The sequence below is a fragment of the Rhodanobacter spathiphylli B39 genome, from assembly GCF_000264295.1.
In the GTDB taxonomy this organism is placed as follows: Bacteria; Pseudomonadota; Gammaproteobacteria; order Xanthomonadales; family Rhodanobacteraceae; genus Rhodanobacter; species Rhodanobacter spathiphylli.
In genome coordinates, this window is sequence record NZ_AJXT01000009.1 from 1 (window position 1) to 45,152 (window position 45,152).

Here is a 45,152-nt window from a genome sequence, read left to right on the forward strand (position 1 = left end):
GAGAACATCGCCGATGCCGGCACCGGCACGCTGTCCGCGTCCAACCAGAACTGGAGTCTCACCGGCCACAATCAGGGTACGGTGACCAGTCTGGCCGGAACCTTCTCCGGCATCGGCAACCTGATCGACACCGGTACCGGCCATTTCTTCATGCACTCGGGTGCCGACGGGGATATCTCGGGGAATCTCGACGCTGGAAGCAACGGCAGCCTGGACTACTCGGGATACACCACACCGGTCAATGTGAACCTGTCCGGTGCGGGTACGACAGGGGTTGGCGGTACCACGTCGGGCATCGCAGCGGTGACGGCGAGCAGCAATCTTGGCGTCAGCGGCAATGCGGCCGGCACGCTGACGATTACCACGACCGGAGCCGGAACCAGCACGACGCTGGGTGCGACCACGGTGGGTGGCGACCTGCTCATCACCAGCAGCGGAGCGGTATCGCAGACGGGCGCTGCGCTGGCCGTGGCGGGTACCACCACGATCAATGCCGGCACCAGCGCGATTACCCTCGCTGGCGGCAGCAATGACTTCGGTGGCACGGTGAATCTCGCCGGTGGCGCCACGCAGATCAGCGACATCAACGCCTTGACGCTGGGAACGGTGAGCACGGGTGCGTTGACGGTGAATTCGGGCAACCTGACCGTGGGCGGCATGCTCAACGGCACGGCAGTGAGTCTGAACTCGTCCGGCACGATCAATGAAGGACCGGCAGGCAGCATCACCGCCACCACGCTGACCGGTCATTCGGCAGGTGCAACCAGCCTCGCCGGGGTCAACCATGTCGGCACCCTGGGCAGCTTCACTGCCGCCGGCTTTGCGCTGACCAACGCGCAGTCGCTTGCCGTGACCGGGACAGTCGATGGCGGCGCCAGCATGGCGTTGACCACGACCGCCGGGAACCTGGCCATCAACGGTGCGTTGAGCGGCACCACCACCACCCTGAAATCGGCCGGAACAATCAGCGAAGGAGCCGGCGGCAACATCACCGCCGCGATGCTCACGGGCCAGTCGGCGGGGGCTGCCACGCTCAACGGCAGCAATCACGTCACCAGCCTGGGCAACTTCAGTGCCGCGGGTTTCGCCCTCACCAACGCCCAGTCACTGACCATCGCCGGCACCCTGAACGGCGGCGCCAGTACGGCGCTGACCACCACCGCCGGCAACCTGGCGATCAACGCGGCGGTCAATGGCGCGACGACGACACTCACCTCCGCGGGCGCGATCAGCCAAGGCGCAGGCGGTGTCATCACGGCCACCACGCTGGCCGGCCAATCCGTTGGAGCAACGACGCTCAACGGCAGCAACCACATCGGCACGCTGGGCAGCTTCACCGCGGCTGGCTTCGCACTGACCAACGCCCAAGCGTTGACCGTCACCGGTCCCGTCAGCGGCGGCACCAGCACGACCTTGGCAACCACGGCCGGCAACCTGGCCATCAACGGCGCGGTGAGCGGCACCACGACCACGCTCAACTCGGCCGCGGACATCACCGAAGGCAGCGGTGGCGGCATCACCGCGACCACCTTGAATGGCAGTTCGGTCGGCAACACCGTGCTGAACCAGGCCAACCACGTCGGCACGCTCGGGAGCTTCAGTGCCGCCAATTTCGCTCTCACCAATGCGCAAGCGCTGAGTGTGGCTGGCCCGCTGACCACCGCGGGTGGTACCGGCGACATCAGCCTGACCACGACCAGCGGAGCGCTGAGCGTGAATACGGCCTTGACGGGTGATGACGTTTCGCTGACCTCGGCCGGCGATCTGGCATTGGGCAACAACGTCACGGGCACGACGGTGAACCTGGGCTCCAGCGGCAATATCAGCCAGGGCGGCGGCATCCTCACCGCCGGCACGCTGACCGGCAGTTCGACCGGCAGCACCATGCTGAATCAGGCCAACAAGGTCGCCACGCTTGGCGATTTCAGCGCGACGGCCTTCAGCCTGACCAATGCGCGTTCGCTGACCGTGAGTGGTCCGCTCCAGGGCGGCGCTAGTACCACGTTGACCACGACCGCTGGCGATCTGGCGATCAACGGTGCGGTCAGCGGCACCACCACCACGCTCAACTCCGCCGGCGCGATTACCGAGGGGGCGGCAGGCAGCATCACTGCCAATCTGCTGACGGGTCAGTCGACCGGCAATACCACACTGGACGGCAGCAACCACATCAACACGCTGGGCAGCTTCACGGCAGACTTCAGTCTGACCAATGCGCAGACGCTGACGGTGGTCGGGCCACTCGATGGCGGTCCGGCCGTGACACTCACGACCACCGCGGGTGACCTGATCATCAACGGTGCCGTCAGCGGCACCACGACGACGCTGAAGTCGGCCGGTGCCATCAGCGAAGGTGCCGGCGGCAGCATCACGGCCGGTACCCTGAGCGGCCAGTCGGTCGGCGCGACGACCCTCACCGGCGCCAACCACATCGGTACCCTGGGCAGCTTCAGCGCAGCGAACTTCGCGCTGAGCAATGCGCAGGCGCTGACGGTCAATGGCGCGGTCAACGGCGGTTCCGCCCTGGCCCTGACCACGACCGCCGGTGGACTGTCCATCAACGGGTCGATCAGCGGCACGAAGACCACGCTGAAGTCCGCCGGCGCGATCAACGAAGGCTCCGGTGGCCTGATCACGGCCGGCACCCTGAGCGGAAGCGCGGCAGGCGCCACCACGCTGGGCAGTGCCTCCGGTCGCATCAACAACATGGTCGACACGCTTGGCAACTTCTCGTCGCCGGGTGGTTTCAGCATGACCAACAACAAGACCCTGACTCTGGCGTCGGTCGATGGCAGCACGTTCACGGTCAACGCCGGCAACGCGGTCACCTATCTGTCGGTGACCAATGGCGACTTGTTCCAGCTGGGCACCACGCCGCTCTACAACAGCACGGGCATCTGGGGCTCAACCGGACGGATGGGCAAGGCCTCGGCGCCCATCTACGTGATCGGCAGCGGTTTGCAGCAGATTGCGAATGTCGGTTTCCCGCCCGCCTATTTCTATGCGATCGACAGCAGCAACAACCTGCTGCCGCTGGGTGGTGGTTTCGCGATCAACGTTCCGACCGCGACCGGTGCAGGCAGTGCGCAGAACGGCAACCACGGTGACTCCTACATCGACCCGAGTGTGATCACGGCGAACTATCGTTCCTACGGCATCGTGCCGTCCGGCGTGCGCTTGCCGGCCGATCAGCAGAGCGGGTGCGATCCGGATCAGCCGGACCAGCAGGATTGCCAGGAAGGCGACACGGTGGGGATGGTGGGCTTCATGATGAATGGTCGCCGATGAGCATGCTGAAGCTCGGCGCGGCCGTCCTGGTCGGATTGCTGGCGCCGGGGTGGGTTACGCCACTCGCGGCGCAGCTTGCGCCGCGACTGACCGGAACGGCGATCCTGGAAGAGTTGGGCGCGGCGCAGCACGAATTGTCCGCTCGCGCAGCGGGCATGCCGGGTTCCAGCCTGGGTTCGACCAGCGAGCGCCTCGCCGCCATGAGCGAGGCCCTGCGCAAATCGCTCGGCAAGGAAACCGACAAGCCGATCGACATCATCGACGCCAAACCGAAAAGCAACGCCTATCGTGCCCATGCAGCCAGCCAGCGGGTGCAAGCGTTTCTGGCTGCCAGCAAGGGCTGCCTGGACGTCGACGCAAACGCGATGGCCGATGCGCTGACAACCACGGTGGCCCAGCTTGCCGAAGCCTCGGAGGGGGCGAAGCTGCCGCCGGTTGTCGATGCTGTCGAGACCGCCGATCACCGACCGTTGTTCGTGTTGCGCAACACCCCCGGCAAGACCAGTTTCGCGCTGGTGGGCGCCAACCTGTTCGACGCGCAGTGCGAGGATCCCACGGTCACCGCCACCGATGCCCAGGGCAAGCCGCAGGCCGTGCAGCCCAAGGTGACCGGGGTCTCGCCCGCCCGGATCGAGCTGGAACTGCCCGCGGGCGCCAAGCTGGATCCTGGCAGCTACGTCCTCCACGTGGCGTCGAGGCGCAAGGCCTTCCTGCTTGGCTGCGGGGCCCAGCCCGACGCGGTGGCCGTGGTGCAGGTAGCCACCCCGGCGAAACTTTCGATCAGCTATGTATTGACCACCACGTGCCGTGCCGGGAATGGCAGCGAGAAGGTCGGGTCGCCCATCGCCGGTACCATGCCGGACTTTTCCGGCGGCACCACCGTTTCCAGGCAGGTGGACATAGGGACGTGCACCGATCCGCTGAGTTACACGATCAGCGCGGGAGTCACCTTCGCGGATGGCCGCACCACGACGGTGGGGCCAATCAGTCAGATCGCTTCGGCCGGCATCACCGCGGGACTGCCCGCCGGCCTGACCCTCAGCTGGGACCCGTCGGTGCGTCAGCTCTTCGTGCGATCCGGTGCGAACAGCTGCAAGGGCGTCTACTGAAGCCTGCCCCTGCAACTGCCGGGTCGGATCTGCGGCCGGCTCGTCCTCGGCCTATTCGTCTTCGGGCGTGCCGGAAACCACGCGCAGCTCCGAAATGCCGCCCGGGGCGAGATCCTTCAGCAGGTCCATGAAGTCCATGCCGACCAGTCGCTGGGCACGCCGCAGCAGCAGCGGCACCGGGCTCGACGGTTCGTTGCGCGAGTAGTAGTCACACAACTCGTCCAGCCGCCGCATGACGTCCTGCGGCCCGGAAATGGCACCGTTGGATGCGCGGGTGCCGCCGGTACCGCCTTCGCCGCCACCTTCGCCCGCGTCACCCTCACCGCCTGTGCCTTCCTGCGGGAGCCGCCGCGCCAGCTGGGGGTCCAGGAACTTCTTCAGCTCGTAGATATCGCTGAGCAGATTCTTGAGGTCCGGGCCGGCGGTACCGATGCGGTCGTTGAAGATGCCGTCGATGGCCTTGGCGCTCTCCAGTGACTGGCCGATGGCGGCAGTGACCGCCACCAGTTCTTCTTCGGAACAGTCCATGCAACAGGCTTCGATCTCGGTCAACGACGGGCCGGGTTCGCCTTCCGTCGTGACCTTCAGCGTCCCGTTGGCGATGCGCAGGTCGCGCAGGTCGAAACGGCCCATCCGCGGCGACTGCACGAAGGGTGTGGTGCGGAAATAGCGCAGCACACCCTGCAGGTCACCGAGTGGCACGACCGAATTGACCCGCATGGTCGGATCGTTGTCGTCTTCGGCATCCAGTTGCGGATAGACGGTGTCCCAGAAGTGTTCAAGCAGCCCGCGGATCAGGCTGAGCCCGGCGCTCCATCCACGCATGCCGGAGGTGCGCATCCAGGCGGTGGTGAGGTGGATGGCCGGACGCAAGTCCTTGGATCGGTGCAGCAGGGCCTCGGCCAGTTCGGCGACCTTTTCCCAGTCCGGCTCTTCCGCGGCCTTGACGTTGTCCCCGATGGCGCGTTCCGCCTTGGGTGCGGCGGCGCGTTCCAGCGCGAGGAATTCGGGGTCGTATTCCAGATCGTCACCCGACGGGGATTCATCTCCGATCGGTGCCAACAAAGACTCAAGATCATATTGCGTCATGGGTTTGCACCGCCTTCCAGGTGGGATCGCGCCATTATCACGAATTATCCACACAAAACCAGTCACCGGCGGCTTCAACACCATGCATCGTCGATCTGCGGGACGGCCCCGGGTGGTTGCCGAGGGCGCGCGGATCGGGCCACACGGCAGGACGGCATCGACGAAGTCGGCGTTCCGACGATTCCGACTATCCGGTGGTGCTGCGAGGGCGCCGTTTCCAGCGCACCCAGCGCCGTTCCATCCACAGCAGGGCGCGCCGCGTCGGGCGCCGCAGGAAGGGCAGGTCCTGCGCCAGCAGCAGGAGACCCAGCGGCAGCATCCACAAGCCCAGCAGGGGCAGGATGCTGAAGATGCCGCCAACAATGAGCAGGATGCCCGCCGGAACGCGGATCCATCGAGACGAAGGTTCGCGCAGCCAGCGCATGCTTCGACTCAACGGCGCGGGCAACTCGCGTTCGAACCGGTCCAGCTGGCGGTTCAGTCGTTCTTCGTCTCGGTTGATCATGCCATGAGGGGTTCCGTCGACAAGCCGGATATCTTGCCGGAAAGCGTACTCCGGGCCGCGGGGTGATCGGCCTGGCGCATGTCGACGGCTATTCTTCCTCTTCCCCCGAAGCCGGTGCGACGTAATGGCTGTCTTCCGCATCGCGCGCATGACGGATGGCATTGCGCACGCGCAGATCCAGCCTGTCGAAATCCAGCACGACCTTGCCGGAATGAACATCCTTCACGGCCGATATCGGTATCACGAAGTCTCCGGCGTTCTCGATATAGACCAGCAGTTCGGGCAGGCCGCGCCTGATCTCCCGCACGGCACCGATGCCGTCGGCGCCATCGGTGATGAAGACCATCGAGCCTTGAGTGATCTGCTCGTGCATGGGGTTCCTCCAGGGGAGATGACGAAACGGTGCCCCTCGCACATTTCATGCAGGCGGGCCCGGATGCATCATGGACCCGCAGGGCGTCTCGTGACGGTGAAGGAGGTTCCCCGCATCGGCATGTCAGATGTGCCCGAACATCCGGGAGCCGGTGATGGCTCTTCACGCAGGAGACTGCAACGGTTCCCGGCAACGCCATGCGACGCGCGCGACAGGCGCGTCGCATGGGCGGCTCACCGCGCGAATCGCCTGACCCACGCGACGTAGTTGTCGACGAAGCCCTGCAGGAATTTCCGCGTTCCATCATTGCCGATGCTGCCATCCTCGCTGACAAGATCTTCCTTGAAGTGGATGAACACCTCCGGCTGGGCCAGTACGGGCATGTCCAGGTAGGCGAGCACGTTGCGCAGATGCTGCTGCGCCAGGGCGGTGCCGGTGGAACCGATCGAGGCGCCGATGACGGCCGCGGGCTTGCCGGCAAACGAGTTGGTGCCCCAGGGCCGCGAACCGATATCGATCGCATTCTTCAGCACGCCCGGAATCGAGCGGTTGTATTCGGGCGTGGCGAAGAGCAGGGCATCGACGGACTCGATGTCCTTCTTCAGTCGGGTGGCGGCAGCGGGGTAGGCCGCATCGAAATCCTGCGAGTACAGCGGCAGGTCGTTGATCTGGATGTGCCGGAAGGCGAGATCGTCGGGAGCCAGCTTCTCCACGGCCCGGGCCAGTCGGCGATTGAACGAATCCATGCGCAGGCTTCCCACCATCACGCCAATCTTGATCTGGTTCATTTCCGACTCCGTTGAGTGCTGTGAAACAATGGATGCGCCGTCGTCAAATACGGATGAACCCGGGCAGGCAAATGCCGATCCGGCCTGTATTCTTCGTGGCCCTACCGGCCAACCGTCATCATCTTCCGCGAAAGAACCCCATGCAAGCCATCCAAACCCTGATCGACGAAGCCTTCGAACGCCGCAACACGCTGAACCCGACCGAGATCGAGACCCGTCTGCGCCCCGCGATCGGCCAGGTCCTCGACCTGCTGGAGTCCGGCGAGCGCCGGGTGGCCGAGCCGGACGGCCACGGCGGCTGGACGGTGAACCAGTGGATCAAGAAGGCGGTGCTGCTGTATTTCCGCATCAACGACAACCGCGTGGTCGACGGTGGCCCGGCCCAGGCCTTCGACAAGGTGCCGCTGCGCTTCGCCCACGGCGACGACACCGAGCTGCAGCAGCTCGGTGCCCGCGTGGTGCCCGGCGCGCTGGTGCGCCGTGGCGCGCACATCGCCAAGGACGCGGTACTGATGCCCAGCTACGTCAACATCGGCGCCCATGTCGGCGCCGGCAGCATGATCGACACCTGGGCCACCGTGGGTTCCTGCGCGCAGATCGGTGCCGGCGTGCACCTGTCCGGTGGCGTCGGCATCGGCGGCGTGCTGGAGCCGCTGCAGGCCAACCCCACCATCATCGAGGACGGCTGCTTCATCGGTGCGCGCTCGGAAGTGGTCGAGGGCGTGGTGGTGGAGAAGGGCAGCGTGATCGGCATGGGCGTGTTCCTGGGCCAGTCCACCCGCATCTACAACCGCGCCACCGGCGAAGTGAGCTATGGCCGCGTGCCGGCCGGCAGCGTGGTGGTGGCCGGCAGCCTGCCCGCGAAGGACGGCAGCCACAGCCTGTACGCCGCGATCATCGTCAAGCAGGTGGACGAGAAGACGCGCGGCAAGACCAGCATCAACGAGCTGCTGCGGAGTGGCGAATGAACCCCGTGCTGCATGGACTTCCGAATTGCGACAGCTGCCGCAAGGCGCGCAACTGGCTGGCCCGTTTCGAGGTGGCGCACGACTTCGTCGACTACCGCGCCAACCCGGTGCCTGCGGCGACGCTGAAAGCGTGGGCGGCACAGCTCGGCGGCTGGGACAAGCTGGTCAACAAGTCCTCGACCACCTGGCGCAACCTGCTGCCGCAGCGCAAGAACCCCGGCAGCGATCCGGAATGGACCCTGCTGCTGAAGGAATATCCCGCGCTGATCCGCCGCCCGGTCGTGGTGCAAGCCGACGGCACGGTGAGCGTGGGTTTCAGCGACAACGGCTTCAAGAAACTGTTCGGACGCTGAGATGCCGTTGCGGCTTTCCAGGATCGGGCTGATGGCGACGATCGCGCTGTGGCTGGCGCTGGTCGCCTTCGGCAACATCACCGATTACGGCAGCAACCTGGTCTTCGTGCAGCACGTGCTGGCGATGGACTCGATCTTCCCGGACGCCACCATCCACTACCGCGCGATCCATGCGCCGCTGCTGCAGCATGCGGCTTACGTGCTGATCATCGCCACCGAAACGCTGGCCGCGGTGCTGTGCGGGCTGGGGACGTGGCGCCTGTGGCGCGCACGCCGTTCACCGGCCGCGCAGTTCCATCGTGCCAAGCGCCTCGCCGTGGCCGGCCTCGGCGTCGGGGTGCTGCTGTGGCTGGGTGGCTTCATGGCGATTGGCGGCGAATGGTTCGGCATGTGGATGTCCAGCCAGTGGAACGGGCTGGACAGCGCGTTCCGTTTCGTCGCAGTGCTGCTGCTGGCGCTGGTCTGCCTGGGCCAGCGCGACGACGAACTCGACGACTGACAACAATGAGCACGCATCGCACCCGCCGCTTCCGCAGCAATCTTCGCATCGAGCGTGACAACGCCGCGCTGTACACGCGGCTGGCCGAGCTGGCCGATGATGCGCGACTGGGCCAGGCCTATCGACGCATCGCGGCGGGCGAGCAGGTCAATGCGCAGTTCTGGGAAGAGCGCCTGCGCGAACTGGGCGAGGTGGTGCCGCCGTCGCGGATCGGCTTGCGTGTGCGCACGCTTGGCTGGTTCGCGCAGCGCTTCGGTACCGAGTTCGTGATGCCTACCGTGGTGCGGCTTGAACACGCCGATCATGCCGTCACGCCAGTCGACCGCAGTGGCCATCGCGACCACTTTCCGTTGTCGCAGCCGGCCGGTCCGCACGGGTTGCGCCATCGCGCCCAGAGCGGCAACACCTTGCGCGCCGCCGTGCTCGGTGCGAACGACGGGCTGGTTTCCAACGTCAGCCTGGTGATGGGCATGGCCGGCGCCGCCTCGGGTGATCGCGCCGTGCTGCTGGCCGGTCTGGCCGGGCTGGTCGCCGGGGCATGCTCGATGGCGCTGGGCGAGTGGCTGTCGGTCAACAGTTCGCGCGAGTTCTACCAGGCCCGGATCACCGAGCGCGCCGAGCGCCTGGCGGTGGCGCCGGAAGACGGCCTCGAACACATCGCCGGCATCTATCGCGACAAGGGGCTGGAGCCGGCGGCGGCCGAGCACCTGGCGGAGCATGTGGCCGAAACGCCGCGCGCGGCGCTCGACATGCTGGTGCGCGAAGACCTGGGTGTCGATCCGGCCGAACTGGGCGGCTCGGCCTGGGGCGCGGCGATCTCCTCGTTCTGCCTGTTCGCCTGTGGCGCACTGTTTCCGGTCGCGCCATATTTCTTCCTCGGTGGCCACATGGCCATGCTGGCCAGCGCCTGCTCCACCGCCGCCGGGCTGGCCCTGATCGGCATCGGCACCTCGCTGTTCACCGGACGCAGCATGCTGTTTTCGATCACCCGCCAGTTCGGCATCACCGCCGCGGCCGCCGCGATCACCTACGGGGTAGGCCATCTGCTGGGCGTGGTGCTGACCGGCTGAGCAACCGGGCCGGGCGTGCTTGGTATGCTGCGGCTCTTGCCCTGCGTGACTATCGCGAGTGCCCATGTCCGACGTCTTCGAGCTTGCCTGTGACCTGATCCGCCGCCGTTCGGTGACGCCCGATGACGCCGGTTGCCTGCCGCTGATCGGCGAGCGGCTGGCGCATGCCGGTTTCCGCGTCGAGTACCTGCGCTACGGCGAAGTCGACAACCTGTGGGCCAGCCATGGCGACGCCGGCCCGACGCTGGCGTTCCTCGGCCACACCGACGTGGTGCCCAGCGGGCCGGAAGCCTCCTGGCAAAGCCCGCCGTTCGAGCCGGCCGTCCGGAACGGACGTCTATACGGCCGAGGTGCGGCCGACATGAAGGGCTCGGCCGCCGCGATGGTGGTGGCGCTGGAGCTGTTCGTGGCGGCACATCCCGCACATCGCGGCCGGGTCGGCCTGCTGCTGACCAGCGACGAGGAGGGCCCGACCAACCTCGACGGCGTGCGCCGCGTGGCCGAACACTTTCGCGAACGCGGCGAACGCATCGACTGGTGCGTGGTGGGCGAACCGTCCTCGAAGGAACGGCTGGGCGACCTGATTCGCGTGGGCCGCCGCGGATCGCTGTCCGGCACGCTGGTGGTGCGCGGGGTGCAGGGCCACGTGGCGTATCCGGAAAAGGCGCTGAATCCGATCCACGCATTTGCCCCCGCGCTGGCCGAACTGGCCGCCGAGCGCTGGGACGAAGGCAATGCGGACTTTCCGCCCACCTCGTTTCAGGTTTCCAACCTCAACGCGGGCACCGGCGCGAACAACGTGATACCGGGCGAACTCGCCGCGCTGATCAACTTCCGTTACTGCACTGCCAGCCGCGCGGAAGACCTGAGCGCGCGCACCGAGGCGATCCTGCATCGCCACGGACTCGACTTCGCACTGGACTGGAACCTCTCCGGCGAGCCCTTCCTCACGCCACCGGGCGGCGCCCTGCGCGACACCGTGGTGGCAGTCTGCCGCGACCTGTGCGGCATCGATCCCGAGCAAAGCACCGGCGGCGGCACCTCCGACGGTCGCTTCATCGCCCCGATGGGGGCCGAAGTCGTCGAGCTCGGACCGGTCAACGCCACCATCCACAAGGTGGACGAGTGCGTGGACATCGCGGACCTGGATGCGCTGCCGGCGCTGTACCGGGCAGTGTGCGAACGCATGCTGGGATAGGCGCGGGGCGAACCTGTGGCATGGGGCGACGAGCCGGGCGCCGCTGCGAAATGTGAAGAACCCATAGACACGGTGCCACGGGCATCGGCGGCATAATGTCGCCCGATGCCGGCATCCGGGGTGAGCCAGGTCGGTGGCAGGGGGCTTTCATGTGCTGTTCGGATTGTGCTTGCGAAAGGATGGCGACATGAGCGTGGAGAAGCGCGCGTGCCGGCGCGGCGCGATTGCGCTGGGCCTGCTGGCGCTGTCGGTCGACGTGGCCAGCGCCGTGGCGGTGCCGCAGGATCTCAGTCACCTTTCGCTGGAGGACCTGGGCAAGGTGGTGGTTTCCTCGGTGGCGAAGACCCCCGAGCCGCTGGGCGATGCCGCGGCGGCGGTCTACGTGATCGGTCACGACGACATCCTGCGATCCGGCGCCACCAGCCTGCCGGACATCCTGCGGCTCGCGCCCAACCTGGCGGTCTTCCAGACCAGCCCGAGCAACTACGTGATCACCGCGCGGGGTTTCAGCGGCAACAACGCCGCGCAGAATTTTCCCAACAAGCTGCTGGTGCTGATCGATGGCCGCAGCGTGTATTCACCGATCTTTTCCGGCATGTACTGGGATGACCAGTACGTGATGCCCGAAGACATCGAGCGCATCGAGGTCATCAGCGGTCCCGGCGGTGCGCTGTGGGGCGCCAACGCCGTCAACGGCGTGATCAACATCATCACCCGCAAGGCTGCCGATACCCGGGGCGGGGTGCTGCGCGTGGGCGTGGGCAACCGGCAGCGTGAGGCGTCCGTGCAATATGGCGGCGTGCTGGGACAACACGCGCATTACCGGGTCTACGCGCGGGACGTTCGCCGGGACTCGCTCGACGACAGCACCGGGCACGACGCGCGCAACGGCTGGAGCAATCCGCAGGTCGGTTTCCGGCTGGACTGGGATGGCGGCGCGGCCGATGCCGCCATGCTGCAGGGCGACCTGCACGATGGCCGCGTGGAGCAGGCTGGCGCACCCGACTCGCGCAGCAGCGAAGGCGACCTGCTGGCACGCTGGCAGCACGCGATCAGCGATACCTCGAGCTTCCAGCTGCAGGCCTATTACGACCATGTGCATCGTCGCAACGATGCCAGTGGCGACGGCTTCGCGCTCGACACCTGGGACATCGAGCTGCAGCACAATTTCGCGCTGGGCGAGCACAACCAGGTCGTGTGGGGTGCCGGCAACCGGAACTACCGCTACGACATCAAGCCGCGGATCAGTCCGGCCAGTTCGCTGCTGTGGAACCCGGCGGTGAACACGCAGAACCTGGCGAACGCATTCGTGCAGGACCAGATCGGGCTGGGCCCGCGCGTGCAGCTGACTCTTGGCCTCAAGGCCGAGGACGATCCCTACTCGGGCCTGTCGCTGATGCCCAGCGGAAAGCTGTCATGGAAGCCCGGGGGGAACGTGCTGCTGTGGGCAGCCGCTTCGCGCGCGGTGCGCACGCCCACGCCATTCGACCAGGATGTCATCGAGAAACTCGGCTCGACCACCTTCCTGGTCGGCAATCCGGATTTCAGGCGCGAGCAGCTGACCGCCTATGAAGCCGGCTGGCGTGCACAGGTGGCCACGCGGGCGACCGTGTCGGTGTCGGTGTACTACAACGTCTACGACGACCTGCGGACCATCGAATATTCGCCCACGCTGCTTCCACTGCTGTGGGGCAATGGCATGGAAGGCCATACCTTGGGGCTGGAAGCCTGGGGCAGCTACGCGGTCAGCGACTCCTGGCGCCTGGGCGCGGGCTTTGCCGCACAGCGGCAACGGTTGCGCTTCAAGCCGGGTGCGAGTGGCCTGCTGGGCTTGTCGCAGGCGGGCAATGATCCCGAGCGTCACGGTTTCATCCGCTCGGTGATGAACCTTTCCGAGCGCTGGACCCTGGTGGCCGAACTGCGCGGGGTCAGCGCCTTGCCGGACCCGAAGGTGCCCGGCTACGTGGAGCTCGACGCACGACTGGCCTGGCGGGTGAATGAGAAACTGGATCTCGCCCTGTCCGGCTCCAGCCTGCTGCACTCGTGGCATCAGGAATACGTGTTCCCGGACAGCGACCGCATCGGACGCAGCGTGTTGCTCGATGCCCGCCTGAAGTTCTGAGGACATGCCGATCCTGCCCCGCCGCGCCGCGTCCGGACATGCCCTGCGTGCCGTTGCCGCGTTGTGCGCGGGATCGCGCGTGGCGCGCGCCCGTGTCTGCGCCTGCCTGATCGCGCTGCTGGCGTACGCGATGGGCGCAGCGGCGGCGAACGCGGTGCAATTGCCACGACAGCCGTCGCCAGCGCCACCGGCGATCTCGCTGGAATACGCGGTCAAGGCGACGTATCTCTACAAGCTCGCGCCCTTCGTCAACTGGCCGCCCGGCGAGTTCGTCGGCCCGGACGCAGCGTTCAGGATCTGCGTGGTCGGCGACGATCCGTTCCACGGCTTTCTGGCCGACGCGGTGGTCGGGCGCCGCTTCGGTACGCATGCCTTTGAAGTGCTTCGGCTGGACGCGCTGACGGCCGACGCTGGCTGCCAGATCGCCTTCATCGGCAAGCTGCCGGCGCAGACCACGCGGCAGGCGCTGGCGGCGGTGGAGGGCAGGCCGGTGCTGACCGTGGTCGACTCCGCCACGCCGGATGATCAGGGCATCGTGCAGTTCGTGATACGGCAGGGCCGGGTCGGCTTCGAGATCAATACCTCCGCCGCCGCGCGCAACCATCTCACCATCAGCTCGAAGCTGTTGAGCCTGGCGCTGAAGGTCAATTCGCGATGAATGCCCACGCGAACCTCCGGGCCTACAGGTTCCGCCCGGTAATGCTGCTGGTCGCGGCTGGCCTGCTGCTGATCGCCGGCGCACTCGCGGCCGCCTACCAATACCATTCGGCGCGGGTCGAGCGGCGACACCAACTGGTCACCCAGGCCAACATCCTGGCCGCCAGCGTGACTGCGGCAATTGCGTTCGATGATCGCGCGGCCGCGCAGGAATACGTGAACGCCCTGATGCTCGACCCCCGGCTGGATGCAGCGGCGGTGTACAACGAGGCGCATCGCCAGGTGGCCGGTTTCCAGCGGGCGGGCAGCGAGCCGATCGCTGACAGCTTGGCCGCCGACGGCCGCGCGCCGCACCAGCGGCAACTGGTGGAAGTGCCAGCGCGCCAGGGCGCCACTACCGTCGGTCGGGTATACCTGCGTGCTGCAGACACGCCGCTGATGGTGCAACTGACTCGCTACAGCGGCGTGGCGCTGCTCACCATCATGGCGGTGCTGATGCTTGCCGTGCTGGCGGTGGCCCAGGGCGTGCTGACCCGCGCCAACGATGCGCTGCATCGGCGTGCCACCGAACTGGCCGACGCCAACGAGCGGCTCAACATCGAGATGGCGCAGCGGGCACGGACCGAGGAGGCGCTGCGGCAGAGCCAGAAGATGGAAGCCATCGGCCAGCTCTCCGGCGGCATCGCGCATGACTTCAACAATTTGCTGATGATCATCAAGAGCAGTCTCACCCTGCTGCAACAGAAGCTGCTGCAGGGCGATCCGTCGGCTGACGGCACACCCGCCTCGCCGCCACGCGAACGCGGGTCCGATGATGGCCGCGAAGCGCGGGAACAGCGGATCAGGCACTACCTCGACGTGGCGCAGGACGGCATTGATCGGGCCGCCAGCCTGACCCAGCGCCTGCTCAGCTTCGCGCGGCAACAACCGCTGTCGCCGCGGTTGCTGCGGCTGGATGTGCTGGTTCGCGACATCCGCCCGCTGCTGGAGCATTCGGTGGGCAGCGGCGTGGAAATCGATTACCGGCTCGACTCGCATCGCCCTGTGTTGTGCGACGCGAACCAGATGGAGAACACGATACTGAATCTTGTCGTCAACGCGCGCGATGCGATGCCGGACGGCGGGCGCATCGTCATCGGCGTGGATGATCTGCGCATCGATGCCGACCATCCCATGGAGGGCCTGCCGGACGGCGACTACGTGCATCTGCGAGTGGTCGACAACGGCATGGGCATGAGTGAGGAGGTTCGGCGCAAGGCGTTCGAGCCGTTCTTCACCACCAAACCGGTCGGCAAGGGCACCGGCCTGGGCCTCAGCACCATCTTCGGTTTCATCGTGCAGTCCCGTGGCCTGGCCAGCATCGACAGCGGGCCCGGCCGCGGCACCACCATCCACATCGTCCTGCCGCATGTTCCCGGCGAAGCGACTCCCGAGGTAGCGTAATGTCATCCCCCGACTCTTCCACCCCATGCATCCTGCTTGTCGAAGACGAGACCTTCCTGCGCGAACTGGTGATGGAAAACCTGCAGGACGCGGGCTACAGCGTCGTCGAAGCCAGCGATGGCGACAGCGGGGTCGAGGCCCTGAAATCCGATCTGCGCATCGACGTACTGCTGAGCGACATCAAGCTGCCCGACATCGACGGCTATACGGTCGCCCGGATCGGCAAGACGCTGCGTCCGGAACTGAGGGTGATCCTGATGACCGGTTACGCGCCATCGCCGCTGCCGGAGGCGCTGCAGGCACTGGTTTACCGCGTGCTGCAGAAACCGTTCTCGCTGAACACCCTGCCCGAGACCGTGGCGGCCGCGCTGGAGCACTGAGCGGACCACCATCCGGCGAGGGAGAGCGGCGTGTCAGCGCGGCGGCTTGTCGTCGGTGTCCAGTTGCGCCGCCGACGGAGCAGCGCGCTCCGGTTTGACCTCACCGAGCCCCTTGCGGAAATCGGCGATGGCGCCGCCGAGGTCGCGGCCGACGTTGCGCAGCTTGCCAGTGCCGAAGATCAGCACTGCCAGCACGAGCAGCACGATCCAGTGCGAAAAGCTGTTCAGTCCGAGCATGGTGCGGATTCCTGTCATGGATGGGGGCGGGGATGCGCCGGCGAAGGCGCGGCTTGCGGATGGCTCGACAGGCCGAGCGACGGCGTGGGCGCGGCGAGGCATTGCAGCGTGCCGTGCGCGCCGATGGCCCGGGCGGGGCAGCGGTAGTCCAGCGTGGCCACCAGTGCGGGCGTGATCTCCGCGAAGCCGAGCACGGCGCCGCCATGTTCGTGCACGAAGGCTTCGGCGACGGTGCGGCTGGCGAACGGCGCCAGGGTCGGTCCCATCGAACCGGCCAGCGGCTGCCAGGCCACGTAGGAGGCGGTGCGGGCGTCGATGAAGCTGGCGGCGGCGTGGGCGGGTTGCTGCCAGTCGATGCGCGTGCTGTCCTGCACGAACAGTTCCTGCAGCGCGGACTGGTTTTCCGGTTGCAGCACGTAGGCGAAAAAGTCGCGGGTGGAATCGAACACCAGCGGCTTGGCGCGGCCGCTGATCCAGGCCTCGGCACGCGGGCCGGGCGAGCCGTCCAGATACATGCCGCACACCGCGCAGGCGTCGTCCGGGTGGGTATCGACGGCGTGGTGTGCGGGTACGGGCTTGCCGCCGCAACCGGCGAGCAGGGCCAGCGTCAGCACGAAGGCGGCGCGGCGCAGGGTGGTGATCGGCGAGCAGGGCATGCGCGGAGTCCTTCAGATTTCCTTGCGCCGAAACGCGAGCAGCGCCCACGCGAACGGCGCCACCGCCCAGCCCAGCAACAGCGCGTAGAGCAGGGCGGGCGGATAGACGTGGTGGGCGGTCATGCCGGTCAGCAGGTCGTTGCCGGCGCCGTCGCCCAGCGCGGTGAGGTTGACCAGGCGGAACACGTCGACCGGGTTGAACAGCAGCAGGTACGGATACACCGCGCGCTCGAGCGGGTTGCCGCCGCTGACCACCAGCAGTGCCAGCAGCGCGAGATCGAACAGCACCACGCTGACCAGCCAGCCGACCAGCGCCAGTCCGGCGGCGCGGGACTTGTCGGCGGTCTGCACGCTGATCAGGCAGGCCAGTCCGACGAAGGAGGCGCCCAGCAGCGACGCGCTGAGGATGAAACGCGCGATCTGCAGCCACGCCTGCATCGTCTGCTCCGGCGGCTGCATCCACTGCATGATCGTCACCGCCAGGCCGAAGCCGGCCAGCGTGGCCGCGGCCAATGCGCCGCAATGGCCGAGGAACTTGCCGGCCACCAGCTGGCCGCGCGCCAGTGGGTAGCTGAGCATCAGCAGCAGGGTGCCGTCGTCGCGCTCGCCGACGATGCTGTCGTAGGCGATCAGCAGGCCGATCAGCGGGATCACGAACGCGCCCAGCGTGGTCAGGCTGGCCAGCGTGGCGTCAAACGAGGTGAAGCCGACCCGGCCGGCGGCGGCGCTGCCGAACCAGGCGATGCCCAGCGCCAGCAACGCGAACAGGATGGTCAGCGCGATCGTCCAGCGGTTGCGGAAGTCGTCGCGGAATTCCTTGGCGGCGACGGTGAGGATCGGGTTCATGCGGCCACCTCCGCGGTGGATGGCGGACCGGCGCCAAGCCAGTCGTAGAGTTGCGCCAGCGTCGGCTCGCGCACGTCGAGATCGACGATCGCCGGGTCGGCCAGCAGCTCGCGCAGCATGCGCAACTTGCCGGCGCGCGGCACCTGCAGTTCCAGCCGGCCGTCGGGGCGCGGCCGTGCCGACACGCCGCCGGCTTCCAGGCGCGCGAGCAGTTCGCCCATCGCCAGCTCGCGTGGTCGCAGCAACACCTGTGCCGGCAGCGCGGCCTGCTCGCCCAGCGCGTGCAGGCTGCCGGCAGCCAACAGCTTGCCCTGGCGCAGGATCAGCGCGCCGTCGATGTGCGGCTCCAGTTCGGCCAGCAGGTGCGAGGAGACCAGCACGCAGCGGCCATCCGCGCGCAACTCGCCGACGATGCGGTACAGCTCGCGGGTGGCCTGCGGATCGAGGCCGGTGGTCGGCTCGTCCAGCAGCACCAGTTCGGGCGAGCCGAGCAGCGCCTGCGCCAGGCCGAGGCGCTGGCGCATGCCCTTCGAATACGTGCCGACGCGTCGGTCGGCGGCGTGCGCCAGGCCGACGCGTTCGAGCAACGTGGCGACCTGTGCGCGTGGCGCCTGCTTCAGTCGCGCCAGGTAGTCGAGCAGTTCGCGGCCGCTGAGGTTGCCGTAGAAGGTGGCGCTCTCGGGCAGGTAGCCGATGCGCCGACGCAAGGCATGCGCGCGCCACGGTGACTGGCCGAGCACCTGCAGTCGGCCGCCGCTGGGCGCGATCAGGCCGAGGATCAGTTTGATCAGGGTGGACTTGCCCGCGCCGTTGTGGCCGAGCAGGCCGATCACCTGGCCGCGCGGTACGACGGCGCTGATGCCGTCGAGTGCGGCAAGCTCGCCGTAGTGCTTGGCCAGCGCGTGGCATTCGATCGGGTGGTTCATGGCATGGCCGGGGAAGCTTTCATCAGCGGGTGGCTGTCCTGCACCGAGGGCGGCGTGAACACCGGGAAGGCGCGCTGCACGTAGCGCATCAGCAGCACCGAAGGGCTGGACATCAGGTTCCGCGCGGAGGGGTATTTCCACAGCAGCACGTCGACGCCGTCGTTGGGACGGAACGGCACGTCGCCGATGCCGTCGGCGTCAAGGTCCCAGCCCAGGTAATCGCTCCAGAAATTGCCGCGACCGTGCGCCGACCACTCCTGGGCGAGGTTCTGCACGTACTTCACCTGGATGCGGTTGTCCTCGAAATGGTTGCCCCACAACCGGTTGTGCTCCGAGCCGGCGGTCACGTGGATGCCGATCTGCGAGTCGGCGACGAGGTTGTCGTGGAAGTCGTTGAACTGCGACAGGTAGACGAACAGGCCCTTGCCCTCGGTGCCGTCGATGGTGCCGCCGGCGTCGTCGCTCTGGCCCTTGATGCGGTAGATGCGGTTGCCGGCGATCTCGCTGTGCGCGATGTAGTTGAGGAGGAAGCCGTAGGAGCTCTCGTCCTCGGAACTGTTGCCGAGCACCTTCAGGTGGTGCGAGGACATCAGCGCATAGCCGGCGAGGTTGCCGCGGCTGACATTGTCCAGCAGCAGGTTGTCCTGGGAATACATGTAGTGGACGCCGTAGCGCACGTCGTGCACCACGTTGCGCGCGATGGTGTTGTGCGAGCTGACATAGACGTAGATGCCGTCGCGCGAGTCGGCCACGTCGTTGCCCTCGATGGTGCAGCCGGTGTCGTTCCACAGGTGGATGCCGTCGCCGCGGTCGGCCACGCGCAGGTTGCGCATGCCGCGGATCACGTTGTGGGCCACGCGGACGTTGGCCGCGCCGTCGAGGTAGATGCCGAACAGGCTGTCCTCGATGCGGTTGTCCTCCAGCGTGACCTCGCGTGTCTGGCGCTCGACGAAGATGCCGGCGTTCGTCGCGGTGAGGTTGCTGCCGCTGTGGCGCAGGGTCAGTCCACGCACGGTCACGTTCGATGCACCGATGCGCACCACGTCGCCCGCGCCGCCGCCGTCGAGGATCGCACCGGGTTCGCCGACCAGGGTGACCGGCTTATCCAGCTTCAGGTGCACCGCATGCACGCCCGCGGGCACGCTGACCGTGGCGCCGGGCGGCGCCGCCGCCACGAGCTGTTCCAGCGACTCGTCCGCGTATGCCGGCAGCGCCAGCAGCGGCAGCAGCAGGATGGCGAGGCAACGAAGCGTATGCATGGCAGCGGCAGGTCGTGCCGTGCCGCCGCGTGTGATGCGGCGGCACGGCATGGCTCAGGCCTCGACCAGCATCCGCCCGCTCATCTCCATGTGCATCGCATGGCAGAAGAACGTGCAGTAGTACCAGAACACCCCCGCCTTGTCGGCAGTGAAGGTGGCCGAGGCGGTGGCGCCGGGGCTGATCTCCATGTTGATGCCGTAGTTGACGATGCAGAAGCCGTGGCTCACGTCCTCCACCGCGTCGATGTTGGTCACCACCACGGTCACCTCGTCGCCCTTCTTCACCTTGAAGCTGCCCATGCCGAAGATCGGCGCGGCCGAGGTCATGTACACGAACACCTTGCGGCCCTCGCGGATGACCTTGCTGTCGGACAGCACGTTGACGCCATGCTTCTTCGCCATCGCCACCGTCTCGGCGAAGAACGGATCGTCGCGGTCCCAGCTCTTCTTGACCTTGTCGATCAGCAGCCGGCGATGCAGCAGGATCACGTCGTGCGGCTCGGCGTAGACCGGGCCGTCGGCGACCAGCTTCATGGTGTCGCCGGAGATGTCGATCAGCTGGTCGTTGTCCGGATGCAGCGGGCCGGTGGGCAGGAAGCGGTCCTTGGAGAACTTGTTCAGCGACACCAGCCACTTGCCGTCGGCATCGCGGGTCTCGCCCATCGAGGTGTGGCAGTGCCCGGGCTGGTAGGCCACGTCGATCTTCTGGCGCAGGTAGTTGACCTTCTTGCCGTCGTGGGCGGCGATCGCGTCGGCGATGTTCCACTTGGCGATCTGGCTGTCGATGAACAGCGTGGTGTAGGCGTTGCCGCGGCCGTCGTAGGCGGTGTGCAACGGGCCCAGGCCCAGCTCGGGCTCGGCCACCACGGTGTCGCGCGGGTCCTTCAGCTTGCCGGCGAACCAGTCGTCGATGCGGCTCCACTCCATCACGGTGACGGTGGGCGAGAGCTTGCCGTTGGCCACCACGTACTTGCCGTCGGGGCTGGCGTTGATGCCGTGCGGGTTCTTCGGAATCGGGATGTACAGGGTGAACGACGAACCGTGGCGACCGTCCAGCACCGGCACCTTGGAGCTGCCGATGGTCTTGAACTTGCCGTTCTTCACCGCCTCCTCGATACGGGCGATGTTGAACACCACCGCCCAGTCGCGCTCGGCCTGCATCGTGCCGGGCAGGTCCATGCCCTTTTCGCTGTTGTAGCAGGTGGAGATGGCGTACTTGCCGGCGTAGTCGGCCTCGGTGTTGTCCAGGTTGCCGTCCACCAGCACCTGCCAAGCAACCTCCATGGTGTCGCCGTCGAGGGCGCTGAACATGGTCTGGTACCTGGCCGGGTCCTCCAGGTCGCGACCGTCGTTCGGTGCCGGGACCAGGAACTCGCCGTTGGCGAACACGTAGCCGGTGCGCGGTGCGCGCTGCACGCGCAGGCCGTGGATCGCCTGCACGTTGGGCACGTCGGTGATGCGGTCGGTGCGCATCACGTCGCAGCGGATGCGCGCGACGCGGGTGTGCGCCTTGTCGTTGATGAAGATGTAGCGGCCGTCGTAGTGGCCGTCAGTCTGGCTCATGTGCGGGTGGTGGCAGTCGCCGCCGGGCGGGAAGTTCGGCCCGAGCACGCGCTTGCTCTCGTTGGTGACGCCCCAGCCGATGGTGAAGTCGGGGTTGAACACCGGGATACGCATCAGCTCGCGCATCGAGGGCACGCCGACCAGGCGCACCTCGCCGGACTGGCCGCCGCTCCAGAAGCCGTAGTACTCGTCGAGCTGGCCGGGCGGCACGTGGTCGGAGGCCGCTTCGTGCTCGCCGTGCCCGCGCTGGCGCTCGCCATCGTGTCCGGCGGCGCCACCTTCCGCGCCACCGTGGTCCCCCTTGCGGCCGCAGCCCGCCAACGCCAGTCCCGCCGCACCGGCCAGGCCGACCAGCGCACTGTTCTTCATGAAGTTGCGACGCGCGGGGTCGGCGCCTTCCGCGTTTGCTTCGGGTTTGTTCTTCGATTCGTCGTGCATGGCTTCCATCCGCAGAGGCAGGTGACGTGTGGGATCAGTCGGCGACGGGCGCCGGCTCCCGGGTTTCCGGCGCGTTCGCCGGGGTAATCAGCGCGATCGGCGTGGGCAACGGCCGCGCGGCGCGTTCGCGCTTCTTGCGTTGCTGCACCATCGGCGGGCACTTGTGATCGTTGACGCGGGTGACCTGGCAATCCAGGCAGTAGTGGCATTCGTTGAAGTCGATGCGGCCATCGGCATGGATCGCCTTGACCTCGCACTCGTTGGCGCAGACCTGGCAGGGGCTGCCGCACTCCGGCCGCCGGCGCAGCCATTCGAACAGGCGCCAGCGCCCAGACACCGCCAGCCCGGCACCCAGCGGGCAGACGTAACGGCAATAGAACTTGTGGTTGAAGGCGGAGACGCCGGCCAGCAGCACTGCGTAGAGCACGTAGCTCCACGAGCGCGCGAAGTGCAGGGTGAACGTGGTCTTGAACGGCTCGATCTCGGCGTAGTGCTCGGCCGTGTTGAGCGACTGCAGCGACATGCCGAACAGCACCAGCAGGATGACGTACTTCAGCGCCCACAGCCGCTCGTGCACCGCCCGCGGGAACTCGAACTGCGGCACGTGCAATCGCTTGGCCGCGTTGTTCACCAGCACCTGCAGCGCACCGAACGGGCACAGCCAGCCGCAGTACACGCCGCGCCCGAGCAGCAGCAAGGTGGCGGCGACGAATACCCACAGGATGAAGATCAGCGGGTCCATCAGGAAGGTTTCCCAATGGAAACCGTGCAGCAGCGACTGGATGAAGGTGAAGATGTTCACCACCGACAACTGCGCCAGCCCGTACCAGCCGATGAACACCAGGGTGTAGATCAGGAAACCGGTGCGCACCCGTTCGAGCAGCACGGGCCGCGTCACCAGCCAGTCCTGGAACAGCAGGATCAGCGTCAGCACGGTCAGCCCGGCCAGCAGCACGGCGATGTCGATGCGGCGGCCGTACCAGATCTTCTGCCACAGCGCGGCGTCGGCCGGCAGTGCGCCGGACTGTGCCTCCGCGCCGCTTTGTGGCCGCGTGGTGTAGACCGCCGGCATGCGGTAATCGCGGGTGAAGGTGTGATAGATGCTCTGCAGCGGGCCGACCTGGCGGTTCACCATCAGCTGCAGCGTCCACGGCCGGGTCGCGTCGAAACCGCTGCCGCCGTTGCGCACGATGAAGATCGCCTGCTCGGCGAAGTCGGGCTTGCCGCGCAGCGGGGTGTCGTTCAACTGCACCAGGTCGGTGTCCTTGAACAGCACCAGCTTGCCATCCTGCAGCACGTGCACGCGGTCGAAGATGCCGCCGCGCACGTAGCCCACGCCCTTGAACGAGTAGATGCCGTTGGCCATCACCGCGATCGCCGAATCGCCGGGCTTGAGCTGCCTCATCAGGTCGGCGTGGGCGCTGGCGCCGAGCAGGTTGCGGCCCACCGTGGGCGGGGTGACGTCGGCGAAGTACAGGTCGATGAAGACATCGCCTTCGTGGCCGGGCGCCGGCGCGGTGGGATCGTCGACCAGGCCGCTCTCCGGCTGGCCCTTGAAGGCGTCGGTGATCGCCTGGCGCTTGAGCTGCAGGTGGCCGATCGCGCCGTTGCCGGTCAGCGTGTCCCAGTCGGCCGGCTGGTAATAGTCGGCGCGCACGGCGGCGACCCTGGCGCCGGTGTCGGTCGCGCCGGCGATCAGCTTGCGCGAGGCGGCCACCTTCAGCGCCGAGTTCATGATCGTCTCGTTGACCACCATCGAGGTCACCGTGGCGCTGCTGATCGCGTCGATGCGCACGCTGCCGCTGGCGCCGCCGCCGACCACGATCTGGTCGTCCACGCGATGGCCGATGTAGCGCGCCACGAAGTCGTACAACTTCTGCACCGGGATGCCGACCAGCAGGATCGGCTCGTGCTGCTCCAGCACGCGGGCGTCGCGGATGCTGCCGTCGGTGCCGATCGACACCAGCAGGTTGATCGGCGCACCCGAGTACGCCGGCACCGGCGCCACCATCACCGTCTCGAACACGTAGCCGATGATCTTGTCGCCCTGGTACACCGCGGCCGCCGGCGGCGTGCCCTCGATGTCGCCGTAGCGGGTGGCCTGCGGAAACACCTCGTGCAGCTGCGGGTGCTTCGCGTCGATGCCGGCCAGCGCGGCCGGTGCCAGCAACAACAGGCACAGCGCCAGCAGCAGGCGGGTGACGAGCGGGCGTGGCATGCGCATCACACGCGCTCCGCCGTGCCGGCAATCAGCGGCAGGTCGCGCGAGCGCCAACGCTGCCCGCCCGTGCGCGAGAACGCCAGCCACTGCTGATCCTGCGCGTCCATCAGTGCAGACAGGCGCGGCAGCTCCAGCGAGAACGCCGCCGTGCTCATGCCGTCGGCCAGCACCGAGCGCTGCGCCATCACGGTGACGCTGGAATAGCTTTGCGGCGACCAGCCGGTGCGCGGGTTGACGATGTGGAACAGCCGCCGGTCGGCGGAGAAGAACACGCGGTAATTGCCCGACGTGGACAGCGCCGCGTTGCGCAGCTGAAGTACCGCCGCCACGCGGCTGACGTCGCGCGGATCGACGATGCCGACGTTCCAGTGCCGCTGCGGGTCGTTGCCGCAGATCGCGTGGATGTCGCCACCGGCGTCGATCAGGCCGTACTCGATGCCGGCGCCGCGCAGCGCGGCGATACCCTGGTCGACCACGTGGCCCTTGGCGATGCCGTCCAGGGTGATCGCCATGCCCGGGCGCAGCAGCCGCGCGCCGCGCGCATCGAGGGCAAGGTCGCGGTAGCCGACCAGTGCGTCGCGGCTTTCGGCCACGCGCTGCTCGTGTGCGTCGGTGGCTGCCGTGCCGCGCAGCGTTTCGAAGTAGCGCAGCACCGGCAGCACGGTCGGATCGAACGCGCCGTCGGTCAGCCGCGACAGCGACAGCGCCTGGCGCAGCACCGCATCCAGTTGTGCCGGCACCTGCGCCAGCTGGCCGTCGCGGTTGAGTCGCGCCAGCGGGCTGGCGGGATCGAAGCGGGTCAGCTGCGCCGCGGTCGCCGCCATGCGCGCGAACGCGGCTTCGATCGCCACGCCGGCGGCTTGCACGTCATCGGCCAGGCAGGTCACCGCCACCGAGGTCTGCATCAGCGTGCGCTCGCGGCGCACCTGCCACAGGTTCTGCTTGCGCTTGAGCACCGCCCAGCCGCCGCCGGCCAGCAGGCCGCCCGCGATGGCGAGCTGGCCGGCCTGCTTCAGCCAGCGCCGGCGGTCGGGCGAACGCAGGTCGTCGGAAGCGGAGGGACGGTGCATGGGATGTCTCCCGGGATGAGTGATTGAACGCGTGCGTGCGGGCGAGGTCAGGCCGTGGCCGCCACGCGTGGCGGCGGCTCGGCGACGACGGCGTCGCGCTCGGCATCGCGCACGCCCAGGCGCCGCTGCAAGGCGGGGCTGGTGGTCGTGTACTGCAGGTTCACCTTGTCGCCGGGATGCAGGTGCGCGTGCACGGCGAACGCGCACAGCGCGCTTTCATGGAAGCCCGACAGGATCAGCTTCTTCTTGCCCGGGTAGGTGTTGATGTCGCCCACCGCGAAGATGCCGGGCACCGAGGTCTGGAAGGTCGCCGGGTCCACCACCAGTTGCTGGCGCTCCAGCGCCAGCCCCCACTCGGCGATCGGCCCCAATGCCGGATGCAGGCCCCAGAACACCAGCAGGTGCGAGGCCGCGATGCGCTGGACCATGCCGCTGCGCGTGCGCACGCGGACCTGCGCCAGCGCGTCGTCCGCCGTTTCCAGGCCGACGATGTCGCCCTCGCAGAACTGCATGCGCCCCTCGTCGCACAAGGCCTGCATGCGGGCCACGCTGGCCGGCGCCGCGCGGAAGATCGACGAGCGGTGCACCAGCACCACGCTGCGCGCGCGCTCGACCAGCTCCAGCGCCCAGTCCAGTGCCGCATCGCCGCCGCCGGCGATCACGATGTCCTGGTCGTCGAACAGCGCCGGCCGGGTCACCTTGTAGTGCAGCGTGCGGCCCACCAGCGGCGCGGCTTCCGGCAGGTTCAGCGTGCGTGGTGCGAACGCGCCGAGGCCGCCGGCAATGACCACCGCGCCCGCGTCGAACACGAGCCCGCCGCTGGTCTGCAGGCGGAAGCGACCGTCCTGCATGCGCTCCAGCGTGGTGACGGTGTGGCCCAGGTGGAACTGCGGCGCGAACGGCCGGATCTGCTGCTGCAGCCGCTCGATCAACTCGCGCCCGCTGCATGCCGGCACCGCCGGAATGTCGTAGATCGGCTTGTCCGGATACAACTCGATGCACTGGCCGCCGGCCTGCGGCACCGAATCGATCACCTGCGCGCCGAGCCCGAGCAGACCCAGCTCGAAAACCTGGAACAGGCCGACCGGGCCCGCGCCGATGATGACGGTGTCGCAACTGATCATGAACCGGATCCGCCGTGTGAACGGTGCGGATCATGCGCGTGTGCGGGCGCGATACCTTTGACTTCGGTCAGATTCGGCCGGATGGTTCATGTGGTCGAATGACGCATGGGCGCAGCCGCGATTACCGACCGCGTCCCGCTCTGCCGCACGGCGGTCACCCGGCGGATCGCAGACCACCCCGTGGACGGCCGCCGGACGGCGACTGCGCGTGTCTGCGGTGGCCGACAACGGCATGAGCATGGCCGAGGAAGTGCGCCGCACCAGGCCGGTCGGCAAGGGCGCCGGTCCTGGCCTTGGCACCATCTCCGGTTTCCCCGTGCAGTCCGCGGCCTGGCCAGCATCGACAGCCAGCCAGCCCGGCCGGCTTGCGATGATTCATCACGGCGGCGGGTCGGCGAGCGCTGGCGGTGCGCAATCAGCGGTGGCAGCAAGCCGTGATCCTGCGAGATGGTTGATGGCGACCGTGCATCACGCCGATGACACCTTGCCGCCCGCGTTCGGTGCGGTACTGAGTGCGCCCTTGGCGATCACCGGACCGGTCGGCTGGCCGGTGGGTGAGCCCTCCGTCGGTTCCACCGAAACGGCAAGCGTGACCGTCGGCCCAAGGCGTGCCACCAGGGTCGCATCGAGGATCAGAGTGGTGGCGCGGTCGCGCGCGATCATGCCGACGGAAATCGGTTTGCCGCCCGCCGGAATCAGCCACAGTTCGGGTGCACGGCCTGGCTCGAACGCGATCGGCGTGGCGGGCACCACCACCATGTGCGCGTGCTGCGGATCGACCGTCGCGGTCCAGCCGGTGCTGCCGTTGTCCTGCTGGATGGTGGCGGCCATGTAGGCAACCATGGTCGCGGCGGGTGTCGGTGGCTTGCGCGGCAATGCGACGACCACCAGCAGGGCGACAGCGATGGCGCTGGCGCCGATGCCAAGCCAGTGCCAGAGTGGCAGGTTGTTCCACAGCTTGCCGGGCGGCTGCGCGCGGGTCGGCGCATCCAGCTGCAGCGCATGCTGGATACGGGCCCACACGTAGGGAGCGGGCGCCACTTCGGTCACGCTGTCGGCCAGCGGGATCAGCCGGCGCTGCCACAGTGCCACCGCGGTGGCGGCTTCATCGGAAGCCAGCACTTCGCGCGCCACGTCGGCGCGTGTGTCGGCATCCAGCACGCCAAGCACGTATTCGGCGTAGCGCAGGTTGTGGTTGCCGTCGTCGGTGGGGTTGTTCATGAGTCCAGGCACGTGCGGAGTTGCATCAGGCTGCGGCGAATCCAGCTTTTCATGGTTCCCAGCGGCACCTTGCAGCGTGTCGCCAATTCGTTATACGTAGCGCCGGTGAAAAAGGCTTCACGCACCGAGCTCTGCTGCTGCGGCTCCAGTTCGTCCAGACAGTGCTGCAGTCGCCGGTACTCCTGGCCGGTCTGGGCGTCGGCGGCGGGTGTGGGCTGTTCGTCGACCATCTCGTCCAGACGGGACGGATCATCCATCAGTTGCTCGCGATGCTGGCGCAGGCGGTCGATCGCCTTGTTCCGCGACAACGTGACCAGCCAGGTGATCGCGCTGGCCTTCGACGCATCGAAGCTGGCGGCGCGCCGCCACACTGTGGTGTAGGTTTCCTGCAGCACCTCTTCGGCTTCGCCCCGATCGCGCAGCATGCGCAGGCAGACGCCGAACAACCTGGACGAGGTGCGCTTGTACAGCTCGGCGAATGCCTTCTGATCATGGCTTCCGGATTGCTGCAACAGGCGGTTCAACTCGTCTCGCTCGGCGGGGCTGCTGACACTCATGGTTGAATCATCCTGTGGTCCGTATTTCAGCGGCGAGCCAGCTGACGCGGGTCATGGCGACGCCGATTTGCCAACGAGTGGGGACGCCCCACTCGTTGGCGCACGTGCGCATACGTGACGCCGGTGCGGATGGATGCATCAGGAACCAGATCCGGCCCCCCGCGAGGCTGCATGGGCCGGCGAAAGAAAGTTTGCATCTTTTGCGCGGCATTACTCGTACCTCTCCTCACATGCGCATACCGCGCTGTCTGCGAGGGGAGTTTCAATGCGTACGAATGACAAGACCCGGTTCGCCGGGCTGATCGGCCTGGCACTGGGTGGCTGCATGCTTTCCGCGGTGGCCACGGCCGCTGGCACGGATGCCGGCCCGACCACGAGCAACAAGCTGCTGCTGACCGGCGGCGTGTCCCAACTCGAAGGCGCGGCGGGCGGCGGCCTCACGCCGTGGGCGGTAATCGGTGGTTACGGAACGCGCGACGAGATTGGCGCCAATGCGTTCTACACGCGGGTGAACCTGCCGGACTATCACGTGGATACGGCGGGTGCGATGGTCGGCCTGTACAACCGGGTCGAACTGTCGTTCGCGCGGCAGCGCTTCGACACCGAGAAGGTCGGTGCGGCGCTGGGACTGGGTGAGGGTTTCACCTTCCGGCAGGACGTCGTCGGGGTGAAGGTGCGATTGTTTGGCGATGTCGTGCTCGACCAGGGCAGCTGGCTGCCGCAGGTTTCGGTCGGTGCGCAATACAAGAAGAACGATCAGGACGGCGTGGTCAGGTTTGTCGGCGCGAAGCGCTCGCAGGGCACTGATTACTACATCAGCGCGACCAAGCTGTTCCTCGGCCAGAGCCTGCTGGTCGATGGCACGGTGCGTTTCACCAAGGCCAACCAGATCGGCATCCTCGGTTTCGGCGGCGATCTCAACAACTCCTACAAGCCGGAGTTCGAGGCCTCGGTGGCCTATCTGCTGAGCCGGCACTGGGCGATCGGCGCGGAATACCGGCAGAAGCCGAACAACCTCGGCATCGCCAGGGAGGACGACTGGTACGACGCCTTTGTGGCATGGGCGCCGAGCAAGCATGTCTCGCTCACCGTGGCCTACGCCGACCTCGGCAACATCGTGATCAAGGATCGGCAGCGCGGCCTGTATGCCTCGGTGCAGGTCGGTTTCTGAGCCACTTCGCGCCTTCCTTGTCGCCACTTTTTCCCCACCGGGAGTACCCCATGTACAAGCACTATTTCCAGCTCGCCACGCTTGCCGCCGCCGTCATGCTCAGCCAGAGCATCCTGGCGCAGGACACCGCGCCGATGCCGCCGCAGTCCGCGGCAATGGCTGCCAGCGCACCGCGCGATCCGGCACTCAAGCCGGTATTCGACCAGTTCGGCGGCAAGCCGGGCCTGGTCACGCTGATGAACGACTTCATGGACAACCTGATGGCGGACGCGCGCACGCGACCGTACTTCGCCGATAGCGACCGCGAGCACATCAAGGCGGAGCTGGTCGACCAGTTCTGCGTGATCCTCGATGGGCCGTGCACGTATACCGGCAAGGACATGGTCAAGGTGCACCGCAGCCTCGGCATCAACCGCGCAGCGTTCAATGCGCTGGTCGAGGATCTGCAGACGGCGATGGACAAGAACAATGTGCCGTTCCGCGCGCAGAACAAGTTGCTGGCGAAACTGGCGCCGATGCATCCGGCGGTGATCACCAGATAGCCGTCCATCCGGGTGGCTCCGCACGCAAAGCCGTGCTTGCGCAGGACGTCATCCGGCAGTGACCGGATGACGCTGCTGGATCGAAAGACCTCAGGGGGTCGCATGTACACGTATCGCATGGGTTGGATAGGCGCGCTGCTGTTGCTCGGCGCGTGCAGCATGGCGCCACCGCGCCCGCACGCCAGCGCGCCGACGCTCGCGCCGCGGACGCAAGCGCAGCCGATGCCGGCAGTCGCGCCGGCACCGGTGTTGCCAGCAGCGGCGCCGGTGGCTGCTTCGCCCGCGCCTGCGGCAACGATGGCGCCGGTGCCGGCGGCCCGGCCAGCGCACACGGCGGTGACCCATCGTCCCGCGCCGAAGCCGGCGCCGGCGAACAAGGCCGCCGCGACGGCGGTAGCCGCACCGGCGCCAGCGACGCTGCAAGTCAGCGGGCACGTGGATCTGGCCGCCGCGCGCGGCCAGCAGGTCGACGCGGGCGAACAGTCCGACACGCTGGTGTATTTCGTCGCCGACAAAGGTGGCAGCCGCGCCAGGCCGGGGCGCTACACGGTGTATACGCACAATCGGGAGTTCAGCCCCGAGGCGCTGGCGGTGCCGCTGGGCAGCACGGTGACCTTCGTCAACCTGGACGACGTGCGCCACAACGTTTTCTCGGTGACGCCGGGTGCCGCCTTTGATCTGGGCTACCAGGCTTCCGGCGAGAAGGCCGACCACGCGTTTCGCCGGGCCGGCATCGTGCTGGTCAGCTGCAACGTCCATCATTCGATGGAGCTGGACGTGCTGGTGGTGCCTTCCGCCTACGTGGTCAGGGTGGGCGCGGACGGCAACTTCACCCTGACCGGATTGCCGGCAGGACCGGGCACGCTGCACTTCTGGAACCCGCGTGCGCAACCGCTCAGCCAGAAGCTGATCTTGCCGGCGAGCGCGGCGGTGCGCCAGCGGATCGTGGTGACCAGGCCGCGCCTGACCACCGCCCTCCATGCCGTGTCGACGCCATGAAGCCGGCAACGCGATTCCTGCTGCTCGGAACGGGTGCCGTGCTGCTGCTTGCCGTGACGGCGGTCGCCGGAATCCTGTGGCAAGTCGAGCACGCCACGCGTGGCCATGCGCTTGATCAGCTGCGCGTGGCGTCGACGGTGGAGCGCGAGCTGGAAGCGAACCGTCTCAGCGAATTGCAGTTGCGCGCCGACCTGCTGGCCCAGGATCCGGCGTTTGTCGACTACGTGGCGCAGTCGCTGATTCCGAACCCGCAACTGGGCGGCACGGTGGACAGCGCGTCGATCAGCGACCTGCTGAAGGATCGCCGCCGTGGCTACGACATCGCCGTGGTGCTCGATCTGCAAGGCCGCCCGGTGGCGGCATCCGGCATCCTGTTGAAAGACCACGCCAGCATCCAGCGTGATCCGCTGGTCAGCGCCGCGATCAGCCAACGGCAGGCGCAGCAGGGCGTATGGGTGGATCACGGTCAGCTGTACTGGGTATCGGTCAGCCCGCTGCTGCGCGGTGGTGCCTTGCAAGGTTTGCTGCTTGCCGCCAGCCATGTTGACGATGCGTTTGCCACCGCCATCAGCCGCATCGCGCATGTCGACGTGGCCTTGCTGATGCAGCCGGCGCCGGGTTCGGCGCTTCCGCCATCGACGGGTCTGGGCTGGACCGGCACGGCGCTGTCCGCGCAACTTGCCAGCGTGCTGGCGGTGAGCGACAGCAGGGGCGAGGCGCTGACCCTGAGCGATGATCAGCATGCGGCCACCGCCTGGGTGACACCGCTGAAGGCGTCCGGTGGACGTGCTGCACTGGTGGCTATCGGTCCCGACCAAGTCGGCGGTCTGGCCAATCCCGCGGCGCTGCCAGGGCTGGCCGGAGTGGTCGGGCTCGCACTGTATGCGTTGCTGCTGGTGTTGCTGCAATGGTGGCGTACGTGGCTGCCTCTGCAGCGCATGCTGGCGGTGCTCGAACTGGCCGGTCACGGCGACCAGCACCTCACCATTCGCATCCGCGGCAGCGCCATCGTCAGGCGTTTACGCGAAGGCATCAATCCGTTGCTGCACCGCGCGCGTCAGCCGTAGGCGATGGTTCCGGCACCGGGCGCAAGGTCAGCGTGTGGCTGGCGGCGCCCGGCAACAGCGGGGTCGGCCTGCCGTTGGCCCAGTCCGCGTGACCCGCGCCGAAATACGGCGACAGCGGGTGGTCGCTCTGGCCGCCGGGCATGTTGAGGATGGCGTCGGCCTCGTGGCCGGGCGCGACGTCCAGGTGTTCGGACGCGCCGAAGCCGGGCGCGGCGACGTGGGGCATGTTGTTGTCGCCCGGGATCGGCTGGTCGGGCATGTCGATGTGGCGGCCCAGCCAGCGCGGCAACGCGGCGGACAGCGGGTGGCGGATGTCGGCGCGGTTGCGCTCGCCCCAGCTGCGTGCGGCGAGGCCACCGGGTTGCCGGCCGAGTTCGGTCGTCACCTGTTTCGCGGCGTCGACGAGCAGGGCGTGCCAGTCGGGATATCGCGGGTCGAGCAGTTGCGGCGGTCGCGCGTGGATCAGCGTCCACACGGCCGCCTCGGCACTGTTTTCGCCGGGCCAGCTGAAGTCCGCGTAGCGCTGCTTCACGCGGGCGGCGAACGGCGCCAGCACGGCCTCGCTGACCTGGTTGCGGAACGCGCGCACCAGCCGGTAGTCGACGCTGTCCACCGCGGCGCGGCCACGCCAGGTCGCGGCGAGCTGGCGCAGTTGCTGCAGCGCCGGGTCGGTGCTGCCGGCCAGGGTGTGCTGCAGCAGGCGCTGCCAGCGCGTGAGGAACACCGCGCGGTTGTCCAGCTGGATGTCGAGCAGGTTGCCCGGGGTGAAACTGGGGCGGGCGCGCAGGTCGTCGCGGATCTGCTGGGCGCGCGCGCCGAGGTCATGGCCACCGTTGCCGAGCAGGGCCAGCGCGTCGCCGTCCACGGTGCGGTTGTTGGCCGTCCACAGCCGGCCATCGGCGGGGTTCTCGATGCGCGGGTAGCGCTCGGCTGCGGCCCAGCCCTGCCAGCCGCTGCCCGGTTTCGACCAGTCCGACGGCAGCAGCGGGTCGATCCCCGCGCGCAGTGGGATGCTGTTGCCGGCGAGGGTCCAGCCGATGTTGCCGTGGCTGTCGGCGACCAGCAGGTTCTGCGGCGGCATGCCGAGATGCGGCGCCAGGTCCAGCGCCGCAGCCACGTCGGGCGCGTGCTCCAGTTGCATCAGGTCGAGGTTGTAGCCGTGCGGCCGGCCGGCGATCCACGCCAGCGCCAGCGGCGTGCCGTCGGCGTCCTGGCCCATGATCGGGCCCCAGCGGGTGTCCTCGACCTTGAGGATGGTGTCGGGACGACCCTTGACCCGGATGTGTTCGTCGTGGATCTCGATGCTGGCCCAGCCGTCGGGCACCTTGTAGCGGCTGGCGTCGTGCGGATCGCGCAGCACGCGCACCCAGTCCTGCCAGTCGCCGTAGCTGTTGGTGAAGCCCCAGGCGATCTGGCCGTTGGAACCGACGATGACCGCCGGCGTGCCGGGCAGGCTGACGCCGTTGACGTCGCGCTGGCCGCCCGGCGCGACGGCATCGGGATAGCGCAGGCGGGTGCGGAACCAGATGTTCGGCACGCGCAGGCCCAGGTGCATGTCGTTGGCCAGCATCGCCGCGCCGTTGCCGGTGAGCGTGCCGGCCACGGCGAAGTTGTTGCTGCCGGGGCGCGGTGCATCCAGCGCCGGCGCCAGCGTGGCGGCCAGCGCCGTCGACGCTGCAGTCGGTGCGAGCGGGCGCAGGTCGAACACGCTGGCGGCGGGCAGCACCGGCGTGCGCGACAGCCGGCCGCTCAGCGGCGCCTCCCAGTCGGGATCGGGCGCGAGCAGGAAATCCACCAGCGAACCGGGCAGCACCGCGCGCATCTGCGCCATGCGCAGCTCGCGTTCGTTGCGGCCGTCGCTGTTGAGGTCCAGATACATCGCGGCGATCACCAGCGCGCTGTCTTCCGAGCGCCACGGTTGCGGCTGGCTGCCCAGCAGCAGGTATTCCCATGGCCGCACCCGCAGGTCGGCCAGGCCGGCGTTGACGCCGTCGCGGTAGCGGTCGAGTTCGTGCTTCGCGGCGGGAGCCATCTGCGCATAGGCAGCCTCGACCACGGCGCGCAGCCGATGGCGACGGTGGTTGAGGTCGACCTTCAGCGCAGCCGGCCCGACCAGCGCGGACAGTTCGCCGGCGCTCATGCGGCGCATCAGGTCCATCGCGAAGAAGCGCTCCTGCGCGTGCACGTAACCCAGTGCATAGCTGATGTCGGTGCGATTCTTCCCCTCGATGGTGACCGTGCCCAGCGCATCGCGACGGATGCTGACCGCAGCGGACAGGCCGGTGGCCTGGCGCGTGCCGTCGAGCCGGGCACGGCTGCCGGCGAACAGGTACCAGCCGACGAGGAAGGCGGCCAGCAGCAGCGCCAGCAGGCTCGGCAGCGCAATGCGCAGGATGCGGCGACGACGCGTCGTCATGGCTTGGCGAACACCGCGAAGATGCCCGCATACGGCTTGACCATGAAGGCCGGCGCGCCGGCATAGCCTTCGCCGTCCACGTACAGCTGCGAGATGCTGCCATCGAGGTACAGCGCGTCGCGGCAGCCCAGCTTGTCGCGGAACAGACGTCCAAACGTATGGAAGTTCACCGGCGCCTCGCTCACGGCAAAGACCACTTCGGTCGGGGTTTTCACGCAGACGCCGCTGCGCCATTTCAGGCTGGACGAATCGTCGACGAACTGCTCGTTGAGCTTGCCGTCGATCAGCAGCATCGGGCCGGACTGGGTGGCCCACTTCGCGCTCTTGCCGTCGGCCTTGAACGCGGCGCTGGTGCGCACCGCGGCGTGGCCGTCCGGATACACCGCGAACACGCCGTTCGGCAGCAGCGAGAAATTGCCCGAGGCCGGGTTGCCGTGGGCCAGGTTCAGCGGCACCACGGTCTTGCCGTTTTCCACATACAGGCCGAGGGGCGCGAACTTGTGGTCGTAGATGCCGGCGTTGGCGGCGAACAGCAGGTGCCGGCCGTGCTGCTCGCCCCACTGGCGCAGCGTCTCGATGCTGCTGAAGGGCTGGCCGCTCTGCGGGTCGCGCCAGTGCAGGGACAGGCCCTCGCGCCTGAGATCGACGTGCACGATCCGGTAGTTCTGTCCTTCGAACGCGATCTCGCCGCTGGCCAGTGCCTGCGCCGTGGGCGCGCAACCGGGCGCGCCGAGCAGCAGCAACACGGGCAACAGCGCGCGCTGCCATCGGGAATGGCGGGGGCGGGGGTGGAGCGGGGAAGAAGAAGCCATGCGTCGATGGTCGCCGCCCTGCGTTGCGCGTGCAAGTCCGCCGCCTGCGCAGAGGCCCGGCTGCCGTTAAACTTGCGCTTTTCCCCGGTGCCCGCCCATGCCCTATACGCCGATAGTGGCAACCCTCGGTTACGTGCTGTCGCCCGATCGCAGCGAAGTGCTGATGATCCATCGCAACGCCCGCCCGGACGACCAGCACCTGGGCAAGTACAACGGCCTGGGCGGCAAGATGGAGCCGGGCGAGGACATCGCCGCCTGCATGCAGCGCGAGATCCTCGAGGAGGCCGGCATCACCTGCGAGTCGATGCAGTTGCGCGGCACGCTGAACTGGCCCGGCTTCGGCAAGCAGGGCGAGGACTGGCTCGGTTTCATCTTCGTGATCGACCGCTACGCGGGCACGCCGTTCATGGTCAATCCCGAAGGCACGCTGGAGTGGATCGCGCTGGAGCGCCTGCTGACCCTGCCGATGTGGGAAGGCGACCGCCACTTCCTGCCGCTGGTGTTCGACGCCGACCCGCGCCCGTTCCACGGCGTGATGCCCTACCGGGACGGCCGCATGCAGTCGTGGTCGTACACCCGGCTGTGAGCGCGAAACCGGTCATCCGCATCGTCGCCGCGGTGCTCCGCGACACGGCCGGACGCAGCCTGCTGGTGCGCAAGCACGGCGCCACGGTGTTCCAGCAACCCGGCGGCAAGCGCGACCCGGACGACCTCGACGAACTGGCCACGCTGGCCCGCGAGCTGCGCGAGGAACTGGGTTGCGAACTGCTGCGCGACTCGGCCCGCCTGCTGTGCCATTGCCGCGCGCCGGCGGCCAACGAGCCCGGCCACGTGGTCGAGGCGGCCGTCTACGCGGTGGCAGTGCGCGGCGCGATCACGGCCCAGGCCGAGATCGCCGAACTGCGCTGGATCGATCCGGCCCGGCCCGACGTGCCGGTGGCCCACCTCAGCCGTGAACACATCCTGCCGCTGTTGTGAGCCTGCTTGTTGCATGGGTAAAGCCGTGCGGGCCGCCTTGCCCCTCCCCTGCGTGCCCCGCAAGGGGACTTCCTTCGGTCGCAGGGGAGGGCCGGGGTGGGGTCGCTGTTCGCCGCAAAGTCAAAAGCCATCCCCTCCTGCCCTCCCCCTGCTGCGCAGGGGGAGGGATCGAGCGTGCGGTTTTGCTCCCACCCTGTCATGCAGGAGATGAAAGCGAAAGCGCCGCCTTGCTCCCTCCCCTGCGTGTCCCGCAAGGGGACTTCCTTCGGTCGCAGGGGAGGGTTGGTGTGGGGTCGCTCTTCAGGGCTTGAACGCCGCAAACGTCCCGTATGGCTTCAGCTGCGCATCGATCGCCTTGGGATCGCCCACGATCACGATGCTCTGGTCCTTCGCGGCGAAATACTTGCGGCCCATCGCCTGCACCTGCGCGGCGGTGACCTTGTTCGCCTCGGCCACGTAGCTGCCCAGGAAACTCGGCGGCAGGCCGTCCACCCAGTAATTCGCCAGCGTGCCGGTCAGCGAGCCCTGGATCTGGTTGCGCAGCAGGTAGATGCCGCCGACCAGGCGCTTGGCGCCGTTGAGTTCTTCCGCGCTGGCCGGCTGGCTGGCCATGCTGTCGAACAATTTGGACAGTTCGGCCAGGGTGGCGCCGGTGACCTCGTTGCGCACGTCGACGCTGGCCACCGTGCTGCCGCCCACGCGGCTGGCGCTGAAGCGCGACCACGGGCTGTACGAGTAGCCCTTGTCCTCGCGGATGTCCTGGGTGATGCGACTGGTGAAGCCGCCGCCCAGGATGGTGTTGGCCACGGTCAGCGGGACGTAGTCCGGGTCGCTGGCGGGGACGGCTGGACGGCCATAACGGATGTTGCTCTGCACGGCGCCGTCGCGCGCCACCAGCAGCCGCTGGGGCGCTGCTTCACGTGGTGCCGGCGCAGTATCGGGCAGGGCCTTGCCGTCGGCCTTCCAGCTGCCGAACTGCTGTTCGGCCAGCTTGAACGCCGCGTCCGCGTCAATGCGTCCCACGATCACCAGCAGGGCACGATCGGGCCGGAAGCGGGCGTCGTGCAGCGCGCGCAGCGAGTCGCTGGAGGTGGCCTGCACGGTGGCTTCGACCAGCGAATCGCGCGCGTACGGATGATCGCCGTAGACCGCGTGGCTGAAGGCACGGCCCGCCTGCCAGTCCGGGTCGGCTTCCTGCACCTTCAGGCCCTGCAGCGCATTGGCTTTCGCCAGGGCGACTTCGTTGGCCGGGAAGCTCGGGTGCAGCGCGGTGTCCGCCACCAGCGCCAGCAATTGCGAAGCGTGCGAGGCCAGCGCGCTGGCGCGGATGCCGATCGCATCGTCGTCGGCGCCGGCACCGTAGTCGCCGCCGATCGCCTGCAGCGCCTCGGCGATGTCGCGCGAGCTGCGGCTGGCGGTGCCTTCGTCGAGCAGGCGCGCCATCATCTGCGACATCGCCGGCGTGGCAGCGGCGTCGGCCGCGGTGCCGCCGAGCACGGACAGCGCCACGTTGACCTTGGGCAGGCCGTCGCGCGGCACCACCCACACAGTGAGTCCGTTCGGCAGTGTGCGCTGGGCGATCTGCGGCACCGGCAGCGGCTTGTCCGGGCCGTAGGCGGGCAGGTCCTTCGGCAACGCGGTGGTGGAGGCTTGCGCCATGCCGGCCAGTGCCAGGCCAAGCGCGATGGCGAGCGTCCTGAATGTCATGTTCGTCTTCATGGCGGTCCTCACTTGGCGGTCTTGGTGGCGGGGGCGGCAGCGGCCGCCGGGCGGCGCACGATCACGCTGCGGTTGGCGTCGGTGAGATAGGTGCGGGCCACGCGCCTGATGTCATCCGAACTCACCGCCTCGATCCAGCCCGGCATCCGGTTGGCGACGTTGGCGTCACCCCACAAGGTCTGCAGCTTGGCCAGCGTGTCGGCACGGCCGAGGAAGGACTCCAGCCCGCCGTACCAGTCCGACAGCATCTTGGTCTTCAGCCGCGCCAGGGTGGCGTCGTCGACGCCGTCGCTGGCGACCTTGCCGATCTCCTCGTCGATCGCGGCCAGCACCTGGTCGGGCGTGGCGTTGGGCTTGTACAGCGCGAACAGCCCCAGCAGGGTCGGACCGGCGTAGTCGCTGCCGTCGCCGAGCGGGAAGTTCACGCCGCCGTTGACGTTGAGCAGCAGCTCGCGGCCCTTGACCAGGCCCTGGTAGAAGCGCGAGGCGTCGTCGCCCACCAGCAACTGCGACAGCACCATCATCGGCACCTGGTCCTTGCTGCCGCGGGCGGGCATCTTCCAGCCGATCGCCAGCGCCGGCACCTTGGCCAGCGCGTCGGTCTGCTCCTCGTGGCGCGGCTTGGTGTTCAGCGGCTCGGTGACGTCGGGACGCTGCGGCAGCGTGCGGGCGGGCAGCTGGCCGAAGTATTTCTGCGCCAGCGCGAAGGCCTGCGCCGGGGTGACGTCGCCGGCGATGCCGAGCACCGCATTGGCCGGCTGGTAGAAGGTGTCGTGGAAGGTCTTCACGTCGGCGATGCTGGCGTGGTCCAGGTCCTTGAACGAGCCGTAGCCGTCGTGGTTGTTGGCCCACTTGTCGAACGCGAGACGGTTGAGGTCGGTCCAGTAGAACAGGCCGTAGGGCTGGTTCTTCACGTTGACGCGGATCTCCTCCTTCACCACGTTCTGCTGGTTGGCGAGGTTCTTCGCGCTGAAGTCCAGCGACTTCATGCGGTCCGCCTCCATCCACAGGATCGGCGCCAGCGCTGACGAGGGTGCCGATGCGATGTAGTTGGTGTAGTCGGCGCGGGTGGAGCCGTTGAACACGCCGCCGCCACCCTGGATCACCCGCTCGAAGGTGCCCTTGGGCGCGTCGGGCGTGCCCTCGAACATCAGGTGCTCGAACAGGTGGGCGAAGCCGGTGCGGTTCTGCGGCTCCAGCCGCATGCCGACGTGGTAGACCATGCTGATGCCGACGGTGGGCGAGCTGTGGTCTTCGGACACCACCACGGTGAGGCCGTTGTCGAGTTTCTTCACCGCGACCGGAAGTTTCCAGGTGTCGGTGTCGGCGGCGTGGACGGCGAAGGCCAGGCAGAGCCCGGCGACCAGGACGGGTAGTCGTGAAGCAGCCATCTACTTCTCCTTGTCAGCGCGAACGGAAGTCCGATCCTCTGCCTCGCGAACCGCGCCTGACAAGTGACGAATGGCAGGTATGGCCCTGCCACGCCGCTGCTCAGGCCACGTCGGCCGTCCATTCGCGGCTGCCGAACTTGGACTGCGCCAGGGTCTCGGCCTGGGTCAGTTCATCCATCCGCAGCGTGCCGTCGCCGAGGCCGTGCAGTCGGCGGAAGGTGGCGATCATGTGCTCGATCACCGCCTCGCGGGGCAGGCCGGTCTGGCTGCGCAGCGGGTCGACCCGCTTGGCCGCGCTGGTGGTGCCCTTGTCGGACAGTTTCTCGCGGCCGATGCGCAGCACGTCCAGCATCTTCGCCGCGTCGATGTCGTAGGCCATGGTGACGTGGTGCAGCACCGCGCCGCCACGATGCACCTGGGCGGCGCCGGCGATCTTGCCGCCTTCGGAGGTGATGTCGTTGAGCGGCTGGTACCAGGCCTTGATGCCCAGCTCGGCCAGCGCTTCGAGCACCCATTCGTCGAGGAAGGCATAGGCCTCCTGGAACGACAGGTCCTTGACCAGCGACTTCGGCGCGTAGATCGAATAGGTGATGGTGTTGCCGGGCTCGATGAACATCGCACCGCCGCCGGACACCCGACGCACCACCTCGATGCCGTGACGCTGCGCCGCTTCGGCGTCGACTTCGTTGCGCAGCGACTGGAAACGACCGATCACCACCGCCGGCGAAGCCCATTCCCAGATGCGCAGGGTGGGCGCGCGGCGGCCCGCACCGACCTCGTGGGTCAGCACGTCGTCCAGCGCCATGTGCAGGGTGGGCGATTGCGGCGTGGTGTGGATCAGCTGCCAGTCGTGGTCGCGCCAGTCGGTGCGGATCATGCTGCAGATTCCTTGTGCAGGGCGCGGCGCACGGCCACCGCGATCGCCTCGGGCGAAATGCCGTACATCATCACGTCGCTGTCGAGCGGGCCGGCGATGGCGCGGGCCAGTTCCGCTTCCGTGGCCGCCGCGGGCTGGCCTTCCAGCGCGCGGTTGATGAGGTCGAGCGCGCCGTCCGGCTCCAGGAAGAAGTCGCCACTCAGCTGCACCTTGGCCAGGCGATCGCCATGCAGTTCCAGGTCGATCACGACCAGCTTGCCGCCGGGCATCTTGTATTCGCCGTGCATGGGCGTGTTCCGCGTATCGTCTGGACAGGCGCGCAGTTTGCCTCGTTGTCGGCACCGATGCCAAAGAACCCCGCTTCGGACCGCCGTCTTTGTGAGTTTCAGCGCATTTCCCGCTTCAGCGCGGGCGAGCGATTCCATCGGAACGTATTTGCGGTTCCGCTTCTGCGTGGGCAACAGGTTGCGCCTCGGGATCGGCTCGATCGGGCGCCGGAGGAACGCGCTTTGCGAGCCGTGTGCCGGGGGAAGCGGGCTATGCCCCGGGCCACACCAGTGACCGGTGGATCTGCGCACCGGCCCAGGCGCCGTCGCCCACCGCGAGCGACACGGAGTGCGGGACCTTTGCCGCGTCACCGCAGGCGAACACGCCCGGCACGGTGGTCCCCCTGGTTTCTCCGGTCGATATCTGCAGGCCCATCGGCGTCTCGGCCAGTTCGCAACCGAGCTGAGCCGCGATCGGCGTCGATGGCTCGTTCTGCGGCGCGGTGAACAGGCCGGCGAAGCTCATGCGTCGTCCGTCGGCGAGCACGACGTCGGCGTCTCCGTCGATCCGCTCGATTCGCGTCGTTTCGACCGTCACGCCGCGACGGGTCAGCTCTTCCGCGGCGGTCTCGTCGAGTTCGAACGTGCCGTTGAGGAAGAACGTGGTGTTTCCCCACTCCGGCAGCAGCTGCGCCTGATGGATCGAGATCGAGCCGGTCGCGATGACGCCGATGCGGCCCTGGTCCAGTTCGTAGCCGTGGCAATACGGGCAGTGGAAGATGCTCCTGCCCCAGCGCTCGGCCAGGCCGGGAATCCCGGGCAGCCGATCCGACACGCCGATCGCCAGCAGCAAGCGCCGGGCTGAATGCGGGGTGCTGCCACAGGCCACCTGGAAGTCGTCCATCGCGCCGGTCGCCTGCTCGACTTCGCCGTCCAGCCAGGTCAGCGTGGGATACGCGTGCAGTTGCTCGCGGGCAACGCGGGCCAGTTCGGCGGGATCGACGCCGTCCTGGCCCAGAAACCCGTGGGAGTGGCTGGCGCTGCGGTTGCGCCGCTTGCCGCCGTCGATGATGAGTACGCTGCGCCGCGCCCGCAGCAGTTGCAGGGCCGCGGCCATGCCCGAGTAGCTGCCGCCGATGATGATCACGTCATGCTTCATGCCGGTGCCTCGACCGATGGGCGCCATGGCGGCGCGCGAAATCCGCGGCCAGCGCGGCCAGGGTGACCGACTCGAACCGCTGCAACAGCAGTGCCTCGGCGTCGGCGAACGCGGTGTCCAGCGCCGCATTGATCGCCTGCTCGACGAGGCATTCGGGATGTTCGTTCCGGTTGCCCACGGCGAACAGCGCAGGTTCCCCCAGCGCCTCGTGCAACTGGCGCAGCGTGACCTTGGTGAGGTCTGCCGAAATGCGCCAGCCGCCGGCGTGTCCGCGACCCGCCGTGACCAAACCAGCCTCGCGCAGCAGGCCCATGGTGCGGCGGACTACCACCGGATGTGTGCCCAGACACTGCGCCAGCGCATCGGATGTCATCGGCGCATCGCACTCGGCCATGTGCAGCAAGGCGTGGAGTACGGCGGAAAGTCGGCTGTCTCGTTTCATGTAACAAACGATGTTACGTTAGCGCCTCCATGTCAAGCGGGCGAGGGCAGCATGTCTTCTTTCAACGATCCCCAGGCGGTGGCGCGATACACGGACGGGCCGCTGCGGCAGGTGCCCGGATTGCATGCGCTCCACCAGATGAGCGGGCTGCTCCTGCACGAGCACGTGCCATCCAATGGGCGCGTGCTGGTGCTGGGCGCCGGTGGAGGTTTGGAGCTCAAGGCCTTCGCCGAGGCTTACCCGCACTGGCGCCTGCTCGGCGTCGACCCGTCGGCGCCGATGCTGGATTTGGCCGTCCAGACGCTGGGGCCGCTGGCGCCGAGAGTGGAGTTGCTGGAAGGCTGTATCGATGCGGCCCCGGCCATCGAATTCGACGGCGCGGTTTGCCTGCTGACCATGCACTTCCTGTCCTTCGCGGAGCGCCTGCAGGCGCTGCGCGAGCTGTGGCGCCGGTTGAAACCAGGCGCCCCGCTGGTGATGGCGCATCACAGCGTACCCGACGCGCCGGACGAGAAGCTGCGCTGGCTGGGCAGGCATGTGGCCTTCATGACCTCGAACGGCGTACCCGTGGCGAATCCGGCCACGACGATCGAAGCGATGGCCCGCCGCCTCCCGCTGCTTTCCCCCGAAGCTGAAGTCGACCTGCTGGAGCAGGCGGGCTTCGAACGGCATGAACTGTTCTATGCGGCTTTCACGTTCAAGGGGTGGGTGGCGTATGCGGGTTGGTAGCTCGGCGCGGCCACCGGGCAATCGACAAGGCGCTCCAACCCATCGGAAGGAGCACCCGGCCATATGCAACGCGTCAGATCTGCGCCAGCCCACCATCGACGGCCAGCTCGCTGGCGGTCATGAAGCTGCTGTCCGACGACGCCAGGAAGGCCGCCGCCGCCCCGATCTCGGCCGGTTCGGCCATGCGCTGCAACGGGTTCATCGAGGCGAACGCCTTCAGGCCTTCCTCGCCCACCGCGGCCTTCGCCAGTTCGGTCGCGGTCGGTCCGGGCGACAGCACGTTGACCCGGATGCCGGTGCCCTTCAGGTCCTCCGCGAAGGTCCTGGCGAGGTTGCGCACGGCGGCCTTGCTCGCGCTGTAGACGCCGAAGGCCGGGGCGCCGGTGGTGCCGGCGCTCGATCCGGTCAGGATGATCGAGCCACCCGGGCCCATCAGCGGCAGCGCCTGCTGCACCGTGAAGATCGTGCCCTTCACGTTGGTATCGAAGGTTTCGTCGATGTGCTCCGCGGTGATCTGGCCCAGCGGGAGCAGGCCGCCGGTCCCGGCGTTGGCGAACACGATATCGAGGGTGCCGCGTTCGGCCTTCACCGCCGCGTAAAGCCGGTCGAGATCGGCCGGGTCGGAGACCGAGCCCTGCACCGCGCGGGCGTTGGGGCCGAGCTTTGCCAGCGCGGCGTCGAGCGCTTCCTGCTGACGGCCGTAGATGAAGACGAAGGCGCCTTCCTCGATGAAGCGCTCTGCCGCTGCGATGCCGATGCCGGTGGCGCCGCCGGTGATGACGGCGGTCTTGCCGTTCAACTTGCTCATGTCATGGATCCTTGGTGGGAGGGGTTGCCACTGCCGAAGCGGTGATGGGGATGGCGCGCCGATCGCGATCCTTGTCGCGATGGCCGTGCGCGTTCAGGGCTGCTGCTTGAACAGGTCCTGGAAAATCAGCGGGCCCCAGACGCGGCCGCGTGCCTGCACCAGCGCGCCGCCCTCGTCGAACTTGCCGAGGTTGACGGGGGCGAAGCCGAGTCGCTTGGCAAGGTCCGCCACTTGCGCGGTGGCCGCTTCGTCGTCGCTCGACAGGAACACCACCCGGTGGCCGCCCTCGACCTTGGGGTCGGTGGCCAGCGTGCGCGACAGCAGGTGGTTGAAGCCCTTGACGAACCTGGCGCCGGGGAACGACCTGGCGGCGAAGGCGGAGGAGGGGAGGTTGTCGAGCGTTTCGACGGGGTCATTCGTGTTCATCGCGTCGATGACCGTCTTGCCCTTCCAGTCCGCAAGCAGCTTGCCGATGTCACGGTGCCCCTCGAACAGCACCGCCAGGATGATCACGTCCGCCTTGACCGCTTCCTGCAAAGTCCCTGGGATGACCCTGGGGCCGATCGCCTGCGCCTGCGGCAACAGTGCTTCGGGCGGCCGCCGGCTGGCGACCGTAACTTCGATGTTGTTGCGGGCGAACGCGCGGGCGAGGGCCTGGCCGATGGAACCGAAACCGATGATGGCGTAGCTCATGGGGATGATCCTTCTTGAGTGGGGTGATCCGGCCTGTTCGAGCCGGTTGCCCAACCAATCTGGGTCGCTTGACGCATCAAACCAATTGACGAAACATCGCTTGATACGATCTATTTTCTGGATAACTCATGCTCGACAACGTCACCATCAACCAGCTGCGTGCGTTCGTGGCGGTGTGCGACCAGGGCAGTTTTTCGGGTGCCGCGCGCAAGCTCGCGCGGGCGCAGTCGGCCATCAGCCACGCGATCAAGGCGCTGGAAAGCGCGTTCGACGTCGAGCTGTTCGAGCGCAACACGCGCAAGGCTCAGCTCACCGCGGCGGGGCGCAGCCTTCTGCCGGATGCCCGGGCGGTGATCTCGCGCACGGAGGAAATGAAGAACCGCGCCGGCGCGATCGCCAAGGCCGGTGTGCCGCAAGTGTCGGTGGCGGTCGACGCCTACTTTCCGCGCGCCCACCTGATCGGCTGCCTGCGCACTCTGCAGGAAGAATGCCCCGCCGCCGCGATCAACCTGCGCATCACCACCATGCAGGGCGGCGAAAAGCTGGTGCTCGAAAAAGTGTGCGCCCTGGCCGTCACCATCAACGACGTGCCGGAAGTGAACCCGCATGCCATCGAGCGCCACTGGCTGCGCGAGGAAGCGATGGCGACGGTCTGTGCGCCGACCTATCCGCTGGCTTCGACACCCAGCCCCGTCCCCGTGGACGAGTTTGGCCGCTACATCCAGATCATCGTCACCGACAACCAGCCCGGCGCCGACAAGACCCAACAGGGTGTTGCCGGCAAGCGCCAGTGGCTGGTCAATGACCTTGGCGCCAAACGCGATCTGCTGAAGGCCGGGCTGGGATGGGGACACTTGCCGCGGCATCTCGTCGCCGAGGATCTGGCCAGCGGACAGCTCGTCGAGCTTGAGCGGCGTGCGTGGCACATCCGTTCGCTGACGTTCGTGGTTTCACAGCGGCGCGGGCATGATCTGTCGGCGTGCGAGGCGCGGTTGGTGGAGCTGCTTGGGGAGGCTTGGCTTCGTGCGAACGCGCCGTTGCCTGAGGCGCTGGCGGAGAACCGCAGCTCCACTTAATTGGCCACGTCCCCTTTAATTTCTTATGTCAGGGCGCGCTATCGTGG

Annotated in this window: 44 protein-coding genes; 19 read left to right on the forward strand and 25 right to left on the reverse strand. The window is 67.8% G+C overall.

Going from position 1 to position 45,152, the window contains the following annotated elements; translation table 11 throughout:
* Both UU7_RS18635 and UU7_RS06165 read left to right on the forward strand, forming a co-directional pair.
* Positions 1 to 3,288: beta strand repeat-containing protein (locus tag UU7_RS18635; protein ID WP_007806413.1), on the forward strand; the 3,288-nt coding region annotated here is incomplete at its 5' end.
* Positions 3,285 to 4,397 carry a hypothetical protein gene (locus tag UU7_RS06165; RefSeq protein ID WP_007806414.1) on the forward strand — a complete coding sequence of 371 codons (1,113 nt, stop codon included), beginning with the start codon at positions 3,285 to 3,287 and terminating at the stop codon, positions 4,395 to 4,397. The genes UU7_RS18635 and UU7_RS06165, both read left to right, overlap by 4 nt.
* Positions 4,398 to 4,448: 51 nt before the next feature.
* On the opposite strand, the gene tssA is transcribed toward UU7_RS06165, so the two are convergent.
* The 4 genes from tssA to UU7_RS06185 form a co-directional block, all read right to left on the reverse strand.
* A complete protein-coding gene (gene tssA, locus UU7_RS06170; protein ID WP_040672965.1) occupies positions 4,449 to 5,486 on the reverse strand; it encodes a type VI secretion system protein TssA in 1,038 nt (345 codons plus the stop codon).
* Positions 5,487 to 5,673: 187 nt separating this feature from the next.
* Positions 5,674 to 5,991: a hypothetical protein gene (locus tag UU7_RS06175; protein WP_007806416.1), complete on the reverse strand. Its 318-nt coding sequence runs from the start codon at positions 5,989 to 5,991 to the stop codon at positions 5,674 to 5,676.
* Between the two features lie 88 nt (positions 5,992 to 6,079).
* Positions 6,080 to 6,364, reverse strand: a complete 285-nt coding sequence (locus UU7_RS06180) for a hypothetical protein (protein ID WP_007806417.1) — start codon at positions 6,362 to 6,364, stop codon at positions 6,080 to 6,082.
* 233 nt (positions 6,365 to 6,597) lie between these two features.
* Entirely contained in the window at positions 6,598 to 7,152 is a 555-nt protein-coding gene (locus UU7_RS06185) for an NADPH-dependent FMN reductase (protein WP_007806418.1), read from the reverse strand.
* A 140-nt stretch (positions 7,153 to 7,292) separates the two neighbouring features.
* On the opposite strand from UU7_RS06185, the gene dapD reads away from it, so the two are divergent.
* The 9 genes from dapD (at position 7,293) to UU7_RS17365 (ending at position 15,842) form a co-directional block, all read left to right on the forward strand.
* Positions 7,293 to 8,120 (forward strand): 2,3,4,5-tetrahydropyridine-2,6-dicarboxylate N-succinyltransferase, encoded by an 828-nt coding sequence (dapD, locus tag UU7_RS06190; protein WP_007806419.1) that lies wholly within the window; start codon positions 7,293 to 7,295, stop codon positions 8,118 to 8,120.
* Entirely contained in the window at positions 8,117 to 8,473 is a 357-nt protein-coding gene (locus UU7_RS06195) for a Spx/MgsR family RNA polymerase-binding regulatory protein (RefSeq protein ID WP_007806420.1), read from the forward strand. Before dapD ends, UU7_RS06195 begins: the two co-directional genes overlap by 4 nt.
* 1 nt (position 8,474) lies before the next feature.
* Positions 8,475 to 8,972, forward strand: a complete 498-nt coding sequence (locus tag UU7_RS06200) for a DUF2165 family protein (RefSeq protein ID WP_040672967.1) — start codon at positions 8,475 to 8,477, stop codon at positions 8,970 to 8,972.
* 5 nt (positions 8,973 to 8,977) lie between these two features.
* On the forward strand, positions 8,978 to 10,042 hold the full coding sequence (locus UU7_RS06205; protein WP_007806424.1) for a VIT1/CCC1 transporter family protein: 1,065 nt from the start codon (positions 8,978 to 8,980) through the stop codon (positions 10,040 to 10,042).
* Positions 10,043 to 10,106: 64 nt separating this feature from the next.
* Positions 10,107 to 11,240 carry a succinyl-diaminopimelate desuccinylase gene (gene dapE / locus UU7_RS06210; protein ID WP_007806426.1) on the forward strand — a complete coding sequence of 378 codons (1,134 nt, stop codon included), beginning with the start codon at positions 10,107 to 10,109 and terminating at the stop codon, positions 11,238 to 11,240.
* Positions 11,241 to 11,427: 187 nt separating this feature from the next.
* Positions 11,428 to 13,362: a TOL_0244 family TonB-dependent receptor gene (locus UU7_RS06215; protein ID WP_007806429.1), complete on the forward strand. Its 1,935-nt coding sequence runs from the start codon at positions 11,428 to 11,430 to the stop codon at positions 13,360 to 13,362.
* Between the two features lie 4 nt (positions 13,363 to 13,366).
* Entirely contained in the window at positions 13,367 to 14,020 is a 654-nt protein-coding gene (locus UU7_RS06220) for a YfiR family protein (protein ID WP_007806431.1), read from the forward strand.
* Between the two features lie 41 nt (positions 14,021 to 14,061).
* Entirely contained in the window at positions 14,062 to 15,462 is a 1,401-nt protein-coding gene (locus UU7_RS06225) for a sensor histidine kinase (protein ID WP_007806432.1), read from the forward strand.
* Complete coding sequence (locus UU7_RS17365; protein WP_007806434.1) at positions 15,462 to 15,842, forward strand: response regulator; 381 nt, start codon at positions 15,462 to 15,464, stop codon at positions 15,840 to 15,842. The genes UU7_RS06225 and UU7_RS17365 overlap by 1 nt, the downstream gene beginning before the upstream one ends.
* Before the next feature lie 33 nt (positions 15,843 to 15,875).
* Here UU7_RS17365 and UU7_RS06230 read toward each other — a convergent pair whose 3' ends face one another.
* The 11 genes from UU7_RS06230 to UU7_RS06280 all read right to left on the reverse strand — a co-directional run bounded on the left by UU7_RS06230 (position 15,876) and on the right by UU7_RS06280 (position 27,960).
* Complete coding sequence (locus tag UU7_RS06230) at positions 15,876 to 16,079, reverse strand: Sec-independent protein translocase subunit TatA (RefSeq protein WP_007806437.1); 204 nt, start codon at positions 16,077 to 16,079, stop codon at positions 15,876 to 15,878.
* A gap of 14 nt (positions 16,080 to 16,093) precedes the next feature.
* A complete protein-coding gene (locus UU7_RS06235) occupies positions 16,094 to 16,735 on the reverse strand; it encodes a nitrous oxide reductase accessory protein NosL (RefSeq protein ID WP_007806439.1) in 642 nt (213 codons plus the stop codon).
* A 12-nt stretch (positions 16,736 to 16,747) separates the two neighbouring features.
* Positions 16,748 to 17,581 carry an ABC transporter permease gene (locus tag UU7_RS06240; protein ID WP_007806441.1) on the reverse strand — a complete coding sequence of 278 codons (834 nt, stop codon included), beginning with the start codon at positions 17,579 to 17,581 and terminating at the stop codon, positions 16,748 to 16,750.
* Positions 17,578 to 18,507, reverse strand: coding sequence for an ABC transporter ATP-binding protein (locus UU7_RS06245; RefSeq protein WP_007806443.1), 930 nt, complete (start codon positions 18,505 to 18,507; stop codon positions 17,578 to 17,580). The genes UU7_RS06240 and UU7_RS06245 overlap by 4 nt, the downstream gene beginning before the upstream one ends.
* Positions 18,504 to 19,766: a nitrous oxide reductase family maturation protein NosD gene (locus UU7_RS06250; protein ID WP_007806445.1), complete on the reverse strand. Its 1,263-nt coding sequence runs from the start codon at positions 19,764 to 19,766 to the stop codon at positions 18,504 to 18,506. Before UU7_RS06250 ends, UU7_RS06245 begins: the two co-directional genes overlap by 4 nt.
* 54 nt (positions 19,767 to 19,820) lie before the next feature.
* Positions 19,821 to 21,767 carry a TAT-dependent nitrous-oxide reductase gene (nosZ, locus tag UU7_RS06255; protein ID WP_007806446.1) on the reverse strand — a complete coding sequence of 649 codons (1,947 nt, stop codon included), beginning with the start codon at positions 21,765 to 21,767 and terminating at the stop codon, positions 19,821 to 19,823.
* 34 nt (positions 21,768 to 21,801) lie between these two features.
* Entirely contained in the window at positions 21,802 to 23,991 is a 2,190-nt protein-coding gene (locus UU7_RS06260; RefSeq protein WP_007806449.1) for a NosR/NirI family protein, read from the reverse strand.
* Positions 23,991 to 25,058, reverse strand: coding sequence for an FAD:protein FMN transferase (locus UU7_RS06265; RefSeq protein WP_007806452.1), 1,068 nt, complete (start codon positions 25,056 to 25,058; stop codon positions 23,991 to 23,993). Before UU7_RS06265 ends, UU7_RS06260 begins: the two co-directional genes overlap by 1 nt.
* Positions 25,059 to 25,105: 47 nt before the next feature.
* Positions 25,106 to 26,182, reverse strand: a complete 1,077-nt coding sequence (locus tag UU7_RS06270) for an NAD(P)/FAD-dependent oxidoreductase (protein WP_007806454.1) — start codon at positions 26,180 to 26,182, stop codon at positions 25,106 to 25,108.
* 468 nt (positions 26,183 to 26,650) lie between these two features.
* Positions 26,651 to 27,403, reverse strand: a complete 753-nt coding sequence (locus UU7_RS06275; protein ID WP_007806456.1) for an anti-sigma factor — start codon at positions 27,401 to 27,403, stop codon at positions 26,651 to 26,653.
* Positions 27,400 to 27,960 (reverse strand): sigma-70 family RNA polymerase sigma factor, encoded by a 561-nt coding sequence (locus UU7_RS06280; protein ID WP_007806458.1) that lies wholly within the window; start codon positions 27,958 to 27,960, stop codon positions 27,400 to 27,402. The genes UU7_RS06275 and UU7_RS06280 overlap by 4 nt, the downstream gene beginning before the upstream one ends.
* A 265-nt stretch (positions 27,961 to 28,225) precedes the next feature.
* Between UU7_RS06280 and UU7_RS06285 the strand changes: the two genes are divergently transcribed.
* The 4 genes from UU7_RS06285 (at position 28,226) to UU7_RS06300 (ending at position 31,739) form a co-directional block, all read left to right on the forward strand.
* A complete protein-coding gene (locus UU7_RS06285; protein WP_007806460.1) occupies positions 28,226 to 29,131 on the forward strand; it encodes a DUF3034 family protein in 906 nt (301 codons plus the stop codon).
* 50 nt (positions 29,132 to 29,181) lie between these two features.
* Entirely contained in the window at positions 29,182 to 29,673 is a 492-nt protein-coding gene (locus UU7_RS06290; protein ID WP_007806462.1) for a group I truncated hemoglobin, read from the forward strand.
* Between the two features lie 102 nt (positions 29,674 to 29,775).
* Entirely contained in the window at positions 29,776 to 30,672 is an 897-nt protein-coding gene (locus UU7_RS06295) for a cupredoxin domain-containing protein (RefSeq protein WP_007806463.1), read from the forward strand.
* Positions 30,669 to 31,739, forward strand: coding sequence for a hypothetical protein (locus UU7_RS06300; RefSeq protein ID WP_040672968.1), 1,071 nt, complete (start codon positions 30,669 to 30,671; stop codon positions 31,737 to 31,739). The genes UU7_RS06295 and UU7_RS06300 overlap by 4 nt, the downstream gene beginning before the upstream one ends.
* Here UU7_RS06300 and UU7_RS06305 read toward each other — a convergent pair.
* Both UU7_RS06305 and UU7_RS06310 read right to left on the reverse strand, forming a co-directional pair.
* Positions 31,705 to 34,155 (reverse strand): penicillin acylase family protein, encoded by a 2,451-nt coding sequence (locus UU7_RS06305; RefSeq protein ID WP_007806467.1) that lies wholly within the window; start codon positions 34,153 to 34,155, stop codon positions 31,705 to 31,707. The two genes, UU7_RS06300 and UU7_RS06305, sit on opposite strands and share 35 nt — an antisense overlap.
* Positions 34,152 to 34,967: a phosphodiester glycosidase family protein gene (locus UU7_RS06310; protein WP_050981426.1), complete on the reverse strand. Its 816-nt coding sequence runs from the start codon at positions 34,965 to 34,967 to the stop codon at positions 34,152 to 34,154. Before UU7_RS06310 ends, UU7_RS06305 begins: the two co-directional genes overlap by 4 nt.
* A gap of 97 nt (positions 34,968 to 35,064) precedes the next feature.
* Between UU7_RS06310 and UU7_RS06315 the strand changes: the two genes are divergently transcribed.
* Complete coding sequence (locus UU7_RS06315; protein WP_007806471.1) at positions 35,065 to 35,553, forward strand: NUDIX hydrolase; 489 nt, start codon at positions 35,065 to 35,067, stop codon at positions 35,551 to 35,553.
* The gene (locus UU7_RS06320; RefSeq protein ID WP_007806473.1) at positions 35,550 to 35,945 is read left to right on the forward strand and encodes an NUDIX hydrolase; all 396 of its coding nucleotides are present in this window, start codon (positions 35,550 to 35,552) and stop codon (positions 35,943 to 35,945) included. The genes UU7_RS06315 and UU7_RS06320 overlap by 4 nt, the downstream gene beginning before the upstream one ends.
* A 300-nt stretch (positions 35,946 to 36,245) precedes the next feature.
* Here UU7_RS06320 and UU7_RS06325 read toward each other — a convergent pair whose 3' ends face one another.
* From UU7_RS06325 to UU7_RS06350, 6 genes are all read right to left on the reverse strand, one after another.
* Positions 36,246 to 37,652, reverse strand: coding sequence for a M16 family metallopeptidase (locus tag UU7_RS06325; protein WP_007806475.1), 1,407 nt, complete (start codon positions 37,650 to 37,652; stop codon positions 36,246 to 36,248).
* Positions 37,653 to 37,672: 20 nt separating this feature from the next.
* Positions 37,673 to 39,055 carry a M16 family metallopeptidase gene (locus UU7_RS06330; protein WP_007806477.1) on the reverse strand — a complete coding sequence of 461 codons (1,383 nt, stop codon included), beginning with the start codon at positions 39,053 to 39,055 and terminating at the stop codon, positions 37,673 to 37,675.
* Positions 39,056 to 39,155: 100 nt separating this feature from the next.
* Positions 39,156 to 39,932, reverse strand: a complete 777-nt coding sequence (locus tag UU7_RS06335; protein ID WP_007806479.1) for a lipoate--protein ligase family protein — start codon at positions 39,930 to 39,932, stop codon at positions 39,156 to 39,158.
* Complete coding sequence (lplB, locus tag UU7_RS06340) at positions 39,929 to 40,219, reverse strand: lipoate-protein ligase small subunit (RefSeq protein ID WP_007806481.1); 291 nt, start codon at positions 40,217 to 40,219, stop codon at positions 39,929 to 39,931. Before lplB ends, UU7_RS06335 begins: the two co-directional genes overlap by 4 nt.
* Positions 40,220 to 40,469: 250 nt before the next feature.
* Positions 40,470 to 41,357 (reverse strand): NAD(P)/FAD-dependent oxidoreductase, encoded by an 888-nt coding sequence (locus UU7_RS06345; RefSeq protein ID WP_040672969.1) that lies wholly within the window; start codon positions 41,355 to 41,357, stop codon positions 40,470 to 40,472.
* The gene (locus UU7_RS06350) at positions 41,347 to 41,799 is read right to left on the reverse strand and encodes an Rrf2 family transcriptional regulator (RefSeq protein WP_040672970.1); all 453 of its coding nucleotides are present in this window, start codon (positions 41,797 to 41,799) and stop codon (positions 41,347 to 41,349) included. The genes UU7_RS06345 and UU7_RS06350 overlap by 11 nt, the downstream gene beginning before the upstream one ends.
* A gap of 51 nt (positions 41,800 to 41,850) precedes the next feature.
* Between UU7_RS06350 and UU7_RS06355 the strand changes: the two genes are divergently transcribed.
* On the forward strand, positions 41,851 to 42,528 hold the full coding sequence (locus tag UU7_RS06355; protein ID WP_040672971.1) for a class I SAM-dependent methyltransferase: 678 nt from the start codon (positions 41,851 to 41,853) through the stop codon (positions 42,526 to 42,528).
* Between the two features lie 73 nt (positions 42,529 to 42,601).
* Here the strand turns inward: UU7_RS06355 and UU7_RS06360 are convergent, their stop codons facing one another.
* Positions 42,602 to 43,336 (reverse strand): SDR family NAD(P)-dependent oxidoreductase, encoded by a 735-nt coding sequence (locus tag UU7_RS06360; protein ID WP_007806486.1) that lies wholly within the window; start codon positions 43,334 to 43,336, stop codon positions 42,602 to 42,604.
* A 93-nt stretch (positions 43,337 to 43,429) separates the two neighbouring features.
* Positions 43,430 to 44,029 carry an NADPH-dependent F420 reductase gene (locus UU7_RS06365; protein ID WP_007806488.1) on the reverse strand — a complete coding sequence of 200 codons (600 nt, stop codon included), beginning with the start codon at positions 44,027 to 44,029 and terminating at the stop codon, positions 43,430 to 43,432.
* Positions 44,030 to 44,157: 128 nt separating this feature from the next.
* On the opposite strand from UU7_RS06365, the gene UU7_RS06370 reads away from it, so the two are divergent.
* Complete coding sequence (locus tag UU7_RS06370) at positions 44,158 to 45,105, forward strand: LysR family transcriptional regulator (RefSeq protein WP_007806490.1); 948 nt, start codon at positions 44,158 to 44,160, stop codon at positions 45,103 to 45,105.
* Positions 45,106 to 45,152 lie beyond the last annotated feature (47 nt).

Excerpts from the sequence above, each read along its gene's own strand:
- tssA (WP_040672965.1), bottom strand. The coding sequence starts at position 5,486 with ATGACGCAATATGATCTTGAGTCTTTGTTGGCACCGATCGGAGATGAA.
- lplB (WP_007806481.1), bottom strand. The coding sequence starts at position 40,219 with ATGCACGGCGAATACAAGATGCCCGGCGGCAAGCTGGTCGTGATCGAC.
- UU7_RS06250 (WP_007806445.1), bottom strand. The coding sequence starts at position 19,766 with ATGCATACGCTTCGTTGCCTCGCCATCCTGCTGCTGCCGCTGCTGGCG.
- UU7_RS06315 (WP_007806471.1), top strand. The coding sequence starts at position 35,065 with ATGCCCTATACGCCGATAGTGGCAACCCTCGGTTACGTGCTGTCGCCC.
- UU7_RS06280 (WP_007806458.1), bottom strand. The coding sequence starts at position 27,960 with ATGAGTGTCAGCAGCCCCGCCGAGCGAGACGAGTTGAACCGCCTGTTG.
- UU7_RS17365 (WP_007806434.1), top strand. The coding sequence starts at position 15,462 with ATGTCATCCCCCGACTCTTCCACCCCATGCATCCTGCTTGTCGAAGAC.
- UU7_RS06330 (WP_007806477.1), bottom strand. The coding sequence starts at position 39,055 with ATGGCTGCTTCACGACTACCCGTCCTGGTCGCCGGGCTCTGCCTGGCC.
- UU7_RS06275 (WP_007806456.1), bottom strand. The coding sequence starts at position 27,403 with ATGAACAACCCCACCGACGACGGCAACCACAACCTGCGCTACGCCGAA.
- UU7_RS06175 (WP_007806416.1), bottom strand. The coding sequence starts at position 5,991 with ATGATCAACCGAGACGAAGAACGACTGAACCGCCAGCTGGACCGGTTC.
- UU7_RS06245 (WP_007806443.1), bottom strand. The coding sequence starts at position 18,507 with ATGAACCACCCGATCGAATGCCACGCGCTGGCCAAGCACTACGGCGAG.
- dapE (WP_007806426.1), top strand. The coding sequence starts at position 10,107 with ATGTCCGACGTCTTCGAGCTTGCCTGTGACCTGATCCGCCGCCGTTCG.
- UU7_RS06300 (WP_040672968.1), top strand. The coding sequence starts at position 30,669 with ATGAAGCCGGCAACGCGATTCCTGCTGCTCGGAACGGGTGCCGTGCTG.
- UU7_RS06265 (WP_007806452.1), bottom strand. The coding sequence starts at position 25,058 with ATGCACCGTCCCTCCGCTTCCGACGACCTGCGTTCGCCCGACCGCCGG.
- UU7_RS06220 (WP_007806431.1), top strand. The coding sequence starts at position 13,367 with ATGCCGATCCTGCCCCGCCGCGCCGCGTCCGGACATGCCCTGCGTGCC.
- UU7_RS06230 (WP_007806437.1), bottom strand. The coding sequence starts at position 16,079 with ATGCTCGGACTGAACAGCTTTTCGCACTGGATCGTGCTGCTCGTGCTG.
- UU7_RS06285 (WP_007806460.1), top strand. The coding sequence starts at position 28,226 with ATGCGTACGAATGACAAGACCCGGTTCGCCGGGCTGATCGGCCTGGCA.
- UU7_RS06270 (WP_007806454.1), bottom strand. The coding sequence starts at position 26,182 with ATGATCAGTTGCGACACCGTCATCATCGGCGCGGGCCCGGTCGGCCTG.
- UU7_RS06350 (WP_040672970.1), bottom strand. The coding sequence starts at position 41,799 with ATGAAACGAGACAGCCGACTTTCCGCCGTACTCCACGCCTTGCTGCAC.
- nosZ (WP_007806446.1), bottom strand. The coding sequence starts at position 21,767 with ATGCACGACGAATCGAAGAACAAACCCGAAGCAAACGCGGAAGGCGCC.
- dapD (WP_007806419.1), top strand. The coding sequence starts at position 7,293 with ATGCAAGCCATCCAAACCCTGATCGACGAAGCCTTCGAACGCCGCAAC.
- UU7_RS06185 (WP_007806418.1), bottom strand. The coding sequence starts at position 7,152 with ATGAACCAGATCAAGATTGGCGTGATGGTGGGAAGCCTGCGCATGGAT.
- UU7_RS06370 (WP_007806490.1), top strand. The coding sequence starts at position 44,158 with ATGCTCGACAACGTCACCATCAACCAGCTGCGTGCGTTCGTGGCGGTG.
- UU7_RS06295 (WP_007806463.1), top strand. The coding sequence starts at position 29,776 with ATGTACACGTATCGCATGGGTTGGATAGGCGCGCTGCTGTTGCTCGGC.
- UU7_RS06235 (WP_007806439.1), bottom strand. The coding sequence starts at position 16,735 with ATGCCCTGCTCGCCGATCACCACCCTGCGCCGCGCCGCCTTCGTGCTG.
- UU7_RS06335 (WP_007806479.1), bottom strand. The coding sequence starts at position 39,932 with ATGATCCGCACCGACTGGCGCGACCACGACTGGCAGCTGATCCACACC.
- UU7_RS06165 (WP_007806414.1), top strand. The coding sequence starts at position 3,285 with ATGAGCATGCTGAAGCTCGGCGCGGCCGTCCTGGTCGGATTGCTGGCG.
- UU7_RS06225 (WP_007806432.1), top strand. The coding sequence starts at position 14,062 with ATGCTGCTGGTCGCGGCTGGCCTGCTGCTGATCGCCGGCGCACTCGCG.
- UU7_RS06305 (WP_007806467.1), bottom strand. The coding sequence starts at position 34,155 with ATGACGACGCGTCGTCGCCGCATCCTGCGCATTGCGCTGCCGAGCCTG.
- UU7_RS06215 (WP_007806429.1), top strand. The coding sequence starts at position 11,428 with ATGAGCGTGGAGAAGCGCGCGTGCCGGCGCGGCGCGATTGCGCTGGGC.
- UU7_RS06200 (WP_040672967.1), top strand. The coding sequence starts at position 8,475 with ATGCCGTTGCGGCTTTCCAGGATCGGGCTGATGGCGACGATCGCGCTG.
- UU7_RS06195 (WP_007806420.1), top strand. The coding sequence starts at position 8,117 with ATGAACCCCGTGCTGCATGGACTTCCGAATTGCGACAGCTGCCGCAAG.
- UU7_RS06355 (WP_040672971.1), top strand. The coding sequence starts at position 41,851 with ATGTCTTCTTTCAACGATCCCCAGGCGGTGGCGCGATACACGGACGGG.
- UU7_RS06325 (WP_007806475.1), bottom strand. The coding sequence starts at position 37,652 with ATGACATTCAGGACGCTCGCCATCGCGCTTGGCCTGGCACTGGCCGGC.
- UU7_RS06345 (WP_040672969.1), bottom strand. The coding sequence starts at position 41,357 with ATGAAGCATGACGTGATCATCATCGGCGGCAGCTACTCGGGCATGGCC.
- UU7_RS06180 (WP_007806417.1), bottom strand. The coding sequence starts at position 6,364 with ATGCACGAGCAGATCACTCAAGGCTCGATGGTCTTCATCACCGATGGC.
- UU7_RS06310 (WP_050981426.1), bottom strand. The coding sequence starts at position 34,967 with ATGGCTTCTTCTTCCCCGCTCCACCCCCGCCCCCGCCATTCCCGATGG.
- UU7_RS06360 (WP_007806486.1), bottom strand. The coding sequence starts at position 43,336 with ATGAGCAAGTTGAACGGCAAGACCGCCGTCATCACCGGCGGCGCCACC.
- UU7_RS06205 (WP_007806424.1), top strand. The coding sequence starts at position 8,978 with ATGAGCACGCATCGCACCCGCCGCTTCCGCAGCAATCTTCGCATCGAG.
- UU7_RS06290 (WP_007806462.1), top strand. The coding sequence starts at position 29,182 with ATGTACAAGCACTATTTCCAGCTCGCCACGCTTGCCGCCGCCGTCATG.
- UU7_RS06365 (WP_007806488.1), bottom strand. The coding sequence starts at position 44,029 with ATGAGCTACGCCATCATCGGTTTCGGTTCCATCGGCCAGGCCCTCGCC.
- UU7_RS06260 (WP_007806449.1), bottom strand. The coding sequence starts at position 23,991 with ATGCGCATGCCACGCCCGCTCGTCACCCGCCTGCTGCTGGCGCTGTGC.
- UU7_RS06240 (WP_007806441.1), bottom strand. The coding sequence starts at position 17,581 with ATGAACCCGATCCTCACCGTCGCCGCCAAGGAATTCCGCGACGACTTC.